This window comes from Endozoicomonas sp. OPT23 (assembly GCF_009653635.1).
In the GTDB taxonomy this organism is placed as follows: Bacteria; Pseudomonadota; Gammaproteobacteria; order Pseudomonadales; family Endozoicomonadaceae; genus Endozoicomonas_A.
This window is the reverse complement of sequence record NZ_PPFD01000003.1, coordinates 461372-519042: the sequence shown is the minus strand read 5'-3', so window position 1 is coordinate 519042 and position 57671 is coordinate 461372. Positions and strand designations below refer to the sequence as shown.

Annotated in this window: 56 protein-coding genes (2 of these 56 running past the window's edge); 35 read left to right on the top strand and 21 right to left on the bottom strand. The window is 47.4% G+C overall.

Annotation, left to right across the window (positions count from 1 at the left end):
• The 12 genes from rplF to rplQ all read left to right on the top strand — a co-directional run.
• On the top strand, positions 1 to 11 hold the 3' end of the coding sequence (gene rplF / locus EOPP23_RS08150) for a 50S ribosomal protein L6 (RefSeq protein ID WP_153765461.1). It extends 523 nt beyond the left edge of the window; only the last 11 of its 534 coding nucleotides appear in the window; the start codon falls outside the window, past its left edge; it ends in the stop codon at positions 9 to 11.
• Between the two features lie 14 nt (positions 12 to 25).
• The gene (rplR, locus tag EOPP23_RS08145) at positions 26 to 376 is read left to right on the top strand and encodes a 50S ribosomal protein L18 (protein ID WP_153765460.1); all 351 of its coding nucleotides are present in this window, start codon (positions 26 to 28) and stop codon (positions 374 to 376) included.
• 11 nt (positions 377 to 387) lie between these two features.
• Complete coding sequence (gene rpsE, locus EOPP23_RS08140; protein WP_153765459.1) at positions 388 to 897, top strand: 30S ribosomal protein S5; 510 nt, start codon at positions 388 to 390, stop codon at positions 895 to 897.
• Between the two features lie 3 nt (positions 898 to 900).
• Positions 901 to 1083: a 50S ribosomal protein L30 gene (rpmD, locus tag EOPP23_RS08135; RefSeq protein WP_153765458.1), complete on the top strand. Its 183-nt coding sequence runs from the start codon at positions 901 to 903 to the stop codon at positions 1081 to 1083.
• Position 1084: 1 nt separating this feature from the next.
• Positions 1085 to 1519 carry a 50S ribosomal protein L15 gene (gene rplO / locus EOPP23_RS08130; protein WP_153765457.1) on the top strand — a complete coding sequence of 145 codons (435 nt, stop codon included), beginning with the start codon at positions 1085 to 1087 and terminating at the stop codon, positions 1517 to 1519.
• Positions 1520 to 2845 (top strand): preprotein translocase subunit SecY, encoded by a 1326-nt coding sequence (gene secY / locus EOPP23_RS08125; RefSeq protein WP_153765456.1) that lies wholly within the window; start codon positions 1520 to 1522, stop codon positions 2843 to 2845.
• 52 nt (positions 2846 to 2897) lie between these two features.
• Positions 2898 to 3011, top strand: a complete 114-nt coding sequence (rpmJ, locus tag EOPP23_RS08120) for a 50S ribosomal protein L36 (protein ID WP_153765455.1) — start codon at positions 2898 to 2900, stop codon at positions 3009 to 3011.
• 397 nt (positions 3012 to 3408) lie between these two features.
• Complete coding sequence (rpsM, locus tag EOPP23_RS08115) at positions 3409 to 3765, top strand: 30S ribosomal protein S13 (protein ID WP_153765454.1); 357 nt, start codon at positions 3409 to 3411, stop codon at positions 3763 to 3765.
• A 55-nt stretch (positions 3766 to 3820) separates the two neighbouring features.
• Positions 3821 to 4210 carry a 30S ribosomal protein S11 gene (gene rpsK / locus EOPP23_RS08110; RefSeq protein WP_153765453.1) on the top strand — a complete coding sequence of 130 codons (390 nt, stop codon included), beginning with the start codon at positions 3821 to 3823 and terminating at the stop codon, positions 4208 to 4210.
• Positions 4211 to 4229: 19 nt separating this feature from the next.
• A complete protein-coding gene (rpsD, locus tag EOPP23_RS08105) occupies positions 4230 to 4850 on the top strand; it encodes a 30S ribosomal protein S4 (protein ID WP_153765452.1) in 621 nt (206 codons plus the stop codon).
• Positions 4851 to 4881: 31 nt separating this feature from the next.
• Positions 4882 to 5883: a DNA-directed RNA polymerase subunit alpha gene (rpoA, locus tag EOPP23_RS08100; protein WP_153765451.1), complete on the top strand. Its 1002-nt coding sequence runs from the start codon at positions 4882 to 4884 to the stop codon at positions 5881 to 5883.
• A 76-nt stretch (positions 5884 to 5959) separates the two neighbouring features.
• On the top strand, positions 5960 to 6346 hold the full coding sequence (rplQ, locus tag EOPP23_RS08095; protein ID WP_153765450.1) for a 50S ribosomal protein L17: 387 nt from the start codon (positions 5960 to 5962) through the stop codon (positions 6344 to 6346).
• A 63-nt stretch (positions 6347 to 6409) separates the two neighbouring features.
• Here the strand turns inward: rplQ and EOPP23_RS08090 are convergent, their stop codons facing one another.
• Positions 6410 to 6967: a hypothetical protein gene (locus EOPP23_RS08090; protein ID WP_153765449.1), complete on the bottom strand. Its 558-nt coding sequence runs from the start codon at positions 6965 to 6967 to the stop codon at positions 6410 to 6412.
• Positions 6968 to 7178: 211 nt separating this feature from the next.
• Here EOPP23_RS08090 and EOPP23_RS08085 point away from each other — a divergent pair, with 211 nt between their 5' ends.
• Positions 7179 to 8456 (top strand): amino acid permease, encoded by a 1278-nt coding sequence (locus EOPP23_RS08085; RefSeq protein ID WP_153765448.1) that lies wholly within the window; start codon positions 7179 to 7181, stop codon positions 8454 to 8456.
• A gap of 351 nt (positions 8457 to 8807) precedes the next feature.
• Here EOPP23_RS08085 and EOPP23_RS08080 read toward each other — a convergent pair whose 3' ends face one another.
• The 3 genes from EOPP23_RS08080 to EOPP23_RS08070 all read right to left on the bottom strand — a co-directional run bounded on the left by EOPP23_RS08080 (position 8808) and on the right by EOPP23_RS08070 (position 11644).
• Positions 8808 to 10184: a KamA family radical SAM protein gene (locus EOPP23_RS08080; protein ID WP_153765447.1), complete on the bottom strand. Its 1377-nt coding sequence runs from the start codon at positions 10182 to 10184 to the stop codon at positions 8808 to 8810.
• Between the two features lie 236 nt (positions 10185 to 10420).
• Positions 10421 to 10858: a polymer-forming cytoskeletal protein gene (locus EOPP23_RS08075; RefSeq protein ID WP_153765446.1), complete on the bottom strand. Its 438-nt coding sequence runs from the start codon at positions 10856 to 10858 to the stop codon at positions 10421 to 10423.
• A gap of 120 nt (positions 10859 to 10978) precedes the next feature.
• Entirely contained in the window at positions 10979 to 11644 is a 666-nt protein-coding gene (locus EOPP23_RS08070) for an SDR family NAD(P)-dependent oxidoreductase (RefSeq protein ID WP_153765445.1), read from the bottom strand.
• 113 nt (positions 11645 to 11757) lie between these two features.
• Here EOPP23_RS08070 and EOPP23_RS08065 point away from each other — a divergent pair, with 113 nt between their 5' ends.
• The gene (locus EOPP23_RS08065) at positions 11758 to 12549 is read left to right on the top strand and encodes a hypothetical protein (RefSeq protein ID WP_153765444.1); all 792 of its coding nucleotides are present in this window, start codon (positions 11758 to 11760) and stop codon (positions 12547 to 12549) included.
• A 78-nt stretch (positions 12550 to 12627) separates the two neighbouring features.
• On the opposite strand, the gene uvrA is transcribed toward EOPP23_RS08065, so the two are convergent.
• Both uvrA and EOPP23_RS08055 read right to left on the bottom strand, forming a co-directional pair.
• The gene (uvrA, locus tag EOPP23_RS08060) at positions 12628 to 15450 is read right to left on the bottom strand and encodes an excinuclease ABC subunit UvrA (protein WP_370514714.1); all 2823 of its coding nucleotides are present in this window, start codon (positions 15448 to 15450) and stop codon (positions 12628 to 12630) included.
• 64 nt (positions 15451 to 15514) lie between these two features.
• Positions 15515 to 16129, bottom strand: coding sequence for a hypothetical protein (locus tag EOPP23_RS08055; protein ID WP_194842545.1), 615 nt, complete (start codon positions 16127 to 16129; stop codon positions 15515 to 15517).
• Positions 16130 to 16443: 314 nt separating this feature from the next.
• Between EOPP23_RS08055 and EOPP23_RS08050 the strand changes: the two genes are divergently transcribed.
• A complete protein-coding gene (locus EOPP23_RS08050; RefSeq protein WP_153765442.1) occupies positions 16444 to 17784 on the top strand; it encodes an MFS transporter in 1341 nt (446 codons plus the stop codon).
• 76 nt (positions 17785 to 17860) lie between these two features.
• On the top strand, positions 17861 to 18487 hold the full coding sequence (gene ssb, locus EOPP23_RS08045; protein ID WP_153765441.1) for a single-stranded DNA-binding protein: 627 nt from the start codon (positions 17861 to 17863) through the stop codon (positions 18485 to 18487).
• Positions 18488 to 18546: 59 nt separating this feature from the next.
• On the opposite strand, the gene sbmA is transcribed toward ssb, so the two are convergent.
• The 3 genes from sbmA to EOPP23_RS08030 form a co-directional block, all read right to left on the bottom strand.
• Positions 18547 to 19542, bottom strand: a complete 996-nt coding sequence (gene sbmA / locus EOPP23_RS08040; RefSeq protein WP_153765440.1) for a peptide antibiotic transporter SbmA — start codon at positions 19540 to 19542, stop codon at positions 18547 to 18549.
• Between the two features lie 102 nt (positions 19543 to 19644).
• On the bottom strand, positions 19645 to 20112 hold the full coding sequence (locus EOPP23_RS08035; RefSeq protein ID WP_153765439.1) for a hypothetical protein: 468 nt from the start codon (positions 20110 to 20112) through the stop codon (positions 19645 to 19647).
• 58 nt (positions 20113 to 20170) lie between these two features.
• Complete coding sequence (locus EOPP23_RS08030) at positions 20171 to 20605, bottom strand: GNAT family N-acetyltransferase (RefSeq protein ID WP_153765914.1); 435 nt, start codon at positions 20603 to 20605, stop codon at positions 20171 to 20173.
• 83 nt (positions 20606 to 20688) lie between these two features.
• Here EOPP23_RS08030 and EOPP23_RS08025 point away from each other — a divergent pair, with 83 nt between their 5' ends.
• The gene (locus EOPP23_RS08025) at positions 20689 to 21264 is read left to right on the top strand and encodes a 5-formyltetrahydrofolate cyclo-ligase (RefSeq protein ID WP_194842544.1); all 576 of its coding nucleotides are present in this window, start codon (positions 20689 to 20691) and stop codon (positions 21262 to 21264) included.
• Positions 21265 to 21709: 445 nt separating this feature from the next.
• Here EOPP23_RS08025 and EOPP23_RS08020 read toward each other — a convergent pair whose 3' ends face one another.
• Positions 21710 to 22579, bottom strand: a complete 870-nt coding sequence (locus tag EOPP23_RS08020; protein WP_153765437.1) for a LysR family transcriptional regulator ArgP — start codon at positions 22577 to 22579, stop codon at positions 21710 to 21712.
• Between the two features lie 206 nt (positions 22580 to 22785).
• Here EOPP23_RS08020 and EOPP23_RS08015 point away from each other — a divergent pair, with 206 nt between their 5' ends.
• Both EOPP23_RS08015 and EOPP23_RS08010 read left to right on the top strand, forming a co-directional pair.
• Positions 22786 to 23385, top strand: a complete 600-nt coding sequence (locus tag EOPP23_RS08015; protein ID WP_153765436.1) for a LysE/ArgO family amino acid transporter — start codon at positions 22786 to 22788, stop codon at positions 23383 to 23385.
• Positions 23386 to 23463: 78 nt separating this feature from the next.
• Entirely contained in the window at positions 23464 to 24849 is a 1386-nt protein-coding gene (locus tag EOPP23_RS08010) for a hypothetical protein (RefSeq protein WP_153765435.1), read from the top strand.
• A gap of 58 nt (positions 24850 to 24907) precedes the next feature.
• On the opposite strand, the gene rep is transcribed toward EOPP23_RS08010, so the two are convergent.
• The gene (gene rep, locus EOPP23_RS08005) at positions 24908 to 26920 is read right to left on the bottom strand and encodes a DNA helicase Rep (RefSeq protein ID WP_370514713.1); all 2013 of its coding nucleotides are present in this window, start codon (positions 26918 to 26920) and stop codon (positions 24908 to 24910) included.
• Positions 26921 to 27157: 237 nt separating this feature from the next.
• On the opposite strand from rep, the gene EOPP23_RS08000 reads away from it, so the two are divergent.
• Positions 27158 to 28516, top strand: a complete 1359-nt coding sequence (locus tag EOPP23_RS08000; protein WP_153765434.1) for an MBL fold metallo-hydrolase RNA specificity domain-containing protein — start codon at positions 27158 to 27160, stop codon at positions 28514 to 28516.
• A 2-nt stretch (positions 28517 to 28518) separates the two neighbouring features.
• On the opposite strand, the gene EOPP23_RS07995 is transcribed toward EOPP23_RS08000, so the two are convergent.
• A complete protein-coding gene (locus EOPP23_RS07995; RefSeq protein ID WP_153765433.1) occupies positions 28519 to 30027 on the bottom strand; it encodes a YifB family Mg chelatase-like AAA ATPase in 1509 nt (502 codons plus the stop codon).
• A 168-nt stretch (positions 30028 to 30195) separates the two neighbouring features.
• Here EOPP23_RS07995 and EOPP23_RS07990 point away from each other — a divergent pair, with 168 nt between their 5' ends.
• Complete coding sequence (locus EOPP23_RS07990; RefSeq protein WP_153765432.1) at positions 30196 to 31110, top strand: hypothetical protein; 915 nt, start codon at positions 30196 to 30198, stop codon at positions 31108 to 31110.
• Positions 31111 to 31208: 98 nt separating this feature from the next.
• Here EOPP23_RS07990 and EOPP23_RS07985 read toward each other — a convergent pair whose 3' ends face one another.
• On the bottom strand, positions 31209 to 31451 hold the full coding sequence (locus tag EOPP23_RS07985; protein ID WP_153765431.1) for an accessory factor UbiK family protein: 243 nt from the start codon (positions 31449 to 31451) through the stop codon (positions 31209 to 31211).
• A 59-nt stretch (positions 31452 to 31510) separates the two neighbouring features.
• Positions 31511 to 32707: a PilT/PilU family type 4a pilus ATPase gene (locus EOPP23_RS07980; protein WP_153765430.1), complete on the bottom strand. Its 1197-nt coding sequence runs from the start codon at positions 32705 to 32707 to the stop codon at positions 31511 to 31513.
• A gap of 454 nt (positions 32708 to 33161) precedes the next feature.
• Between EOPP23_RS07980 and glnK the strand changes: the two genes are divergently transcribed.
• Both glnK and EOPP23_RS07970 read left to right on the top strand, forming a co-directional pair.
• Positions 33162 to 33500: a P-II family nitrogen regulator gene (gene glnK / locus EOPP23_RS07975; RefSeq protein ID WP_153765429.1), complete on the top strand. Its 339-nt coding sequence runs from the start codon at positions 33162 to 33164 to the stop codon at positions 33498 to 33500.
• Positions 33501 to 33579: 79 nt separating this feature from the next.
• A complete protein-coding gene (locus tag EOPP23_RS07970; protein ID WP_370514712.1) occupies positions 33580 to 34830 on the top strand; it encodes an ammonium transporter in 1251 nt (416 codons plus the stop codon).
• A 201-nt stretch (positions 34831 to 35031) separates the two neighbouring features.
• Here EOPP23_RS07970 and EOPP23_RS07965 read toward each other — a convergent pair whose 3' ends face one another.
• Complete coding sequence (locus tag EOPP23_RS07965) at positions 35032 to 36276, bottom strand: protein kinase (protein WP_153765427.1); 1245 nt, start codon at positions 36274 to 36276, stop codon at positions 35032 to 35034.
• A 417-nt stretch (positions 36277 to 36693) separates the two neighbouring features.
• Between EOPP23_RS07965 and EOPP23_RS07960 the strand changes: the two genes are divergently transcribed.
• Positions 36694 to 37566 (top strand): tetratricopeptide repeat protein, encoded by an 873-nt coding sequence (locus EOPP23_RS07960; protein WP_370514711.1) that lies wholly within the window; start codon positions 36694 to 36696, stop codon positions 37564 to 37566.
• Here EOPP23_RS07960 and arsJ read toward each other — a convergent pair.
• From arsJ to EOPP23_RS07930, 6 genes are all read right to left on the bottom strand, one after another.
• Positions 37563 to 38819, bottom strand: coding sequence for an organoarsenical effux MFS transporter ArsJ (arsJ, locus tag EOPP23_RS07955; RefSeq protein WP_153765426.1), 1257 nt, complete (start codon positions 38817 to 38819; stop codon positions 37563 to 37565). The two genes, EOPP23_RS07960 and arsJ, sit on opposite strands and share 4 nt — an antisense overlap.
• Before the next feature lie 15 nt (positions 38820 to 38834).
• The gene (locus EOPP23_RS07950; RefSeq protein ID WP_153765425.1) at positions 38835 to 39842 is read right to left on the bottom strand and encodes an ArsJ-associated glyceraldehyde-3-phosphate dehydrogenase; all 1008 of its coding nucleotides are present in this window, start codon (positions 39840 to 39842) and stop codon (positions 38835 to 38837) included.
• Positions 39843 to 39947: 105 nt separating this feature from the next.
• Positions 39948 to 40739 carry a metalloregulator ArsR/SmtB family transcription factor gene (locus EOPP23_RS07945; RefSeq protein WP_153765424.1) on the bottom strand — a complete coding sequence of 264 codons (792 nt, stop codon included), beginning with the start codon at positions 40737 to 40739 and terminating at the stop codon, positions 39948 to 39950.
• A 130-nt stretch (positions 40740 to 40869) separates the two neighbouring features.
• Complete coding sequence (locus EOPP23_RS07940) at positions 40870 to 41823, bottom strand: protein kinase (RefSeq protein WP_153765423.1); 954 nt, start codon at positions 41821 to 41823, stop codon at positions 40870 to 40872.
• A 2-nt stretch (positions 41824 to 41825) separates the two neighbouring features.
• Positions 41826 to 43067: a hypothetical protein gene (locus EOPP23_RS07935; RefSeq protein ID WP_153765422.1), complete on the bottom strand. Its 1242-nt coding sequence runs from the start codon at positions 43065 to 43067 to the stop codon at positions 41826 to 41828.
• A gap of 79 nt (positions 43068 to 43146) precedes the next feature.
• Positions 43147 to 44259: a helix-turn-helix domain-containing protein gene (locus tag EOPP23_RS07930; RefSeq protein WP_194842543.1), complete on the bottom strand. Its 1113-nt coding sequence runs from the start codon at positions 44257 to 44259 to the stop codon at positions 43147 to 43149.
• A gap of 100 nt (positions 44260 to 44359) precedes the next feature.
• On the opposite strand from EOPP23_RS07930, the gene EOPP23_RS07925 reads away from it, so the two are divergent.
• The 11 genes from EOPP23_RS07925 to EOPP23_RS07875 all read left to right on the top strand — a co-directional run.
• Entirely contained in the window at positions 44360 to 45253 is an 894-nt protein-coding gene (locus EOPP23_RS07925) for an aspartate/glutamate racemase family protein (RefSeq protein ID WP_153765420.1), read from the top strand.
• 144 nt (positions 45254 to 45397) lie between these two features.
• Positions 45398 to 46453, top strand: coding sequence for an alcohol dehydrogenase catalytic domain-containing protein (locus EOPP23_RS07920; protein WP_228550636.1), 1056 nt, complete (start codon positions 45398 to 45400; stop codon positions 46451 to 46453).
• Positions 46454 to 46664: 211 nt separating this feature from the next.
• Entirely contained in the window at positions 46665 to 47081 is a 417-nt protein-coding gene (locus EOPP23_RS07915; protein WP_153765419.1) for a YjfI family protein, read from the top strand.
• A gap of 13 nt (positions 47082 to 47094) precedes the next feature.
• Positions 47095 to 47790 (top strand): PspA/IM30 family protein, encoded by a 696-nt coding sequence (locus EOPP23_RS07910; RefSeq protein ID WP_153765418.1) that lies wholly within the window; start codon positions 47095 to 47097, stop codon positions 47788 to 47790.
• 13 nt (positions 47791 to 47803) lie between these two features.
• Positions 47804 to 48160, top strand: a complete 357-nt coding sequence (locus EOPP23_RS07905; RefSeq protein WP_153765417.1) for a hypothetical protein — start codon at positions 47804 to 47806, stop codon at positions 48158 to 48160.
• A 100-nt stretch (positions 48161 to 48260) separates the two neighbouring features.
• Positions 48261 to 48887, top strand: a complete 627-nt coding sequence (locus EOPP23_RS07900) for an OB-fold-containig protein (protein WP_153765416.1) — start codon at positions 48261 to 48263, stop codon at positions 48885 to 48887.
• 57 nt (positions 48888 to 48944) lie between these two features.
• Entirely contained in the window at positions 48945 to 51002 is a 2058-nt protein-coding gene (locus EOPP23_RS07895) for a flotillin family protein (RefSeq protein ID WP_153765415.1), read from the top strand.
• A 72-nt stretch (positions 51003 to 51074) separates the two neighbouring features.
• Entirely contained in the window at positions 51075 to 51470 is a 396-nt protein-coding gene (locus EOPP23_RS07890; protein ID WP_153765414.1) for a zf-TFIIB domain-containing protein, read from the top strand.
• A 109-nt stretch (positions 51471 to 51579) separates the two neighbouring features.
• A complete protein-coding gene (locus tag EOPP23_RS07885) occupies positions 51580 to 56853 on the top strand; it encodes a DNA repair ATPase (protein ID WP_370514710.1) in 5274 nt (1757 codons plus the stop codon).
• Between the two features lie 3 nt (positions 56854 to 56856).
• Positions 56857 to 57300: a hypothetical protein gene (locus tag EOPP23_RS07880; protein ID WP_153765412.1), complete on the top strand. Its 444-nt coding sequence runs from the start codon at positions 56857 to 56859 to the stop codon at positions 57298 to 57300.
• A gap of 65 nt (positions 57301 to 57365) precedes the next feature.
• On the top strand, positions 57366 to 57671 hold the 5' portion of the coding sequence (locus EOPP23_RS07875; RefSeq protein ID WP_153765411.1) for a hemerythrin domain-containing protein. Its footprint extends 198 nt past the window's final position; only the first 306 of its 504 coding nucleotides appear in the window; it begins with the start codon at positions 57366 to 57368; the stop codon falls past the right edge of the window.

Here is a 57671-nt window from a genome sequence, read left to right as displayed (position 1 = left end):
AGAAAAAGTAAGGTAGGGTGAGATCATGACTGATAAAACTTCTGCTCGCCTGCGTCGTGCCCTTCGCGCACGTATGAAGATGCGCGAACTGGGCGTTAATCGCTTAAGCGTTCATCGTACCCCGCGTCACATTTATGCGCAGGTGACTGCCCCTGAGGGCGACAAGGTGCTGGCCTCTGCCTCCACCGTCGAGAAGGAGCTTCGTGCAGAAGCTACCGGTAACGTTGATGCTGCCAAGAAGGTAGGTGCTCTGGTCGCTGAACGCGCCAAAGCTGTAGGCGTTGCCAAGGTCGCTTTTGACCGCTCCGGTTTCAAATATCACGGTCGTGTGAAGGCTCTTGCCGACGCTGCTCGTGAAGCCGGCCTGGAATTCTGAGGGTAGTCATCATGGCAAGAGATGAACGTAAACAACAAAACGACGAAGGTCTGATTGAGAAGCTGGTACAGGTCAACCGAGTAGCCAAAGTGGTGAAAGGTGGTCGTATCTTCGGCTTCACAGCTCTGACCGTCGTTGGCGATGGTAAAGGTAAAGTAGGTTTTGGTCGTGGCAAGGCGCGTGAAGTGCCAGTTGCGATCCAGAAAGCTATGGAAGCTGCCCGTCGTAACATGATTCAGGTTGACCTGAACGGTGACACTCTGCAGTACCCTGTGAAGGGCCGTCACGGCGCTTCCAAGGTTTACATGCAGCCAGCATCTGCTGGTACCGGTGTAATCGCCGGTGGTGCAATGCGTGCTGTTCTGGAAGTAGCTGGCGTACACAACGTACTGGCCAAGTGCTACGGTTCCACAAACCCTGTGAACGTTGTTAACGCAACATTCAAGGGCTTGCGCGACATGCGTTCTCCTGAAGACATTGCTGCCAAGCGTGGCAAGTCTGTTGAAGATATTCTGGGGTAAGTCATGGCTGAGAAGATCAAAGTAACGCTCTTGAAGAGCACGAACGGTCGCCTCGAAAGCCACAAGGCTTGCGTCCGTGGCCTGGGTCTGCGTCGCATTAGACATACTGTTGAAGTAGAAGATACTCCTGCAGTACGCGGCATGATCAACAAGGTTAACTACCTCGTTAAGGTCGAAGGAGAATAATATGCGTCTTAATACTCTGAGTCCTGCCGAAGGCAGTCGTAAAGAGCGCAAGCGTGTTGGCCGTGGTATCGGTTCCGGTCTGGGTAAGACTGGTGGCCGTGGTCACAAAGGTCAGAAGTCCCGTTCCGGTGGTTCCGTTAAGCCAGGTTTTGAAGGTGGTCAACAGCCACTGCAGCGTCGTCTTCCTAAGTACGGTTTTACCGCACGTAAGACACGCTTCAGCGCTGAGATCCGTCTGCATGAGCTGAGCAAGGTTGAATCCGAAGTGATCGATCTGGCTGCTTTGAAGGCTGCAAATCTGGTCAACGGTAGCATCCTGCGTGCGAAAGTGGTACTGTCCGGCGAACTGAATAAAGCCGTAACACTGAAAGGTGTGGCAGCTACCAAGGGCGCTCGCGCCGCGATCGAAGCTGCTGGTGGTAAGATCGAGGACTAAATGGCTAAGACACTACCTGTTGGGAATCAAAGCGGATTGGGCGAGTTGATCTCTCGTATCAAATTCGTCTTTCTGGCGATCCTGGTTTACAGGATCGGAGCTCATATTCCGGTTCCGGGCATCAACCCTGATGCTCTGGCTCGGTTGTTTCAACAAAATGAGGGCACGATACTAGGCCTGTTCAACATGTTCTCCGGCGGTGCGTTGGAGCGGATGTCTGTACTAGCGCTCGGCATCATGCCTTACATTTCGGCTTCGATCATCATTCAGTTGATGACTGTCGTAAGTCCGCAGCTGGAGCAATTGAAGAAGGAAGGTGAATCTGGTCGTCGCAAGATCAGCCAGTACACCCGCTACCTGACAGTGTGCCTGGCGTTCGTCCAAGGTATGGGTATGACCGTAGGTCTTGCCAACCAGGGCGTCGCCTTCAATCCTGACTTCAGCTTCCATCTGGTGGCTGTAGTAACCTTCGTGACCGGTGCTGTCTTTATGATGTGGCTGGGTGAGCAGGTTACTGAGCGCGGGATTGGTAACGGCATCTCTATCCTGATTTTTGCAGGTATTGTCGCTGGTCTGCCAAGTGCTATAGGGCGGTCTTTCGAGTCCGCTCGACAGGGTGACATAAACATCCTGGCGCTGCTCGCTGTTGCGCTATTAGCAATTGCAATTATCGCGTTTGTAGTCTTTATTGAACGTGGTCAGCGTCGCATCACTGTAAATTACGCCAAGCGTCAGCAAGGTCGTAAAGTGTTTGCGGCACAGAGCAGTCATTTGCCTCTGAAAGTGAATATGGCGGGTGTAATTCCTGCGATCTTCGCTTCCAGCCTTCTGTTATTCCCAGCCTCCATTGCACAATGGTTTGGTCAGGGTGAAGGCATGGAATGGATGCAGAATATTGCACTGGCACTAGGTCCTGGTCAGCCGCTGAACATCGTTCTGTTCTCGGCAGGCATCATCTTTTTCTGCTTCTTCTACACTGCACTGGTCTTCAATCCGAAGGACGTTGCAGACAATTTGAAGAAGTCTGGCGCATTCATCCCGGGTATTCGCCCAGGTGAGCAGTCAGCCCGATATATTGATGGTGTACTGACTCGTCTGACTATGTTTGGCGCCCTCTATATGACAGCCGTGTGTCTGTTACCACAGTTCTTGGTAGTGTCGGCCAACGTGCCTTTCTACCTTGGTGGTACCAGCTTGCTGATTGTGGTCGTAGTTGTCATGGATACCATGGCCCAGGTGCAATCACACCTGATGTCACATCAGTACGAGTCACTGCTGAAGAAATCCAATCTTAAGGGCTACGGTGGTGGTGGCCTGATCCGCTAAGCGGCGGGTCTGCTTTCCATAGCCTGGTTCTGCATCGATTGTGGAGTGAATAATGAAAGTACGTGCATCGGTAAAGAAAATCTGCCGTAACTGCAAGATCGTAAAGCGCAATGGCGCTGTTCGTGTGATCTGCGTTGAGCCACGTCACAAACAGCGTCAAGGCTGATTGTGAAGCAGAGGTCTGCGGTTAATCCCGCAAGCATAAGCCAAGACCTCAGCAGGCTTTAGGTAAATACAACCGTTCATGGTGACATGAGCGGTTGTATTTTGTCGTAAGGAGGATTAAAATTTCCGCCTTTCGACCTGTTAGTTGTTTAAGCATCTAGCAAGGGCTTCAAAAAAGTTCGGTTTATCCCGTTCTGGCTCTGTATCTTCAGGTGCAGATGTAAGCCCTGACGTTGTCTGCCTCTAGATAGCGAAGTGTTCATGCCTCGCTATGAGTCGATCTCCGGATTGGCTTTATGAAGTCTACAGGCGAAAATAACCGTGAACTCGAAATGTCCTGGTTCTGTTTTATCAGAACATGGATGAACTCACGGCAAAAAATAAACGGAGACGATTGAATGGCCCGTATTGCTGGCGTCAACATCCCGGATAACAAACATGCTGTTATCTCGTTGACCTACATATTCGGCATCGGTAAGACCACAGCCCAAAAGCTGTGCGAAACGACTGGCGTTAAGCCAGATGCCAAAGTTGCTGAACTGAGCGAAGATCAACTGGAAGCGCTGCGTGGTGAAATCACCAAGCTGGACGTTGAAGGCGATCTGCGTCGTGAAGTTAGCATGAACATTAAGCGCCTGATGGATCTGGGTTGCTACCGTGGTATTCGCCACCGTCGCAGTCTGCCAGTTCGTGGTCAGCGCTCCAAGACGAATGCTCGTACCCGTAAGGGACCACGTAAGCCAATTCGTAAGTAAGTATCATTTAAGAATGGCTTTAACTCCATTCTTATAAAACAGGATTTATTCTGATATGGCAAAGCCAGGTACTCGTTCACGTAAAAAAGTTAAAAAGACGGTAGTTGACGGTGTTGCACACATTCACGCCTCTTTTAACAACACAATCGTGACCATTACCGACCGCCAGGGTAACGCTCTGTCCTGGGCCACAGCCGGTGGATCCGGTTTCCGTGGTTCTCGTAAGAGCACGCCATTTGCTGCGCAGGTTGCAGCTGAGCGTGCAGGCAATGCGGCCGCTGATTACGGTCTGAAGAATTTGGATGTTTGCGTTAAAGGACCTGGTCCTGGCCGCGAATCCGCTGTACGCGCACTGAGCGCTTGTGGTTACAAGATCACTAACATCACTGATGTTACCCCGATCCCCCACAATGGTTGCCGTCCGCCTAAAAAGCGTCGTGTATAAGCAGGAGTCGATTTAAAAAATGGCTAGATATATTGGTCCTAAGTGCAAGCTGTCTCGTCGCGAAGGCACTGATCTCTTCCTGAAGAGTGGCGTTCGTGCACTTGACTCTAAGTGCAAGGCAGAAATTCCTCCAGGTCAGCACGGCCAGCGTCGCGGTCGTCTGTCTGACTACGGTGTACAGCTGCGTGAAAAGCAGAAAGTTCGTCGTATCTACGGCGTACTGGAGAAGCAGTTCCGTAACTACTACAAGTCTGCTGACAACAAGAAGGGTGCTACTGGTTCAAACCTGTTGCAACTTCTGGAAGGTCGCCTTGATAATGTAGTTTACCGCATGGGATTCGGTTCCACCCGTGCCGAAGCACGTCAGCTGGTAAGCCACAAAGCTATCACAGTTAACGGCAAAGCCGTAAACATCGCATCTTTCCAGGTTCAGCCTGGTGATGTGGTTGCTGTTCGTGAAAAGGCAAAGAACCAGCTGCGTATCAATGCAGCACTGGAACTGGCCGCTCAACGTGGGTTCTCTACCTGGGTTGAAGTAGATGCCAGCAAGAAGGAAGGTACCTTCAAGGTGCTGCCCGAGCGGAGTGATCTGGCTGCCGACATCAACGAAAACTTGATCGTCGAGCTGTACTCCAAGTAAGGGATAAACAGTTAGGTGGGGTGTTACATCCATGCAGAATTCGGTTACTGAATTTCTAACTCCGAGACACATTGATGTCGAGGAAATCAGCCTGACACGGGCAAAGGTTACTCTGGAACCGCTGGAACGTGGTTTTGGACATACCTTGGGCAACGCATTGCGTCGCATTCTTCTCTCTTCCATGCCAGGTTGTGCTGTAACGGAAGTAGAAATCGATGGCGTACAGCACGAGTACAGTGCTATCGAAGGTGTTCAGGAAGATGTCATCGACATCCTGCTGAACCTGAAAGGTCTCGCCATTCGTATGACTGGTCGTGACGAAGCAACACTGAACCTCACCAAGAAAGGTGCAGGTCCTGTGACTGCTGCAGACATTCAGCTGGATCACGATGTAGAAATCGTTAACCCGGATCACGTAATCGCTAATCTCAATGAGAAAGGCGATATCAATATGAAGCTTCGTATTGCTCGTGGTCGTGGTTATGAATCCGCTGACAGTCGTCGTCAGGACGAGGAAGAGACTCGCGCAATTGGTCGCCTGCAACTGGATGCCACCTATAGCCCTGTTTACCGCGTATCCTACGTCGTCGAAAGTGCTCGTGTTGAGCAGCGTACCGACCTGGACAAGCTGGTAATTGATCTGGAAACCGACGGTACTCTTGATCCGGATGAAGCTATCCGCCGCGCTGCAACTATTCTGCAGCAGCAGCTGGCTGTATTCGTTGATCTGGAAGGCGAGGCTGAGCCAGAGCCAGTTAAGGAAGAGGATGAAGTTGATCCTATCCTGCTGCGCCCTGTTGATGATCTCGAACTGACTGTACGTAGTGCGAACTGCCTGAAGGCAGAGAACATCTACTACATTGGTGACCTGATCCAGCGCACTGAGGTTGAACTGCTCAAGACCCCGAACCTGGGTAAGAAGTCCCTGACTGAAATCAAGGACGTTCTTGCTTCTCGTGGTCTGAGCTTAGGTATGCGTCTCGACAACTGGCCTCCAGCCAGTCTGAAGGGCGACGACAAGATTTCTGCTTAAGCAGCCAATACGCCTCTTTCACCTGCGTTAAAAACGTCAGGTGAAAGGCAATTGGTAGAATGAGGAAGTTTGTGCCATGCGTCATCGTAAAAGTGGCCGCAAGCTCAACCGGAACAGTTCACATCGTAAAGCGATGTTTAAGAACATGACTGCTTCTCTGGTTGAGCACGAAGTAATCAAGACTACACTGCCGAAGGCTAAAGAGCTTCGTCGTGTAGCTGAGCCGCTGATCACCTTAGCTAAGGAAGATAGCGTAGCTAACCGTCGTCTGGCGTTCGATCGTCTCCGCAACAAAGCGACTGTTGGTAAGCTGTTTACTGACCTGGGTCCACGCTTTAAAGAGCGTCCAGGCGGTTACATCCGCATCCTGAAGTGTGGATTCCGTAAGGGTGACAACGCGCCTATGGCTATCGTTGAGCTGCTGGATCGTCCAGTTGCTGCAGCGGAAGCTACTGAAGAGTAAGTTTTACTTTTCAGGCATAAAAAAACCGGACCTAGTGTCCGGTTTTTTTATGCACAGAAAAAATTAATTTTCTTCTGAACATAGTTTTTCAATACTAACTACGGTTCCAAGCTGATTACATTCGACTTCTGTGCATTGCTTAAAGTCGTCTTCGACTTTTTTGATCATTTTTTCAAGATCAAGATTGCTCTCAGGTGTTCCAAGCCCAAGCTTTAGATCTTTCTTTAACTGTTTGAGATTGCGAATTGTACTAACTGGATGATTACAAACTGATCCATCTGGATATTTGTAAATGGGGTCCGTTGCATCACTGCATACTGCCGTTTTATCATCGGGAGTGATAAATGCAGGATTGTTATAGCCTCCTGGTGTGTTTACATATACTCGTACTTCATTATCTGTAACGATAAAACTATTCAAAGCGAATGTGCCATCTCCGTAGGCTGTTGTACGAACTCTATAACGGCACTCAGGACTGAACGGAGCCTGATCACTGAGTGGTACTAATTCCCAAGCCTCTTCTGATGAGCTATCGATATTGGCTTCAATGTTTATCTCTTCAGCATAAAGTTGAGAAACAGAGCAGATTAATGCTGAAATGCATAGAGCTCTTTTTAACATGACTACTTCCCATAATTATTATTGGAATCTTGAAAATAGTTTATGTAAGGCAATACAGCACTTTTTGGTTTTCTTTTTTTAAATAGCGCTTGATATCTGTATATTCAAATATATGAGAGTCCGTATATTAAATAATCTCTCAAGACTTTCTGATTAGTAAAGCGTCTATAGGGCTATACTTTTATTTCCTTGTATAAGGAGTCCTTTTTAGATGAGTGATGAGCCAGCCTGCTGTGTTAAGACCTCAAACCATTCCGTTACTCATGCATGGACTGCGAAAGAGACAGGCTGGTTGTTTAGTCATATAGGTACCGGTATCGGTGCTGGTCTTCTCTATCTTCCTATTGCTGCTGGAAGTGGTGGTGCCTTTTCGCTGCTACTAATGGTCTTAGTAAGTGGGCCTATTGTTCTACTCAGTCATAGAGGGTTGACTCGTTTCTGCCTAGCTTCTCAATGTGATGATGGCGATCTTGGTCATATCGTCAGAAGTAGCTTTGGTGAGAAAATAGGACGATGGCTTGTACTGCTCTGTTTTTTATCAATGTTTCCAGTACTTCTGCTTTACAGTATTGGCATTACGAATGTCACTGAAAGTTATTTTCAGAACCAGCTGGGAATAGTTATTGAATCGAGGTCTCTCTTAGCCTTTGGCTTGATTACCATGATGGTCGTGTTGTTCTGCAGTCGTGAAAGTCTTGCTCTGAGTATTTTAAGTAGTCTCGTTTTTCCTCTGATTATTGTTCTTCTTTGTCTTGCTCTGTATTTGATACCTCAGTGGCGGCTGGATTTTATCAGCCAGCCTTTTTCACTGGCTGATTCTCTGAAAAGTTTCTTTTTGATTCTGCCAGTTTTGGTATTTTCGTTTTATCACGCGCCGATTAGCCCGACATTTTCACGTTCGTATCTCAGGTCTATAAAGGATATCCATCGCTGTATTGCTATCACAGATAAAGTGCACTTCAGAAGTTCGGCACTCTTGTTGCTTATTACTCTATTCTTTGTTTTTTCCTGCCTGATGGCCTTAACACCGGATCAGATTCATCAGGCAAGAACAGATAATTTACCTGTGTTGTCAGTATTAGCTAATCAGCCTGATAACCGGTTTCTGTCTGCAACAGCACCAATCATCGCTTTTGTTTCGATTCTTACTTCATTCTTTGGTTTCTTTATAGGCACTGTTGAGATGATGAATGGATTTCTTGTTGGGGTGCAGGGAAAAAGCCAGCAGGAAGCCGGACACTATCATCGGGTATCGATACTACTGATTATTGTCAGTTGCTGGATTGCTGCAACGTGCAATTGGAGTGTTCTGTCTGTGATTGAACTGATCGTAGCGCCAATGATGGCTATTATACTGTTTTTTATTCCGGTTATTGGACTCCGAAAAAAAACGGCAATGCGCATGTATTGGAATCGCTGGAGCGATTTATTTGTTTTGATTACGGGAAGTGTAGTTATCGCAGGTTTTGCAGTCTCACTAATTTTATAACACGCATAAAAAAAGCCGAGTCCCCTCAAACCCGGCTTTGCAAGACTGACAATCTTGAATAACTACGTGACTTGCATCCTGCTTGTCGTTATTTTTTCCCTGAAAAAACGATCTTGATCCTGCTTTTTCTGTGTTCAGATTGTTTGTCTATGTCTCTATTGTACGTAGTCGTACGTATCATTGATTGATTTAAGTCAATATTGATAACTGTTGTTAATGTTTTTGTTTTGTTGTTCGATGGAGCGAAATTTTCTTTGAAGTAGCGTTTATAAATAGGAGCGTATGGCGAGGAAGAGGTGAGAAGAGAGCCTTGGGCTCTCTTCTCTGGTAGGTAAGCAAGTTTAAGTACTATCAGGCCCCGCGAGCTTCACACATAGCCTTGTATTCGTCTTCGTAGAAGAACTTGTCTTCACCAAAAGCTGGTTTCAAATCATCCAGCCAGGTCGCTTCTTCATCGTACTTGGCAAAGAATGGGCGGTAGCACCAGTCGGGATTACGGCCCTGCAGGAAGCGCAGTACAAATACTTTCTCGCCATTAATTTCAGCAACACCGGTAATTTCGACTTTACCGGGGCCTGCACTCATGGATGGTCCGCGAACCGTACGACCAAGTCCGGACATTTGAGTCACTGCTTCCTGGAAAATTTCGTAGGCACGAGCCAGAGAAATTTCAAAATAGTGCTTGGCGCCGGTATCACGAGCCACAAAAAAGTAGTAAGGAATTACGCCCAGAGACAGCTGTGTCTTCCAGTTTTCTACCCACACACTGGCGTCGTCGTTGATGTGACGAGTCAGTGGCGCCTGGGCACGAATGTTGGCACCTGTCGCACGAATGCGCTTGATCGCTTCTTTGCAGACGTCTGTTTTCAGTTCTGCATAGTGGTCAAAATGCGCCATAAACGCCAGATGCTTACCGGAATCAACGATCTTCTTGAACAGTTCCATCAACTCATCAGCATCGTCGTCCTGAGTGAAACGGTATGGCCAGAAGGTAAGGGTCTTGGAACCGATACGGATATGACGAATATGGTCAAATTCTGGCTCCAGCAGTGGCTCCAGATAAGCCTTAAGAATCTTGGTCTTCATTACCAGCGGGTCACCACCGGTAAACAGTAAATCTGTGATTTCGTGATGGGCTTTCAGGTATGAGTGCATGGTAGCTGCATCGGTAGCAGCCATCTTCAATTCACTGTCACCAATGAATTGTGCCCAACGGAAGCAGAACGTGCAGTAACTGTGGCAGGTCTGACCCTGACTCGGGAAATAGAGGGCAGTTTCACGGTATTTGTGCTGCATGCCTTCAACAGGCTCACCGTCAATCATAGGTGCATTCATCACCTTTTGACCGGCAGGGTGCGGGTTCATACCCATCTGGATTTCGTGTGCTGCTTTTTTGATGTTTTCACGGCTTTCACCTGCTTTATGCAGTTTGGCCATGAAATCAAAGTCAGTTGCTTTCAGCATTTCCTTCTGAGGGAACATCAGACGGAAGATCGGGTCAGCTGGAATGTTATTCCAGTTGATCAGCTCGTTGATTACGTATTCGTTGACACGGAACGGCATCACGCTGGCTACAACCCGGATGTCAAACTGCATGTCTTCAGGCAGTTTTGTGAACTGCTCGATCTTGTCGATATTCCGCTCGGTGTAAACCGTATAGGGGCGAGCGTCAGTGCTGGAGCTTTCGGCAGTAACAATAAGATTGTCGGCTTGAGTGTATGCGTTCAATGCCAATCCTCATTCAGTGGAAGTGAAATTCGAAACCAAAGCATTCCTGTGGCTGTGCTCATATGAGCAGCCATGGAAAAAAGTGGTTTATAATTTGCGTGTATTTTTCCACACTGATCAGAAAACCGACATTCGATATAACCGCTATACCGTAGTGGTGATCTGGGATTGGATCACTTAATTATTCGGGGAGGAGAAGAAGCCTGATGGGCTTATCAGGCTTCGGAAATGCTGTATCAGGCAGATTTCAGCTTTTTAACTTCAGCTTTCTTGTCTTCATCTTTAGGCAGTAGCTCACCACTCTTGTGCATGCGCTCCATTTTGCCGTTAATAGCAGCGCCGGCGACCATTTCCATAACATCGTAGTAGACGTTACCTTCAACCAATGCCTTGGCAGACAGTTCCAGCTTTTCAGTCGCGTATACGTCACCGATTACATGACCGTTGATAATGACATGAGCCGCACGGATATTGCCGTCGACGCTGCTGCCATCAATTAGCTGCAATTTGCCGTCGCTGGAGGATACATTACCCTTAATGCCGCCTTCCACATGAACGGTTCCGCGGAACCGGATATCGCCCTCGACTTCCGTACCTGCTGCGATCAGGGTGATGGCATTGTTGTGTTGAGCATTGCTCGACGAACTGCTGTCTGAATTCTTGCTACCAAACATGATGGACTCCCATGGCCTGCTGATTTATTACTGTCCATCATCCGTGACTATTTCTACCCTTCAATCCGTAAAGGAACATATCAGAACTAAAGTATTAATTTACCATTTAACCACGGCGATCTATTTACGAGAAATAGTAATGTCGGAAATATATCCGTGTTCAGTCCCGGCCAGGGCCTGAATCAACATGCCTGCGGCTTCGTCAGCGGACATGAATGTGGTCGTATCCCTGTCTTTTTCAATATTCCAGAAGTCTGTTGCCATTCCGCCAGGGTATACGGCAATTAGTTTCATCGGAGACTTTGAAGCTTTCAGCTCCTGTCGTACAGATTCAACCAAAGCTCTTACTGCCCACTTGGCAGCACAGTAAGTGCTCTCGCCACCTTTTGGCTGCAGTGCTGCGGTGGACATAACAACAACGACACTGACCGCCTGATCACGGTAACGGGCGACAAGCTCTCTCAGCAGTAATGTGGCACTGAGAATGTTGTTATTAAATAGCTGGATAATGTCGTCAGGCTGTTGATCCTGAATCTGGCCAAAGTAGCCGCTGCCTGCGCAGTGAATAACAGTGGTCGGTGCAATATCAAGCTGGTTTATCAGACTGTTGATGCTGTCTGGGCTGGTCAGATCAGCAGGGATAGCTTGAGTTTTGTTGTTTGTCGCTTTAACCGCTTCAAGACGTTGCTGATTACGGCCAGTGATTACGACATCCTGACCTGCTTCGGCGTATTGTTGAGCCAGTGCTGCACCAAGGCCACTGCTGGCACCTGTAATCAAAATCATTGGATATGTCCCGCTAGAACGAAAGTAGCGACTTTACCATCTTCAGAAGCTCTTGACGGGTTTAGAAAAACTTTAACTATAATGGGAGGCCGCACGTTTTTCTGGAGATTAAAATGCAGCGATGGGCCTTCATTTTATGTTTATCGCTAACACTTTTGCCCTTTTGGGTGTCAGCGAACTTTGATCAGACAAAGACTGAATGTGAAGCAGAGAAACAAAATGAAGCGCTGACCACTGAAGTCTGTGATTTGATAGCTGGGTATAGAACCATAGTTGTTCATACAGCTGATTTGACGGGATTATTTTCCATTAATCACTTGTACTTGATGATTGAGCCTAAAGCAGCTTCAAGCCGTTTTGCTGACAAGGAATTGAGGCAAATTGAGAATACTTTTGCTACTAGAGGAAGTTTTGATTCCCGAGCGGGATTATTTGATATTGACCTCTTTAAAAGTGTGCTTGCCAGAACTCTAGGTATTCAGAGTGATTTAAGAAAAAAGCATTTAGAAGCAGAAAAACTGGAATTGAAAGATTTTTCTATGAGATCGAGTAAGGCCAGATACTGGACTGTTTCAGCTATGATCGGAGCACGGAAAGGCAGTGTTTCATTAGCCTATGATGAAACAAGTCTGGGATCTTCCATTTACCAGAGGCTTGTTTCATCGGTTTCAATGGGGACTCCTCCAGTCATAACCTGGGTAGCAAGCTGTGCTGACTCCACTAATCTTTACTTTGTTTGTCCGTTTAAAGAAAGTGTTAGAGAGAGGGTTGGGGGTTATTTCAGCAGTTTATTAAGAAGGCCGCTGGATACTAATGAGACCAATCTTTATCGGGCAATCAGTCCTGTCCGCTCTGGTGCAAGCTTTGTGGTTGAAGGACATAAAACAATTAGCGGTCCCTATTAAAAGTGATATGTATATGTACAAGCTTTCAAAAAGTATGAGAAAGAGCAAGCTGCTTCCTCATACTTTTCAAATTACGGTTTAACCAAGCATCGGTTTAAGAAAATGCCCAGTATGAGAAACTTTATTGGCGGTAACTGTTTCAGGCGTGCCAGTCGCAATAATCTCGCCACCGCCATCACCACCTTCAGGGCCCAGGTCTACTACCCAGTCGGCCGTTTTGATCACGTCCAGGTTATGTTCGATAACAACAACGGTATTACCGTGATCCCTCAGTCGATGCAGTACCGCCAGTAGCTGCTCAATATCGTGGAAGTGCAGACCTGTGGTCGGCTCATCCAGAATATACAGTGTCTTGCCGGTATCACGCTTGGACAGCTCTTTCGCCAGCTTCACCCGCTGAGCTTCACCGCCAGACAGTGTTGTCGCATTCTGCCCCAGACGAATATACGACAGACCTACATCCATCAGTGTTTGCAGTTTGCGTTTAACGGCAGGAATCGGCTCAAAGTATTCCAGAGCGTCTTCCACGGTCATATCCAGCACTTCATGGATACTCTTGCCCTTGTATTTAACGTCCAGAGTTTCACGGTTATACCGTTTGCCCTTACAAACGTCACAAGGCACATAGATATCCGGCAGGAAGTGCATTTCTACTTTTATGACACCGTCACCCTGACAGGCTTCGCAACGACCGCCTTTAACGTTAAAGCTGAAACGTCCAGGCTTGTAGCCACGGGATCGGGCTTCTTGTGTGCCGGCAAACAGGTCACGAATGGCCGTGAAAATACCGGTATAGGTTGCAGGATTTGAGCGTGGTGTACGGCCAATAGGGCTCTGGTCAATATCGATGCATTTATCGAAGTTACTGATACCAGTGATTTTCTTATGTTTTGCTGCGGTCAGGGTGGAGGCCTTGTTCAAGGCCGTTGCTGCCAAAGGATAAAGAGTGCCGTTAATCAGTGTTGATTTACCGGAGCCGGAAACACCGGTAACGCAGGTCATCAGACCCACCGGAATTTCAAGGCTGACATTCTTCAGGTTGTTACCGGAACAGCCTGACAGCTTGAGCATCTTCTTTTTATCAACCGGTGTGCGCTGTTCAGGGATAGCGATTTTACGGATACCGGAAAGATATTGACCTGTTATTGATTCAGGATCACTCATCACCTGTGCAGGCGTTCCCTGAGCAATGATCTGACCACCATGAACACCTGCGCCGGGGCCAATATCAATAACATGGTCTGCCATACGAATGGCATCTTCGTCGTGTTCTACGACGATAACTGTATTACCAAGGTCACGGAGTCGTGTAAGCGTACCAAGCAGACGTTCATTATCACGCTGATGCAGACCAATGCTGGGCTCATCCAGAATGTACATAACGCCGACAAGACCGGCACCAATCTGGCTAGCCAGACGAATACGCTGGGCTTCACCACCGGATAGAGTGTCTGCGCTGCGATCCAGTGTCAGATAGTTCAGGCCAACATTGACGAGGAAGCTCAAACGATCGCAAATTTCCTTGAGAATCTTCTCGGCAATCTCGCCTTTCTGCCCCGGCATAGTCAGGTTCTGAAAGTAATCCAGCGCTTTCTCGACAGGTTGTTCAACCAGTTGCGGCAGAGTCTCGTCATTGATAAAGACATGACGAGATTCGGTTCTCAGTCGTGCGCCGTTACAGCTGGGGCAGTGCGATGTGCTCAGATACTTTGACAGTTCTTCACGAACGGACTGGGACTCGGTTTCACGGAAGCGTCGTTCAAAGTTGGGAATGATGCCTTCAAAACAGTGACGCTTTTTATAAACATCGCCACGGTCGTTTACGTAACTGAAGTCAATCTGCTCATCACCGGACCCTTGCAGGATGAGTGCCTGGTGTTCTGCTGTGAGATCATCAAACGGAGTATCAATATCGAAGCCGTAATGACCAGCCAGTGATTTAAGTAGATGGAAATAGTAAACACTGCGGCGATCCCAGCCACGGATAGCACCTTCAGCCAGAGTCAGTTCAGGGTGTTGAATAATCCGTCCTTCATCAAAGAACTGTTTCACGCCCAAGCCGTCACAGGAAGGGCAGGCACCTGCCGGATTGTTGAAGGAGAACATGCGTGGTTCTAGCTCATTAATGCTGTAACCACAGGATGGGCAGGCAAAACGGGCGGAGAAAACAATATCGTCCTGATCACCGTCCATAAAACTGAGAGAGGCTAGGCCATCGGTCAGGTCCAGTGCGGTTTCAAAGGATTCCGATAGGCGCAGCTGAAGGTCATCACGAATCTTGAAACGGTCTACAACCACTTCAATGGTGTGCTTCTTCTTTTTATCCAGAGTCGGTGGAGTATCCAGATCAGTAACAATGCCGTTGATTCTGGCGCGGATAAAACCCTGAGTCTTCAGCTCGTTAAACACATGCAGGTGTTCACCCTTACGATCTCGAACGACAGGCGCCAACAACATCATTTTGGTGCCTTCCGGCAGCGCAAGAGCCTGGTCAACCATCTGGCTGACGGTCTGTGCTTCCAGGGGCAGATGATGTTTAGGGCAGCGTGGAGTACCGGTTCTGGCAAAGAGCAGACGAAGGTAGTCGTAAATCTCGGTAATGGTTCCGACAGTGGAACGAGGGTTGTGGCTGGTGGACTTCTGTTCGATAGAGATGGCCGGTGATAAGCCTTCAATATGGTCAACGTCCGGCTTTTCCATCATGGAAAGAAACTGGCGTGCATACGCAGAGAGTGACTCTACATAACGACGCTGGCCTTCAGCGTAAAGCGTATCAAAGGCCAGAGAAGATTTGCCGGAACCGGACAGGCCTGTGATCACAATCAGGCTGTCCCTTGGCATCTCAAGGTCAATGTTTTTCAGGTTATGGGTTCTGGCACCCTGCACCGTAATTTTATCCACAGCCACTCCTTATCCGCACAGCCTGAAAGCAAACAGGAGATTATAAGGGATTGGCTGTTTGATTTCAGTGAAACAGAGAATATGGGTTGAGCAGGGAGAATACGTTGAGAGCAACCATTCCCACATGTTTGTTTAACCATGGGTGTTTACAGTCGCAATCAACAGCTCTTGCTACCAGAGAGCCGGCCAGCATCATGAAGTGAAACATCTCATAGCTGTACCCTGTAATCACATCAACTGTGCTGGTGATCTGTTCTTCAAGGAAGTGGCTTAACCCCATAGCCAGATAGACCGCAATAAACGTTTTCTTGATGGTTTGAGTATTGGCTTTCGAGCTGCAGCAATGGCCGGATTTACACATTACTTTTTGATAGTTCTCAAACGCTTTCAATACTCCCATCGTCAGCATGCTTAAACGCATAGTGAATGGCAGGGTGAAAAAATAGTTGTTATCAGAATTTATCTGTACTCGAAGGCTTTGTTCCAGGGGGCTCTGTTCTAGAGAACAACTTCCCAGCAATAAACTTTGATTGCTGGCGGGGATACAAATATGACGGCTGGCACTATAGTTTCTTGGAGCATAGTTTTCGGGAACGGGAGTAAATTCCAGATGAATGTTACTGAAGAAATTCTCCGGATTACTGTGAAAATTTTCTTCAGCACTAATTGTGCCTGACATCAGCAGCAGTAAAAAAAGGAAGCGGAACTGGTGCATAGCTTACATCGAATTCTTTTTTATTACTCGATCCTTGAGCGAGATCCTTGAGCCAGAAACGGCCTTTCAGAGTCATCAGAATAGTTCAGAGCTTAATTTTCTGCCGATGAAAAATGAACAGCCCTCTCCCTCTGAAGCTGTTTCCTGATAAACTTTGCTGTTTGCTTTAGTAAGTATTCAGATATACGAATTCGTGGGCAAACAGCCACTTAATATTCGACTGCGTGTGTCTACACACTTACCTTATTACATTTAGTACCTTATTAAAGAAGTCAGGAATGTCTCCACAGGAACTGAAATCGACCGTCTCGCTCTCACTGGTCTTTGTTTTTCGTATGTTCGGGCTCTTTATGGTCCTGCCCGTTCTGGTCCTCTATTCCAAAGAACTGGAAGGGTTTACTCCGGCGCTTGCCGGACTGGCCATTGGAGCTTATGGCCTGAGTCAGGCGGTACTGCAAATTCCCTTTGGCTGGATGTCGGATCGCTTTGGCCGTAAACCCGTCATTGTCGTCGGTATGCTGATCTTTATGATCGGTAGTCTGGTGGCTGCTTACGCCGACACAATGCATGGCGTGATCTTTGGTCGTATTCTTCAGGGTTGTGGTGCCGTAGCCGGTGCTGTGACTGCGCTTCTGGCTGACCTGACTCGTGAGCAACACCGAACCAAAGCCATGGCGGTATTTGGTATGAGTATTGGCTTTTCCTTCTCAATAGCCATGCTTCTGGGGCCACTGTTTGCCGGTTGGTGGGGGCTGACTGGCCTGTTTACCAGTAATGCCATAATGGCTGGCCTCGGTATCGCGGTTCTTCTGACATTGGTACCAACACCGGTGGTGACCCGAACTGATCTGAACACCAAATTCAGCAAAAATGATTTGGTTAAGGTGGTGAAGAATCCGGAGATGCTGCGTTTGATGGCAGGCATTTTTACTCTGCATTTTGTTTTGATGGCTCTTTTTGTTTATTTGCCTCAGGTGCTGGAAAAGTCACTGGAGATTCCCCGTGACAACCATGGCTGGATTTACGTGGCTGCTCTGGCTATCTCTTTTGTGATGATTATCCCGGTGATCATCTTCAGTGAATCCAAACGAAAGCTCAAACAGTGCTTTGTTGGCTCTATCACTGTTCTGCTGGCGGCTGTTGCTGCGATGTCGAATGTGAACGGTGTGCTGCTGGGTATTTTCCTGTTCTTTGCGGCTTTCAATTTCCTTGAAGCCACTCTGCCATCGCTGGTGAGTAAACTCTCACCTTCAGGCACCCGCGGAACGTCCATGGGGATCTACTCAACCAGTCAGTTCCTGGGTGCTGCACTGGGTGGCTCCTTAGGTGGTCTTGCTATGCAAAACTGGGGCATGAATGGCGTTATTATTGTTTGTGTAATTCCTACTGCACTCTGGTGGTTATTGTCTGTTACCATGAAACAACCCCCCTATGTCAGCAGTATGGTTATGGCCCTCGACTCATCGGTGAGCCTGGATGCACGAACAATTGGCAAGGAACTGGCCATTATCCCCGGGGTTGAAGAAGTCACTGTGCTGGATAGCGAAAAAACTGCCTATCTGAAAGTGGATAAGAAAGTAGTGGATATGACAGTGCTGCGCCAATACGGCGAGTGCTGATCCTGTTGTTTATATGGCGACAGTTCCTATTATGCTGTACTGACAAAACGAATTTTATTGAATACTGGAGATACTGATGGCAACACGTGGTGTCAACAAAGTCATTTTGGTTGGTAATCTGGGCAATGATCCAGACGTCCGCTTCACTCCAAATGGCAGCGCCATTGCCAACCTGAGCGTGGCGACCAGTGAAACCTGGATGGACAAAAACACTCAGCAGCGTCAGGAAAAAACAGAATGGCACCGTGTTGCCATTTTTGGCAAGCTGGCTGAGATTGCACAGCAGTACCTGCGTAAGGGTTCCAAGGTTTACATCGAAGGTAAACTGCAGACTCGTAAGTGGCAGGATCAGCAGGGTCAGGATCGTTACACGACAGAAATCGTTGTAGACGGATTCAGTGGCCAGATGCAGATGCTTGATGGCCGTGAAGGCGGTATGGGCGGACAGGCGCCTGCCGGTGGTGGTTATCAGCAACAGGCTCCGCAACAGCAGCCTCAGTCTGCACCTCAGCAGCAGTACGCACCGCAGCAACCACAACAACAGCAGGCTGCTCCTCAACAGCAAGCTTACGGCCAGCAGCCGCAGTCACGTCCTGCACCTGCTCCACAGCAGCAGAGACAACAGCAGGCAGCACCTCAGCAACAGCCAGCTCCTGCAGCTGCTGGTGGCTTTGATGATTTTGATGACGATATCCCGTTCTGAGGCCGGAATATCGCCATACAAAAAAGCCTCCACTGCGGAGGCTTTTTTGTATATAAGATTTAAGCTTCAGTGACCCCTTCAGAGTGGTCATCTATTACCTGCTCAAACGCCTTCAAACGCTTGTAGATAGAAATCAATTCAACAATTACGCCCCAGGAATTCACCAGGAACTGGAAGGACTCTTCTACTCTGCCGAATGCACGGATCACCTGTTGCATCACACCCAGTGTGATAGCTCCGGCAACAATAGTCGGGCCCATGGCAATGTAAGGAACAATGACGGTGAACTGGAGATAGGACCACTTGGCCACATCAAAGTAGAGATAATGCAGGTAGAGGGTGAAATAGTTTTTACGGACATTACCAAACAGTTCTTTGACAGTTGGAGGATCTGCTCTTTCTGCATGATCTTCACCCAGCACCAGCTCTTTTCGATAAGCCGCTTCTACCCGCTGGTTATTGAATTCCAGTCCAGGCAGTTTTATACCCACGGCAGCCAGCAATACAGTACCTGTGGCTGCGGAGATAATGGCGATAAAGACAAAAGCGTGCTCAACGTGACCGATCCAGGGCAGTTCGGTAACGTGGGAGCTCAAGCCCCAAAGGATGGGTAGGAAAGCAACCAGGGTCATCAGCGAGCGCATGAAAGCAACGCCCAGAGACTCCATGATTCTGGCGAAGCGCATGGTGTCTTCCTGCACACGCTGTGCCGCACCTTCAATATGACGAACCTTGTGCCAGTTGGCCATATAGTATTCATTCATGGCTGTGCGCCAGCGGAATACATAATGTTTGATGAAGAAGTCGAGAAGCACTGCAACTACGATGTAGATGCCGGCTATTTCAGCAAACTGCAGGCACTGCGCCAGAAACTCATCAAAGGTGTGTTTGCCGGGATTGCCCAGAGACTCCTGAATCGTGTTGTAAAAGCTACCAAACCACTCGTTGATTCTGACGTCCAGCTGGACCTTATACCAGGTCACCAGAAGGATGGCTGTGGAGCCTATCAGTGACCAGAGCAGCCACTTTTTATTAAGAAAAAACGATTTAAACATTCATTCTATCCATAAGTGATTTTTAGATTCATAGATAGAATAGTTATCGTTAACCCCAACAAAGGCAAGTCTTACCTACAGAAGCGGCGTCTCAGAGTGGTGCTATTGCCAGAACTTCCAGAAGGGCTTGTTACGCTTTTCCTGCCAGATTTTGAACTTTTCTGAAATACGCTGATTGATCAATTCCTGATTGGCACGGTTGTAAGTGACGTGGAATTCTGACGGTAGTTCCTTAACCAGAACTTCCGAGTAGTCCTTGAGATATTCGCCTTTTTCAAAGTTGAAATAGGACATAGTGAACTGGTTGCCTTCAAAAGAAAGCATGTCGTCGCTCAAGGTCCGATTCCAGCAGTTGTAGACATCGATTGCAGACAAAGAGTGATCAAAATAGCCAGCCAGTGCATCCTCGCAGTCTTCCTTAAAACCTTCACTGACCAGATCGTTTTCTATCAGCCAGCCAAGGTAGAAGGCGGTGTGAATGGATGCCTGCTCTTTGGGTAGCTGATTCTTTTGAACGGTCTTTTCGTGGTATTTGGCTTTGTCGTATACAGTAAGGTCTATGCTGTCCATGATGTGCTCGATATATATTCTTATAGGCAGATGTTCAGAAATTCAGTGAGTACAGGTTTCACTGATAGATTGTCGGGTTGTGCTTCTCCATATAATTTTCAGGCACTGCAGCCGGTTTAAAACCGTACCTTTCATACAGGCCATGAGCGTCACCTGTCATTAGAGCGATCCTTCTTAAACCCTGCAAATCCGGGTGTTCAAGAATGCATTCCATCAGCCATTTGCTCAGGCCCTGACCTTGAAAGTCCGGCAAAACAAATACGTCAGCAAGATAGGCAAAGGTTGCCTTATCGGTGACCAGTCGGGCAAAACCAACCTGTTCATTTTTTTGATAAATGCCAAAGCAGAGTGAGTTCTGGATAGCTTTGGTAACCGTCGCTTCAGGAACGCCCTGACACCAGTAGGCGTCTTTGGATAAATACGCGTGGATGACAGAAAGGTTCAAGCGAGACTTGTCTGAGCTGATGCTGAAATTATTGTTATACCAGTCCATTGTTTTACTACCCAATTTATCTATCACGGTATCTATCGCTGTATAATGTCATTCCGACACAATAAAAAACAGGGCTGGATGCAGTGGATCGAGCAACCCTACGACAACAGTTGCGAGCTAACAGAAAGGCTCTGACAGAAGCTGATCAGCAAACAGCAGCCACTCAGTTGGCAGAGCTGGTTATCAGCCAGCCATTTTTTGAGCAGAGTAAGAAAGTTGCGCTGTATCTGGCCAGTGATGGTGAGATTAATCCTGAGATCGTTGCCAGTAAAGTGTGGCAACAGGGTAAACAGTGTTTCCTGCCAGTGCTCGATCAGAAGGATTCGAAGCGGATGTATTTCCAGCGTTATACGTCTGACACGGTGATGACTGAAAACCGTTTTGGTATTCCTGAGCCGGAGTTTAGTGCGGATGAACAAGTATCAGCTGAACAGCTTGATCTGGTCTTGATGCCTTTAACGGGGTTTGATGAGCAGGGAAATCGATTGGGAATGGGAGGTGGCTTTTATGATCGAACCTTTGCATTTATCAAGGCAGGCGAGAAACCGTTATTGATCGGTTTGGCTCATGAGTGCCAGAAGGTGGATCAGATACCGGTAGAAGACTGGGATGTTCCTATGTACGGTGTCATTACTGGTCAGGCGTTTTATCAATCCTAAGTAAGCCGTTCCCTGGCCTACTCAGCTCTGTAGATCAGCTTATTGTTACGGTAGCTGCTGTGGTAAGGACAGCTAGAACAAAGGCCGTGATCAACAGGCTCATGGGATCGCGTTTGGGGCTAACCATTTATGTAAGACTCCGTTTATATAATTAGTATGTGGCTGTCTTCTATTTCTTAACTGTACGTCTTAATTGCACTTCTTAAACAATTGCAGTCAGCATAAGGTGGTTCAATACCAGTCACTGAGGCCGGTATTCTGGACTACTTTTGTTGCTTTTTTGTTAAGCGTTTAGAATTTCGCATATATAGGTGTTGTCCGCAAGCGACATTCGTCGTTGATAATGGATTTGTTGATGCAGGTCTATTTTCAAAAATTATTGAACTTTTATTGTTTGTGATTTTCGATAAAGAATAAACAGGTTAGATGGAAAGTGCTTTTCTATTCATTTTAAAATTTGTTTTGCACTTTTCAGAATACAGTGACTGACTTCCTCCATAATCTCTGATGTTAAGCTCCAGTAATGCCAGTAAAGTGGAACAGTGATGGTCTTTTCCGGAGTCATTTCTATGACTTCCTGAGTATCAAGAAAGGGTTGAGCCTGTAATCTTGGCGCTATTGCATAGGCAATACCGGCGCGGGCAGCATCAAGAAAGGCTTCGGTGGAAGGTAGTTTGTGAGCAGGGTACTGTCCCGGCTGTAAACTAAAATGCTCCATCAGAAACTCATTATGAAGGTTGTCGTTGCAACCAAACTCGATGGTTGGAATATCAGAGAAAGAATGATTTTTATAACGATCGACAAATTCCGGTGTTGCCACTGTTATATATTCCATCTCTCCGAGTTTCTCGCTGCGACAGCCTTGATGGGGTTGCTGTTTTGTCGTGATACAGCCCATCACTGATCCGGCTTTCAGATATTCGTGAGTAACATCCTGATCATCCAGTGTGAAATTCAGCAGAATATTTTTTTCAAAGAGTGGGCTGAATATTGCTGGTAGCCAGGTAGCAAGTGAATCAGCATTCACGGCAAGGTGCACAGTTTGAAACGTTTGCTCAGACGTCTGCTGAAGGCCAGTCATAAGGTCTCGCTCAAGAAGCTGCACCTGTCGACTGTGCTGAATCAGCTTCATGCCCTCTTCTGTTGCCTGTACTGGCGTTGAACGAACCAGCAATGGCAGGCCAACTCGCTGCTCCAGTAGTTTGATTCGTTGAGAAACAGCAGACTGGGTCAGAGCGAGTGACTGCGCAGCCCGTTCAAAACTGCCCTGATGCACAACCTCGGTCAGGGCTGCCAGTAGTTTGTAATCAAACATCGTTATACCCTTCGCCTTTGAAGATGTGGGGTCGTTGGCTGCTCTTGGGTACAAGCAGTTATTAGAAATTCTTATGTGAATTTACATATATTAATTTTTCGAATGAGATTAATCACGGTTTAATAGCTCGAAATAATGCAGGAAGAAGCATCCGGGTGCGGATATGTCTTCGTTCTCAACAATCGAATCATCAGTGCAGTATCTCTATGTTTGAAATATACATGAAAGGCCTGTTACTCAGTGGCGGCTTGATTATTGCCATTGGCAGTCAGAATGCTTTTTTGCTGGGGCAGAGCCTGAGGCGTGAGCATCACATACTGGCTGCCAGTATATGTGCCGTCAGTGATGTCTTTCTGATTTTTGCAGGAGTCATGGGGCTTGGTGCCTTGATTCAGGGACAGCCACTGTTGCTGTCTATTGCCCGCTGGGGCGGTGCGGCCTACCTCATTCTATTTGGCTTTATGTCCTTGCGAAAAGTGTTTCACACTGAACAGCTGGTGGCAGAGAAAGCGCTGAAAGCCAGTTGGCAGAAAGTCGCTTTGGCTACTCTCGCAGTCACCTATCTGAACCCTCATGTTTATTTGGATACCATGATTCTATTGGGCGGTATCGGTGCCCAATATGGTGAACAACGCTGGTTATTTGTAGTGGGTGCTGCCACAGCATCACTAATTTGGTTCTATGGTCTCACTTTTGGTGCGGCTAAACTGGCGCCGCTGGTCTCATCTCCCCGCGTCTGGAAAGTGATTGATCTTCTGGTGTGTGTGGCCATGTGGTTGGTGGCGGCAAGTTTGATTTTAAACTGACACTCATCAGGAATTATTTCTATAGGGATACTGTCTACTTTAAATGAAGCATTCTGGAATGATCATTTGGAGTAGATTATGAAGACGGACTGGTTGAAATATATTGTGGCTCTCTCGGCCCTGACAGTATCTCTGGCGAGTCAGGCCGACCTGTCTGATAAGAATAAAGTCATTGTTTTATACGAAAGCAACAGTGAAGCCCATGTGGTCCTGACATCACGTGAAAATCCCGGACAGGTGATTGCCAGTGGTACAGCCAGTCCAGTTCATGTTTCCTATACCTGTAAGGGTAGAGATGTTTCAATGACTTCATTGGAAGGCATGGGGCATCCGGGAACTATTGAGAACACAGACTCTGAAGGAGTTCTGTTTGCTGTTGCCCTTGATCAGCTCAAAAAATCAATTGCCTGCAGTGCCAGGAAGCATGATAGCGTTGAGCCAGTCACTCTATCCGGTTTCTATATCGGTATTGCTGGTTATGAGTACTATGCTGACAAAGAACGTGTTTATCCTCTGTCGACAGAAGTGGTCACCAAAGAAACGTTTATCTGGCATGACTATACAAATATTCTTTCACAGCGCGGCTTCGAATTGTCAGGTAGCGCTGCTCGAAAAATGGAAGGTGAGCACAAAGCGCTGGCCGATGCTGTTCGATTGAAAGCGATGTCTGATTCCATATTAAATAATGCTGACTTTCTTCAGCTGACAACCTATGCCATTGGTTACATGATTCGAGATGGTGTGCTCGTTGAAGGTTCAAATACAGAGCTTTATAAAAACAGAGTGCCTCAGGGCGGCGAATTCACTCTGGGTAAGGAGTTTCAGAATCGTTATTTAAAGTACCTTGCCTTTAATGTGACAGCTCAGGATTTAAAACTGCCTGAATTGAAAGTTCTCGATCTGGCTCCCATTGTGCGGCTCTACGCACAGATAGTAATGGGGGCACTACTGAACAACCCACAAGTTGGATATCCAGTACCTGGATTACCGACCAGACGATTCAATCATTACTTCTCAAGGCTCTACACTTCTAACGAAATGATTGAAAAGGCAGGTTATGACCCAAAAGTTTCTCGTCCTTCGATTATGGTGAGTGAAGCGGGCTATACCGTTACTCAGGCGCTTGATCCATCAATGACACAAAAGCCTGATGATATGGATCAGCAGATATGGGAGAGTGGAATAAAGGAGCTCTCTGCAATGGCGGTTTCGACAATAGAAGATCCTATTGTTGAGCTGGCTCAAAAACTTGCTGAAAAAAGAGAGAGCAAAAAATTAAAAGAAGCGCCTCTGATATTGATTGGTGAGCTTGATTTGAATGCATTAGCGAGTATTCGAGATTCACTTAAGCGACGTTTGGGTGAACTTTGGAACACTGTAATCATTGTTACACCCGCTGAGTTCAAGGCAGGTATTGCTGCTGCAGGTGTTGCGCGGTTGACTTTCTCTAAAGATGAGTTGTAATTAAATAGCCATTTGCCCGCTATGGACGGGAAAATGGCTTGAACACTCCCCTTAGTACTTACTCACTGAGCCTGTTTCTCAACATGGCCAGAGCTGCATTACCCGTTAGCTGGGTTTGTTCTTTAGAGGATTTCTTATCAAAGCCTGAATACTCCAGATCTTCCTGGGGCAGTTCATCAAGAAAACGGCTTGGGGTAGTATCTATCACCTCGCCGTATTGTTTGCGTTGTCCGGCCAGAGTCATGGTCAGTGACTTTCTGGCTCGGGTGATGCCTACATAAGTCAGTCGACGTTCTTCTTCAATATTATCTTCTTCAATACTGGTTCTATGAGGTAGAAGTTCTTCTTCCATACCCATCATATAAACATGAGGGTATTCCAGACCTTTGGAGGCATGAAGGGTCAGCATCTGTACCTTGTCGTTGTCTTCTTCTTCTTCCTGTCGCTCCATCATGTCACGGAGAATCAGGCGGGCAATGGCGTCTTCAACAGTGGCGTCTTCATCGCCTCGTTCAAGGCTCTGTTGCAGGGAATCAATGAGGAATGAGACATTGCCCATTCGTTTTTCCGCACCTGCCGGAGTTGGCGTCGTCTGAAACAGCCAGTTCTCGTAATCGCAGTCTTCTACCATTTCCCGAATGATTTGTATCGGGTCTTCACTGGTCTGACTGTTTCGGGAAACGGTGTCCATCCAGCTGACAAATCTTTGTAACTTTTCCAGATACTTGCCGGAAATAACCTCTGACAGTGCTGCGTCGTGGCAGGCGGCGTAAAGGCTTACATCATTGTCGCTGGCGTAGTTACCCAGTTTCTCCAGTGTGGAAGGGCCGATTTCACGACGAGGCACGTTCACTACACGAAGGAAAGCATTGTCATCATCCTGATTCACCAGCAGCCGCAGGTAAGCCATGATGTCTTTGACTTCAGCTCGTGAAAAAAACGACGTACCGCCATTAATGTGATAAGGAACCTGGTGATGCTGAAACTTCATTTCCAGCAATCGAGACTGAAAGTTACCGCGATAAAGAATGGCGTAGTCTTTCCAGCTGCTATCACCTTTAAGCTTGCGGGTAAGAATTTCGGTGGCGATGCGTTCGCATTCCATTTCATCATTGCGACACTTTACTACACGAATCATGTCGCCCATGCCCAGCTCACTCCACAGTGTCTTATCAAAGACGTGGGGGTTGTTGGCAATCAAGGTGTTGGCTGATTTCAGAATACGGCTGGTGGAGCGGTAATTCTGCTCCAGCTTGATGACCTTCAGGGAAGGATAGTCTTCATTCAGCAACGCCAGGTTCTCTGGTCGTGCACCCCGCCATGCATAGATAGACTGGTCATCGTCACCTACCACGGTCAGCTTGCCACGAATGCCGACCAGCTTGCTGATCAGCTCGTATTGGGCACCGTTGGTGTCCTGATACTCATCCACCAAAACGTAGTGAATTTTCTTCTGCCAGCGTTCCAGTACTTCCGGGTGCTCTCTGAACAACATGACCGGCTGTAAAATCAGATCATCAAAATCGACTGCGTTATAGGCTTTCAGGGTTCGGTTGTAGTGTTCATAAACTCTGGCTGCCAGCTGTTCGTGGGGCTGGCGGGCATTCATCATCGCCTGATCTGGCAGAATAAGGTCATTCTTCCAGCTGGATATAGTATGTTGAACGGTATCCACGCTTTCGTCATCAGACCCCATCTCACGCTGCATCAGTTCGCCAATCAGAGCGTGAGCGTCCTGAGCATCAAAAATCGAGAAGCCGGGCTTGTAGCCAAGGGTTTTATATTCACGGCGAATCAGATTAAGACCCAGGTTGTGAAAAGTGGAAACCGTTAAACCATGGGAAGCCTTGCCTTTGACCAGCTTACCAACCCGCTCCTTCATTTCTCGCGCGGCCTTGTTGGTAAAAGTTACGGCAATAATGCTTCGGGCACTGAGACCGCATTCCTGAATCAGATAGGCAATCTTGGTGGTGATTACACTGGTCTTGCCACTGCCTGCACCTGCCAGTACCAGCAGCGGAGTGTCGATGTATTTTACGGCTTCGGCCTGTCGGTCGTTGAGTCTATGCACGAGTGGGGTTCTGGGTCAGAGAGGAAAGAGCCAGTATATCAATAAACCGAGTAGAAATAGTTGTCAGGTTACTTTGACTCAGGTCAGCCATGAATTAACAGTTATCTGTTCCGATAGTACGTATCCGGACATACGAATGCATAAGCTCTATCTCTGCCATCGATGGAGATAGAGCAACGTAATTTTCAGTTATGTGTGTTAACACATCTAAGTGGATGTACGGCAAGGAGAAGGTGAATGGAACTGCAATTTCTCGGAGCTACGGGTACCGTCACCGGCTCAAAGTATCTGGTTACCATTGATGATAAGAAGATACTGGTGGACTGCGGGCTCTATCAGGGTGTTAAACATTACCGTCAGATGAACCGCCAGCCTTTACCTGTAAAGGCTGAAGAGCTTAGTGCCATTGTTCTGACTCATGCTCATCTGGATCACAGCGGATATCTGCCTCTGTTGATCAAACAGGGCTATAGCGGTGCTGTTTATGCAACGCCAGGAACCTGTGAACTCTGTAAAATTCTGCTGCCTGATTCCGGCTTTCTTCAGGAAGAAGATGCCAAATACGCAAAATATAAAGGCTACTCCAAGCACAACCCTCCCCTGCCACTCTATACCGAAGAAGATGCCAGAAGGGCTTTGAAGCATTTGTGGCCCTCTCCTTTTGGCGAGTTTCATGAAATTCTGCCGGGTATCACCATTCGTTTCCGTCCAGCAGGGCATATTCTTGGTGCCGCTTGCGTAGAGCTGTTTGATGGTCATGAAATGCTGGTATTCACTGGCGATGTGGGCAGACCTGATGATGTGATCATGTATCCGCCGGAATCCCTGAAACGGGCTGATTACCTGGTCATGGAGTCCACCTATGGTGATCGAACTCACTTATCTATGGATGCTGAAGAAGCTCTGGCTTCTGCAATTACTGAAACGGCTTCGGCTGGCGGCACGGTTCTGATTCCCGCTTTTGCTGTTGGGCGGGCTCAGATGGTTCTGCACATACTGGAAAAGCTCAGAGCAGATAACCGCATTCCCAAACTACCTATTTATCTAAACAGTCCAATGGCGATTAAAGCGACAGAAGTCTTTCATCGTTTCCATGAAAAGCACCGCCTGACAGAAGATGATTGTCGTCGCATAGATAGTATGACGCATTACGTCAGAACCATTGAGGAATCAAAGGCGCTGGCTGATCAGTCCTTCCCCGGGATTATCGTTTCTGCCAGTGGTATGGCCAGTGGCGGGCGGGTACTGCATCACCTGAAACATATTTTGCCAAACCATCGAAACAGCGTTTTGTTTGTTGGCTACCAGGCCATGGGTACTCGGGGAGAGAAGCTGGTAAATGGCGCTGCCAGTATCAAAATACACGGGCAGGATGTACCGGTTCGAGCAAAGATCAGAGACTTTGATGGTTTTTCTGCCCATGCGGACAGTGGCCAGATTGTCAGCTGGCTTAAGAGTATCAAGACACCGCCCAGACAGGTTTTTGTCACCCATGGCGAAGAATCAGCCGCAGCGGCTATGGCTGAAAAAGTGTCTGCAGAACTCGGCTGGAATGCAAGGGTGCCGGAGTTACTGGAAAAGGTGACGCTAAAATAGCTTCAGGCAGGTTCCCGATCCAGCTTTCGGTAATGAATTGCTTCGGCTAAATGCTGCTTGCTGATCTGCTCTTCCAGAGACAGATCAGCGAGAGTTCTGGAAACCCTGAGAATACGATGCACGGCTCTGGCTGAATAACCCAGCTTGTCACAAAGTCGTGTCAGGTAATCCTGATCAGCCTTTTCCAGCTTGCAGTACTTCTCTATCTCGGCAGGTTTGAGCATGGCATTGTATTTACCCTGCCGTGTCATTTGTGTCTGCCGGGCAGAAATCACTTTTTGACGGATATTTCCAGAATTCAGGTCATCATTGTCAGGTGCAGAAAACAATGTTGCTGTTTTCTGGGTAGACACTTCAACATGAAGGTCAATCCTGTCCAGTAGCGGCCCTGACAGTTTGTTGCGATATTTTCTGACCTGCTCCGGAGTGCAGCGGCAGCTCTTTTGGCTGTCACCCTGATAGCCACAGGGACAAGGGTTCATAGCGGCAACCAGCTGAAAACTGGCGGGAAAGCAGGCCTGTCCTTTTGCCCTTGAGATCACCACCTCTCCTGTTTCCAGAGGTTCTCTCAGTACTTCCAAAGCGACACGGGAAAACTCCGGGAACTCATCCATAAACAAAACCCCGTTATGGGCAAAGCTGATCTCCCCCGGCTTTGGCTGACTCCCGCCACCAACAAGAGAGACTGCTGACGACGTGTGGTGCGGTGTTCTGAAAGGTCGCTGCTTCCAGTCGGGAGGTGTGCTGATAGATGACAATGTATGTATGGCTGTTACTTCCAGAGCTTCCTGTTCATTGAGTCCAGGCAGAATGCCGGGCAGTCGACTGGCCAGCATGGTTTTTCCTGTGCCGGGTGGTCCATAAAGCAGTAGATGATGAGCACCAGCGGCTGAGGTCATCAGCGCTTTTTTTGCCTGCATCTGTCCTCGTATATCCGAGAGATCCGGATAGGTAACAGATTTACTCTCAGGTTTTGTTGATACTTCCTGAAGTTGCTCTTTTCCTAAAATGTGAGCACAGGTCGCAAGCAGGTCTGCAGCCGCCAGTATTCGGGAGTCAGGGCACAGTGCCGCGGTTTGAGCATTTAATTGGGGAAGAACCAGTGTCCTTTTAGCCTCTGTGGCGGAAATAGCTGCAGGCAGTGCGCCTGATATTGAACGTAGAGTCCCTGTTAAAGCCAGCTCACCAATAAACTCAGTGTTTTCAAGAGGTTCTGTGGGCAACTGCCCCGATGCAGCCAGAATGCCCAGAGCAATAGGCAGGTCGAATCGGCCTCCCTCTTTTGGGAGATCTGCAGGTGCCAGGTTGATGGTTATTCGTGAAGTAGGAAACTCAAAACCGCTGTTTAAAATAGCACTTCGAACTCTGTCTTTACTTTCTCGAACCGCAGCTTCCGGCAACCCAACAATATTCAATGCCGGAAGCCCTGCAGAAAGGTGAACCTCAACAGAAACCGCAGGTGCATGAAGGCCGCACTTGGCTCGGGAATTTACAACAGCCAGCCGTGTCATGAGCATCCTAAAAGAATTCTGATTGGTATATATAGAGCAGGAAAGGTTAGCAGTTTTTTGAACGCGAACACTTTTTAATCACTGAAGTGATACGAGAGGTGCTTTTTCTGTTCATAAGCAGTTTTGTTAATGGCTATTTCAGGCTGCTTGTATGGTTAGTCCTGTTTCTTGCAATGTCAGTATTTCAATCTACTTTTTATTGCTGATATCCATTTATATGTAAATAAGTTAATGAATTTAAAAAAGCTTCAGCATCGATTACAAACTATTTTCAGGGATACTGTTTTCAACTTTTGTTTGGCAAGAACAACGAAGTTGAAAACAACGTTGTTGAAATTGCTCCCGGTAATTATGTTGCTGGTCTTATGCCTGCTTCCTGGTCAGGAAGTTTATGCAGGACTTGGAATGAACATTAAAAGTACTGTGGTAGCGGCTTTTGCTTCGGTTATTATTATGGGGCCAGTCTATTTCTTTTATGACCATTACTTTTTGAACCCTGACATTCAGGTTACCCATCTTCCTGAGTATTACATCGAATATAAAGTGGCTGACAAGCAGGGAAACCTTATGGAAGGTGCCTGGAGTCATCTGAAAGAGGTTCATGATGCTTCACGCGAACCTGAGGAACCTTTGTTGCTCAAACCAGAAAAGTTAATTAAAACGGATAAGCTCTCTGAAACTGACAAGACTGTTGATACATTGAAAACAGTCGTCTGGGAGTACGGTATAAAGCTGACTGATGAAGTTGAGCGCAAAAGGTTCAGAGATAATTTATCAGCATACAGTGCAGTGTGTATTGGCGTTGGGAAAATCACTCCTCGGAAGCAGCTGAAAGAGTCGCTCAACCGTTGCATTTCATTAATGGCAAAACAGCCAAAAACGGCTGAGTTTAGAAGATCATTTGCAGCAAAAGCTCAGAACTCTGAAAATTTACTAGAACTTGCTGTGAATCAGGATAATCATTATCCAGTCTTTAAGGTGGTGGATAGCCAGCTGAAGACGTTACTGCCCTGGATAAAGAAATATAGCGTTGCTGTATTACCGGAAGGCAGTATGAAACTGCAAACGACTGGCTTGAATTAAAGTCAGGGAAAGAGCGAGCTGTGACCGCAGCAGGATAGATACACCTTTCAAACAGCCTCTAAAAGCAAGGTACCAGCATGAAACTGGTACCTTTTACCTTATTTGCCTTCCAGTTCAGCGACTTTCTTTTCAAGTGCTTCCAGGCGTTCTCGGGTATGACGAAGAACAGCGACTTGAGTGTCAAACTCGTCGCGGCTGACCAGATCAAACTTTGACAGAGCACTGCCCACCAGAGCGCGCATGTTGTGCTCAATGTCTTCTCTGGTTTTGCTCTTTTCGCCACCCAGAATCTCGCCGGCTTTACCGGCGATGTTGTTAATAATGGCTGCCTTGTCGATCATAACGGCTCTCGGCTTGTCTCAAAATTGAATCGGGCAAGCATACCACGGGACTCTGACTATCAGGCAATATCCGCCAGCAGGTCATCGTCATCATCGTCTTCAATCGCTTCAAGCGAAAGGCTGCCTGTGCCAGAACTGTTAGTTGGAGCAGGTGGCTTTGGTGGAGCACTTCTCTCTGGAGTCTTGCTGGCCTTTTCACCGGCAGACAGTTTGACCTTCAAACGCAGGTTGTTGGCTGAGTCGGCGTTCTTCATAGCTTCATCCAGTGAAATCAGACCTTCCTGATAAAGCTGGAACAGAGCGCCGTCGAATGTCTTCATACCCAGCTCTGCTGATTTCTCCATGGTTTCCTTGATCTTTTCAAACTGTCCTTTGAGGATATGTTCCTGAATCGTAGGAGTACCGAGAAGAATCTCTACCGCTGCCACACGCTTCTTATCTACGGTAGGAATCAGTCGCTGGGAAACAAAGGCACGCAGGTTCATGGACAGATCCATCAACAGCTGGTTACGACGTTCTTCCGGGAAGAAGTTGATAATACGGTCCAGTGCCTGGTTAGCATTATTGGCGTGCAGGGTTGAGATACAGAGATGACCGGTTTCAGCAAAGGCCAGTGCGTGTTCCATGGTCTCACGGTCACGAATCTCGCCAATCAGAATAACGTCAGGAGCCTGACGCAGAGTATTCTTCAGTGCCTCATCAAAGCTGCGGGTATCCACGCCCACTTCTCGCTGGTTAACGATGCAGCGCTTGTGCTTATGGATAAACTCTATCGGGTCTTCAATGGTGATGATATGACCGGTACTGTTGCTGTTCCGATGATCAATCAGTGCGGCAAGGGAAGTGGATTTACCAGAGCCGGTGCCACCGACAAACAGAACCAGACCACGCTTGGCCATAATAATCTCTGGCAGAATCTTCGGCATGCGAAGGTCTTTCAGGTTAGGGATCTCGGTCTTGATATTACGGGCAACGATGGACACTTCATTGCGTTGTTTGAAGATATTGACTCGAAAACGCCCCTGACTGTGCAGGGAGAGTGCCAGGTTCATTTCCAGTTCGCGCTCAAAGATTTCTCTTTGTTCAGCATCCATGATGTCGTGTGCAACCTGGGCAATTTCGCCCGGCACCAGTGCTTTTTTAGACAGTGGTTTGAGTACGCCATGAAACTTGGCGCAAGGTGGTGCACCAGTACTCAGGTAGAGGTCTGAACCATCGTTAGCGGCAAGAACCTTCAGGTAATTTTTAAACTCCAAGACAAGCTTCCGAATGCAATCGATTATTGTTTTAAAAAATAGTGTTGGAGGGCTTTGTAGCGCATTACTTGCTATCGGGTCATAGAATCAGCTCTGTTATGTGACGACTGTCTCATAAAAGCAGACCTGTTTTACAGACGGTTACTTATCTCGGAGAAGTTACCATCAGAGCAAAAATAATTGCGTCAGCCTGTGTGATTTATCTTTAATGCATCGTTTCAGTGCGCTAGCCCTAATCTGGATATTTTACTGATCTAATCCGGTGCATCCTTCTTTTCCAATCCCTTTCGCCCATAGCCTTCTATTCTATAAAAAGCCCTTAATTCAGGTGTCTACACCAAGTTGGCACACCCCCTGCTATAGCTATCACAACAGGTGCTGGCAGAAGCAGTCTCATCGTCAGCTGAACCAATGTTCTAAATAATCAGTTAACAGAACTGTCAGGAGCGCTTATATGAAGCTGGTATCCGCCATCATTAAACCCTTCAAGCTCGACGATGTTCGGGAAGCCCTTTCCGATATCGGTGTGCAGGGTATCACTGTGACCGAAGTAAAAGGTTTTGGTCGTCAGAAAGGTCATACCGAACTCTACCGTGGTGCTGAATACGTGGTGGACTTCCTTCCCAAGGTAAAGCTGGAAGCGGCTATCTCTGATGAGCTTCTGGATCAGGTCATTGAAGCGGTTTCTAACGCTGCTAACACCGGCAAGATTGGTGACGGCAAGATTTTTGTCACCGAACTGGAACAGATCATTCGTATCCGGACCGGTGAAACCGGTGTAGACGCCATCTGATTTTTAATTTTGTGAGCCTCATCCCTCATATATTGCGGCTCATGAAACAGGCTTAAGAAGAAAAATACTGGAGAATCCTGTGGAAAACCTCACTCAGGTGTCCTACGCCCTGGACACATTTTATTTCTTGATATCGGGCGTACTGGTAATGTGGATGGCGGCCGGTTTCGCCATGCTGGAAGCGGGTCTGGTTCGTTCCAAGAATACCGTTGAAATTCTTACCAAGAACATTGCGCTGTTTGCCATTGCCTGCACCATGTACTTGATCTGCGGTTACGCCATTATGTATCCGGGGACCAATGAAGGTGGCATTCTACCTGTCCTTGGTTCTCTGATCGGCGCAGAGAACGGTGTTGATGCCGTTACGGCAGGTGGTGACGATGCACCTTACTACTCACTGCGCTCTGACTTCTTCTTCCAGGTAGTGTTTGTCGCAACTGCAATGTCCATCGTGTCGGGTGCCGTTGCTGAGCGTATGAAGCTCTGGTCCTTCCTGCTGTTTGCCGTATTCATGACCGGCTTTATCTATCCGGTTCAGGGTTTCTGGAAGTGGGGTGGTGGTTTCCTGAATGAAGCCGGTTTCCAGGACTTCGCCGGTTCCGGTGTCGTACACATGGCCGGTGCTGCTGCAGCGCTTGCTGGTGTTCTGCTGCTGGGTGCTCGTAAAGGCAAATACGGCAAAGACGGTTCCATTAACCCGATGCCGGGTGCCAACCTGCCAATGGCAACACTGGGTACTTTCATCCTGTGGATGGGCTGGTTCGGCTTCAACGGTGGCTCTCAACTGAAACTGTCTGATGTAGAGAATGCGAACGCTGTCGCTCAGATCTTTGTTAACACCAATGCCGGTGCGGCTGGTGGTGTAATCGCTGCTCTGATTGCCGCCCGCATTCTGTTCGGTAAGGCTGACCTGACTATGGCCCTCAACGGTGCACTGGCTGGCCTGGTAGCGATTACTGCTGAACCTCTGACGCCTACTGCGGTAGAAGCAACATTGATTGGTGCGGTCGGTGGTGCGCTGGTTGTCTTCGCCATTGTTGCTCTGGACAAGCTGCGTATCGATGATCCGGTTGGTGCTATCTCGGTACACGGTGTTGTGGGTGTCTGGGGTCTGCTGGCAGTCACCTTTACCAACGGTGATGCGACGCTGGGCAGTCAGCTGCTGGGTATCGCCTCCATCTTTGCTTGGGTATTCGGTGCTTCACTGATCGTTTGGGGTGCGATCAAGGCAATCGTTGGCCTGCGTATCTCTGAAGAAGAAGAGTACGAAGGGGCTGACCTGACTGAATGCGGCATGGAAGCTTATCCGGAGTTTACTGGTAAGCAGTGATCCTGGATTGATATGAAAACGAAGGGCGCTTTATGCGCCCTTCGTCGTTGTTTCTAAATAATAATATCTGCTGTATCCAGTGTCTGATAAAAGTGGATAAGTTGGCGATCTTTTACCGTTCAGATATGAGCCGCTATTACCTTTGACATATCGGGCGAGGCCTGAACAAAGTGCTAAAGGTTGCACCAGGGCAGGAAATTATTACGTGAGCTGCTTTTGAATATCCTGCAGCGTCTGTATAGCCTGATCAAGAGTAATTCTCTGCTCGGGTTTTTCCCGGGTCATATAGCCAATAAGTTCTATAAGCTGGTCAGTCTGCTTGCTTTTCACGGTTACTTTGCTACGCAGTAGCGCTTTTTTATCGTCATCGTTGAGCCTGGCATAACTCCGTATCCGTTTTTTTCGAGTAATGTAGTCAGAGTATTCTTTTCTTTCTCCTTTTGAGTTAAAGACAGCTGGAGAATAATCAAAAGCTATCTCAATAATAAACAACCCAAGACTCCAGACCTCTGAAGAGAAATCATAGCTTACAGAATGCTTAAGGATTTCCGGAGCCATAGACTCCAGAGTTCCACAGTAGCTATTGCACCGCGTTAATCCATGCAGTTTTTTGCAGAAACCAAAATCAACCAGTTTGATTTTTCCGCTATTGAAGTCATAAAGAACATTTTCAGGTTTGATGTCTCGATATATAAAGTCATGATCGTGAAGAAACTTAATAACCTCACAGAGCTCGAGCCCCCAGTTCACAGAGACATTAATAGGTTCCGGTAAATCTGTAACAGGCTTTATATTGCTGGAGCGGCAGCCGTAAACGGCATAATAGGATTCAATACCTTCAACATATTCCATAATGGATGCTCTGATTTGATAGTTTTCAGCATCCAGAACGGGAAAATCGTCTGCAGAAGTAATGAAACAATAGAGCTCATTTTCTGTATGTTGCAGTAGCAGACCGTGGCATTGTGTAATTCCCTGATGACAGGGAACCTGTAAAGCGGATATTTCACCTTTGGCGCACCCAAGGTAGGCAGGTTTAGCTCTACCATTGAATAGTTTTACCGCTAATACAGTTCCATTATTATCCTTATATCTTTTTACAACCGATGTCCCACCCTCGGCAATTTCTCCGTTCCGGACAGGAGTGAGCCTATATAGTTTTAGAAGAGCATCGTTGATGCTATCTGCCTCTATCGTTGTAAGATCGCTTTTAGGACAAAGCGTCGCTCTTCGTTCCGGTGTAATAGATACTTTGCGTTTCTTGCTGACCGGTGAAGAGCAGTCGGCATTGACTGAATCACTAAGGCCGAATGTTGGTTCTTCCAAGCCTACTAAATGCCCAAACACTCTAGTGCAGGGCGTAGAATAGTTCTGGTCAGTGGTATCTGCCGCCATAATTACAGGGGGTTCTGATGGTGATTTGTCAGAAAAGAGCGGAGTTGCCATAGTCAGTTGCCTGAATAGTTTTGCCTCTTATTGAGACCATAAAGAAGCAGTGAATACTCAGTAGTTTGTCAGTACTGCTGACAAACTGGTCAGGATGAAGCAGATTGTGTCGAAAAAAGTCCTTGCTGATACAGAGTATTAAGAGGCTGTTTGAAAAGTATCTGTCCTACTGCGGTCACAGTAAATTGATCTAAAAATGTGTTTTTGTTCGTCAAATAGCCAGCTATTCTCCTCTCAAAACCGCATTTTTATACTCAATTTCCTGCAATCCTCGCTACGGACGATACTTATCAAACAGCCTCAAAGAGGCGTATCTTGGAGATCGATAGGAAGTTTGTTGTTTTTTACTCTAATTGACCGCTAAAGTGGTTGAAGAAGCTGTCTCTGCTAAATAAAAAACAAGGGCTATCAAAAACAGTGAAACAATTCGATTTCAGGCTGGTTATGCTAATCGTGATACTGGCATTCTCATCACTTCGTGCCGGCGCCGCAGAAACACCCAAAGCCGATATTGATGAGCCTCTCTATAAACCGTTTATTGAACGTTACATTCTTGATGAGCTGAAATTGCTTCGACAGGATTTGCAGTTTATGCGAACTGAGATGACTAACAAGGTGGCTGAAGCCCGGCTGGAGGCTACTGATCGGGCTGTTCGATATACAACGGACACCGTCAACAACATCTTCTTTATTATTACGGGTGCGGCTTCGATTCTGGTATTGCTGGGTTGGCGATCGTTACGGGAGGTCAGGGAAACGGTGACCTCACAGGTTGAGCGACAGGTCTCCGAGATGACACTGGAATATGAAAAGCGATTGAACGAGCTGGAGACAAAACTGGTTGTCCGATCAGAACAGATCATCTCTGCTCAGGAAAAGATATCTGAAACCAACCAGGTTCATTCACTCTGGATGCGTGCCGGACTTGAGAGCAACCATCACGAGCAGATTAGTATTTACGATCAAATTCTCGAGATTAATCAAAACGATGTTGAAGCTCTGACCTATAAAGCAGATTCCCTGCTGGAACTGGGTGAAGCCCGCTGGGCGCTATCTCTTGCCAATCAGGCGCTGGAACAGGATGAGGAGTATGCGCTTGCTTACTGGCAGAGAGCATGTGCAGCTGCTTCTCTTGGTCGACTTGAACCTGCGGTACGAGATATTGAAATGGCGATAATGAAATCGCCATCCTTACGGGATGAAGTCGCTGACGAGAAAGCCTTTAAGGATTTAGTCGGCCTTCCCGCCTTTGACCAACTGGCTGAGGGTGATTCTTCAGCGACGGTTTAAGAGTCCTGATGAGACTGAATATGCCTTGGCAGTGATACAGAAAGCATTGCTGCCAAAGCAACAAAACTCGCTGAAATCCACAAGCAGGCTTCTAGTCCTGCTACCTGATAGACATAGCCTGACAGTACCGTGCCAATCAATCTCCCCATAGCGTTGGCCATATAATAAAAGCCGACATCCATGGAGGCGCCGTCTTCCTTGGCATAGATGACGATCAGATAGCTGTGCAGGGAGGAATTAATGGCGAAGATTGCTCCAAACACCATTAAGCCAATGACTATAACCAGAGTGATCTGGCTGTTATCCAGATACATCAAGCCCAGCGCAATGGCTGCAGGAATACTGGCCAGCAGAGCTGCCCAGAGTGTTGCAGATTTACCGTCAGGTGTTTTGTTACTCTTTGTTTTGTAAGTGCCGCGTCCGGTAATTCGCGGTGCATTGGCCTGAACAAAGCCATAGCCAATCACCCAGAGCGCCATAAAAGCACCCACTTCGCTGGTGGACCAGCCAAGGGCATCACCAAGGAAGATGGGCAGAGCAACAACAAACCAGACATCTCTGGCACCAAACAGAAACAGTCTGGCGGCCGAAAGGCGGTTTACGGATGAACTCTTGGAGAAGATTTCAGAAAACTTGGGTTTGTTTTTGGCTTTACCCAGATCCTGCTTCAAAGACAGCAGACAGAATACCCAGACCAGAGAAAGTGCGGCAGCCATGGCAATCACGGCACCTTTGAAGCCTATCGTGGCAAGGAGAAATCCACCAAGGAAGAACCCCACACCTTTTAAAGCATTCTTGGAGCCTGTCAGCAGTGCGACCCATTTATAGAGTTTGCCTTCAGCACCCGCAGAAACCAGCCCTTTGATAGAACTCTTGGCACTCATCTTGTTCAGGTCTTTGGCAATGCCGGACAATGCCTGAGCAAACATCACCCATGGAACGACTAACATCGCGGATGGTACAGCTAGCATGGCCAGAGCCACTATCTGCATAAACAGACCAATACTCATGGTTCTGTTTAAACCAATTCTTGCGCCGAGCCAGCCACCAAAAAGGTTGGTGATGACACCGAAGAATTCATAAAACAGAAACAGCATCGCCACTTCAAAAGGGCTGTAACCCAGCATATGGAAGTGGAGCACAACCAGCATACGAAGAGCGCCGTCTGTCAGGGTAAATGCCCAGTAGTTGCCTGTGACGATCAGATACTGACGAATCTCTGGCGACAATTTTTCAGCAGTTACCCTGCCCATACGACTTCTCCGGAATTACCTGATCGATTTCGCAACTTTTAGTGCCAGCTCGGCAGCACGGTTTGCATAGCCCCATTCGTTGTCGTACCAGAGGTAGGTTTTCACCTGAGTACCATTAACAACCATGGTGGAGAGTGCATCAACAATGCTGGAGCGGGGGTCTGTCTTGTAATCGATAGACACCAGAGGGCGCTCTTCATAGCCGAGAATATCTTTCAGTTCACCCTCTGCTGCTTCTTTAAACAGAGCATTAACTTCTTCTTCAGTGGTCTCTCTTTCCATTTCAAAGACACAGTCGGTTAAGGATGCATTGGCCAGAGGTACACGAACGGCGTGGCCATTCAGTCGGCCTTTCAACTCAGGGAATATATGAGTAATGGCGGTTGCCGAACCGGTAGTGGTTGGAATCAGACTCATACCGCAGGCACGGGCACGACGCAGGTCTTTATGGGGAGCGTCGAGAATGGTTTGAGTGTTGGTGATGTCGTGAATAGTGGTCATGCTGCCATGCTTGATACCCAGCTTCTCATGAAGCACTTTAACGACAGGTGCCAGGCAGTTGGTGGTACAGGAAGCAGCAGTAACGATATTGTGTTCATCCGCATTGTACAGGTGGTCATTGACCCCCATGACAATATTCAGCACGCCTTCTTCTTTTACCGGAGCCGTGACAACAACTTTCTTCACACCCTGATCAAGATAGGCCTGAAGCAGCTTTTTTGACTTCATCACGCCGGATGCTTCAATCACCAGATCGCAGCCGGACCAGTCTGTTTCACCAATGGTTTTGTTCTGGCTGGTGGAAATACTTTTGTCTTCAATCAACATGGTTTTGCCATCAGCAGTGGCTTCGTACTGCCAGCGGCCATGAACAGAATCAAAGGTCAGCAGGTGTGCCAGTGTGGTGGCATCGCCAGCGGGATCATTGATATGAACAATGTCCATTTCCGGCCAATCCCATGCGGCTCGCATAGCCAGACGACCCATACGGCCAAAGCCGTTGATTCCTACTTTGATAGTCATATTCTTACCTCTTAAGTACCCGAACATATGAATTCATAAGCTATATCCCCGCCGGTGGCGGGGATATAGCCATTTAATATTCGATTACGTGCGTCTAAACACTTACTAGCAAATACTTAATTGTCTGGCTGCGTCACTGCTTTCTTTCGGGCAGCAAACAGATCGAATGTTAGACTGTTTCAGTCTGATTTTTTCCTGATTTATCAGCGCCGGATTACCAATTCGAGAAACCTCGAGAACTTTTCTGCACCACTGAGGTAGTTCGTCCGCCAGGCGATAAAAAATCATCTGCCCCTGTCGTCTGATCTCCAGAACGCCAACTTCTCTTAGCTGAGCAAGATGGCGTGATACTTTCGGCTGACTTTCATCCAGAGCATCAACCAGTTCCGTCACGCAAAGCTCTTTTTCATCTTCAATCAGCATCAGGGTGCGCAGTCTGGTCTTGTCACTGAGTATCTTGAAGAACTGAACCGTTAACTCTTCAGGCTGAGGTTTCTTTGAAAATCCCAACTGAAGAAACTCAGTGATTTTTTGCTCAAGGAAACTGACAGCATCAAGGAAAGGTCTCAGTCCAGATTCTGGTCGAGGGTCAGACAGGTCCCAGTGAACCAGTGCTTGCGATTCAGGATAAGCAGCGCATTCACGGCTGGCTTTGTCGCAGAGAGTGATGACGTAATCGAAATAGTTCTGCGATAACTCTTCAACGGTTTTACTTTTCAGGTCGGAGGCCGTTATTCCCTGAAGCTTGAGCGCGCGGTATACACGGGCATCAACCTCATCAGGGTCGGTTCCAGCACTGAACACCTGAAACTGATCGCCTGCAGCTTGACGGAAAAGGGCTTCTGCCAGCTGTGAGCGAGCAGAGTTACCTGTACATAAAAACAAAATGGAATACATGTCGTATATCCTGATAAACAAGCTGACAGCAAGTATGACTGCCTAGGATAGGAATGCATTTTACAGAAATATATTATTTTTCGTATATATGTTTTTACGTATGCTTTGACTGAAGGAGGACTGAGGAGAATTACACAGGGGTTACACTCTCGAGGTGGAAGTGATAACAGTCTTGCAGTTGTTTAATTGCGTCACCTACTGGAAATCTTGTTTCATAAGACCAGGTCAGCATGGCGTCGAGTAGTGGTTTAAGTTCAGGGGCGATCTTTTTTACAATAGCGAGCTGCTTTTGCTTATGTCGAGCGAAGTTTGCCTCGTTTTTGAAAATATCACTGCTTGAATCCTCTCCAAAAGGTTTGCCGGTCAGCATTTCGAACAGTGTAGCGCCTGCCGAGTAAACATCAGAAAATTGAGTAATAGGGCCAGAGTTAATAACTTCTGGAGGAATATAGCCTTCTGTTCCACATACAGCTTCAACGGGGTCTGAGTCATCATTGAGTTCAACGTCAACATCAATTGCGAGTCCAAAATCCCCTAGCGTTAGTTCAGTATAATCATCAGAAACAAAAACATTTTCCGGTTTTATGTCGAGGTGAAATACTTTCTTATTATGGGTGTGCTTAATTGCAGTCATTAGCTGTAGTGCGAGAGGGTAAAAAACTTCTGTGGTGAGTCCAATTAGAGGAGAGTCGTAGCTGTCCAGAGCAATTGTCATATGCTGATGCAGATCCTTACCCGCATAAGCGGTTGTCAACACGTTGGAGTCAGTCTCTACCAGTTTTTGAATACCGGGTCCCTGCACCTTACCTAAAAATTTTTTCTCGCTAGCAATATCAGTGCGTTCATTATCAGTACGAGCAATTTTTCTGACCACAAGCTTGTCCGGTTGTGCCTGATCAGGGTGAAGAAATTGAATGGCTGCATGTCCGCTATCGGCGGTTTCCGAGATTTGTCGTTGAACTGCCCCTACTACTTTGACACCTCCACCTCTGAAAACACCTGCAATACTTTTACCTTCTTCCGTCTTTCTGAATTCACTCGTATACGACAATGCCATCTGACATTTTCTGGTTTGAAAAAGCATGTTCAATCTCTTTTTAAAATGCTTTTCAGTCGAGGATATTCATGAGAGTTCAAGTACCATGCATCAAGCATCTGTTCAGGTGTTAATTCACGACTGTTTTCAATTTCAAGGCTCTTTTCAGCACCTGAATCGAATAGAACATCAAAAAGCTCGTCAGGTGCATGCCATTTCAGAGCGATATGCAGTGGTGTGTCTCCGCGGCTGTAGAATCCGTCAATATCAGGTACGGGTTCATTCAGAGACTTTTTCGAAAAGGTCAAAATCATTTTTAACAGCTTTGAATTAAGGCTTTTGATGGCAGAAGTTATCAGATCATTTCCGGTATAGTCGCGTTTCGTTACCCAGGCCTCAGCCTCGGCAGGCGGCAGGCTATTTAGAATATGTTCAAGGCTCTTTTCCATACCGTTGAACGTCAGGTAGTGAGGCAGATACATGCCATTCACATTGAATTGTTCGATATGAGTTTTGGTGAATCGTTGTCGCTTGATTTCATTCAATAAGGCGCCATCCATTTTTCCAATCATATACGTTGGGATAAGGCCTGCAGTGATACTGTTTTCATCGGGAATGGCTGAAGATATGAGAGCCGTAGGGTCGTTCAGCAAATTAAGAAAGTAATTGAGCCTGTTTTGAGCTTCCGGATCATCACTGGTGATCTTTATCAGATAGTTTTCAATTTTTTGCCTTTGCATTGGTGTTCTAAGTTTTGCACCATGCTTCCAGGCCAGCTCAAAGCCAGCGATAGGCCAGCCAAAGTTCTTCATATCCCCCATGGTGTTATTAAGGGCCATTCCCTGCAGCAGATTTGGATTAGCGCCATGACGAAGAGCAAACTCGACAATGTACTCAAGCTTGTTGGCTATAGCCATTCTGAGCATGGTGGCATTGTCTTTATCACCCATATTAATGTTTGCGCCGGTATCCAGTCCCCACTTTGCCAGTTTCAGAAAACCTGAAAACGCAGAAAACGAGAGCAGGTGCCTGCCTCGTCGATTCGTTTGGCCTGAGATCGGAGCATTGAGCAGTAATGAAGCTTGATAATGATCGCCATCAAGTTTGAGCCGTTTATAAGTATTTTGATAAGTGGTCAGGAAAATTCGCTCCACCTTATCATTAGCCAGCCTGGTAAAGGGCTGGGAAAAGCCTGATGGAATCTGGCTGGTCAGCAGTGGACTCTCTGCCCTGGCACTGTTAAGAAACATCAGTATAAAAGCTGCAAGGAAGGCGGTTTTTAGCTTGTTCATAAGTGCTAACCAACGAAAAGGATAGTGTTGTATTCGACTGATTAGAGACTTTCTTATGATGAGTCTGGAGGTCTTTCCGTCAGGCCTGGCCCCTGAGATAACTCTGGCGATATTCCAGTGGTGTTCTTGAAAAATAACGGCGAAAACAGCGAGTAAAGTAAGCCTGATCGGAATAACCACAGAGCTCGGCAATATCGGCAATGTTGAGGTTGCTGTGGGTCAGTTTTTCCCGGGCCAGAGCCATGCGCTTTTCATCCCTGATTTCGAGCACGCTCAATCCGGTGTACTGCTTGATCAGTCGTGTCAGGTTGGCTGCAGACAATCCACAATAACCGGCAATTTCGGTTACCGAGAATCCCTGCACAAAGTGCTCTTCAATGTATTGAATAGCCTGCTGTATTCGAGAGTCCAGAGGCATGGCTTCTGAGTCTGGCAGTATCAGTCTTGCTCTGAGCAAAGCCTGCTCTAGAAGGTTGGTGCGTAAGGTAACAACACTTTCCTGTGAGGAATGGCCAAGTTCGGCAATTTCGGTCAGCGCCTGTTTGATTTTCTGATAGCCACTATTGTTATCACTATAACCGGCTTTAAGGTGATAAAGCCCGTCACCGAACCTGGGCCAGTTGATCAGGTCAAGCAACTGACTGTCCGGTTGGAAAATGGCCCATTGAAAATGCCACTGAGGACTTTCTGGTATGCGGTGGTAATCATAAAGTGCATCGGGTGAGAGCAGAACAAGGTCACCCTTTTCAACAAAGCGATGACTGTGCAGTGAGTGATAAACGCCCTGACCTGTGGTTGTCAGGTGCAGACTCCAGCCCTGTTTCTTACCCGGCCGGTAAACCTTGAAATCATAAAGACTGCCTTCATCCATCCTGTGGCTGCCACTGGTGCAGCGATAATCGAGCAGAAAATCGACAGTTTCAAAGGTACCCATTAACTGTCTTATAAACTGCCTGGCTTCGTGTTCGCTGAGCGGACTGTTTCTGAACCTTGCCTGCCAGTGTTCCAAAAGTTGAGGAACTCGAGGTTGATCAAGGGTTCTGATCAATCGGGCAAATCGAACGTGATCTGGAGACAAGGGGATGATAGGTAAATCATCAGGAAAACGAATACCTGTGATATCAGGTAATGCATGTCGTAGCTGAGGGCTACAAAGTCTGAAAAAATAGTCTGCGGCAAGCTGATAGATCATAACGATTTGTGCAAAAAAAGCTCTATTGTTGGCGCTGATACAGTGAGCGTCAGTTTTATTATGATTCTCTAATGTTTGAATTGTACAAAAAAAATAGGAGATGTTACTAACGATTTGGCTTGGCTCTGTTGAGAATGATGAAACAGCGCGAGACGACAAGAGAATAAGAATAATGAAGATTTGTGTCATTCAGGTTGCTCTGGTTCCTCAGGAATACTGGAGCTACCTTACCGAGCAGTTTACTCAGTCCTATAAAGATGTTCTGAATCCAGACACTAAAATTGAAGTGCGTGGTGTCAGTGCTATGCCTGCTCCGGACCCTGCCAACCTCCATGATTACCGCAATCCCTACTTTGAATTGTTGCTGAAAACAGAAGTTGTTAAGGCCAGCCTTAAAGCGGAAGAAGATGGCTTCGATGCCATTATTGTTAACTGCTATGACGACCCGGGTGTCAGTGAAGCACGTGGTGTCGTCAATATTCCTGTCTTGGGTATTTGCGAGCCGTCCCTGCATTTTGTCAGCCAGCTGGGTAGAAAATTCGCGGCGCTGGTTCCTGATCTTCCTGGTCAGGTTGAAGTGGTTAAAGGTCAAATCGCAGAGCATGGCCTGACCAGTCATTTGCTGGACGACGGTGTGCAGAAAGAGTGCAAGCCTTACATTGAGTCGCAGCCTGAAGCTTCTGAAAACCCGCAGCCAATGGCTGATCGATTATCTGAGCAGGCTGTTGAACTGGTTCGTCGCGGTGCAGACGCGATCATCATGGCCTGTGGCGGTCTGGGTGATAACTGCTTCCGTTCCGGACTGCACAGTCTGGAAGTGGACGGTGAAATCGTGCCGGTTGTGACACCGTTACTGGTTTCCCTAAAGCAGACAGAAGCCATGCTGGCGATGAAAAAGGCCTATGACTTTCCTGTATTCAGCAAAGCGCACGATCATAAGCCTCTGGATGCTGAAAGTAAGCAGAGAGTGCATCAAGGTTATGGTATCGCGTAATTGCGAACGCTCCCTGATCAATTCCCTATAAGTACCCAGACATGCAAATTCAGAAGCTATATCTCCGCCAGTGGCGGGCAAACAGCACTTTAATATTCGATTGCGTGTGTCTACAGATTAAATAATAAAAAAGAGGATGAAGTAATGTCCGAGAAGATGAATGCGTACCGTATGGTCAGCTGGGGCGAAAAGCCTCAGCAGGTTGAAGTTGAAAAGCCGTCAGTTGCTGCTGGCCAGGTGGTTATCAAAGTAGGCGGCAATGGTCTTTGTGGTTCCGACCCGAAGATGTGCAAGCTGACCGAAGAAATCGGCACCATGATTCAGTGGCAGATGCCGTTTACTCTCGGTCATGAAGCCGGTGGCTGGGTTGAAGAAGTGGGCGAAGGAGTTGTTGGTCTCGAGAAGGGCGACCCGGTTGTGCTGATGTCGTCCAGCTCCTGTGGCAAGTGTTCCTACTGCCTGGAAGGTAATGACAACAACTGTGATTATGGCATCTATGGTCGCGGTTATGGTCGTAACGGCAGTCTGGCTCCTTATGTACTGGTGGAAAATCCACGTGAAATTATCAAGTTGAACACGCTGGACCCGGTTACTGCCGGTCCTCTGACTGACGCAGCTGCGACGTCTTACCATGGTGTTAAGAAAGCACTGCCAAAGCTGAAGCCAGGCACGACTGCACTGGTGATTGGTGCGGGTGGTCTGGGCAGTTTTGCTGTTCAGCTTGTGAAAGCATTAAGCCCTGCTCGTGTAGTTGCTGTCGATACCAATCCTGCGAGACTGGATTATGTGAAAGGTCTGGGTGCTGATGAAGTGGTTGATGGCACCGCTGAAAACAGCGCTGAATTGATTCAGCAGGCTATTGGTGGTGATGGCGCCGCAGCGGTATTTGATTTTGTAGGTCTGGATCAGACCATTGAGTATGGCATAGCAAACCTGCGCAAAGGCGGTATGTTTGTTTTGGTCGGTTCAAACGGTGGCAGCCTGAATCAGCAGTGGTATGGCACACTGCCAAAGGATGCTGAAATCACTACTTACCAGGGTCAGACTATCTCTGATACTCAGGCAGTGATTGCTCTGGCAGAAGCTGGCCTGATTCGTAATGACGTGGATATCTACCCTTTCAGTTTCATTGAAGAAGCCTTTGAAAAGCTGGAAACAGGACAATTGCAGGGACGAGCAGTGATCAAGATGGAACACTGATAGGCACGCTTTTGATGATAAAAGTAAAAGGCATCTTCGGGTCTTCCCGAGATGCCTTTTTTATTGCTCATCCTTTTTCATTAAGGTCTGTGCAGAGAAGATTCAAAAAATATTCTGTGATCCAGGTCGAAATTAACATGTGAATTTCATTGACATATTATGTCGTCTGTTTGTAAATTGAGCCCACGACATAAAATGTCAGGGATTAATAATGGATATAAAAACACTGGCCCGATTTTTTGAAGAACATCCGACACAGGATGGTTATCAGTTTAATGGCCGACTGTCTCCTTCGGAGACACCTGTTCTGCAACTGCAGGTGTCGACCTTGCAGACACATGATGAACTTCCTGTTTATATCACCGCCACCGAGCAGCAGATTCTTTGTATTGTTTATTTATGGCAGGACTCTGAAATCAGGTCTGAAACCCGTGCAGAGCTCATGGAAAGCATGCTTGAACTTAACATTCCCATGCCACTGTCTTCTTTTGCCCGTACCGGTGAACACACTGTTATGTTTGGAGCTCTGCATTGTCAGTCGAAACCTCAGGATATTATTCATGAAGTCGTCACCCTTCATGACAATGCATTAGAGGCTGTCCAGGCACTTTCTGAATATCTGGTTTAAGGAGAAACAAAAAATGAATATTCTTCAGAAGCTAATGACCCTCTTTCGAGGCAGTGTTCGCGAAATTGGTGAAGCAGTGGTTGATGCAAATGGCACCAAAATTTTCGAGCAGGAAATAGTTGATGCCGAGAGCCAGCTGAAAGAAGCCAGAAGCAGTCTGACGACTGTGATGGCGAAAGCTAAACAGGCTGAGCGTGAATTGGAAAAGTTGCGGGCAGGCCAGATTGAGCATGAGGGTTATGCAAGGTCAGCTTTAAGTCAGGGTAATGAGCCTCTGGCACTCGAAGTTGCGGAAAAGATTGCGGTCCTTGAAGCAGAAATAGCTGAGCAGGCGACGGCTCTTGATAGCTATAAAGAGCATGCGGAACGCCTTAAAGCGATGATCCTTGAGTCTGAGAAGCAACTGAAGGATTACCAGCGTCAGCTGGCGATGGTCAAAACTACAGAGCAGGTTCAAAAGACTACGGCGGCTATCTCTGAAAATTTTGTTGCTGCAGACTCAAAAATGGTAACCGCTAAAGAAACTCTTGATCGTATCAAGAATAAGCAGCAAGAATACGACGATCGTCTTGAAGCGGGAAAGCAGCTGGACGCCGAGATGTCTGGTGCCAACCTGAAGAACAAACTTGCAGAAGCCGGAATCAGTGGGCAGAAAAAGCAGGCTGAAGATATACTGGCGCGATTACGAGACAAAGAAGCCATAAGTTAAGGAGCCTTAACGGGTGTCTGAATCCAGAAACTCACGAAAGAAAAAATTGCCCAGCAGTTGGAGTGATGAAGCCAAAGCAGTGAAAGCGGTGCAGATGGCGTTTGATCTGGAGGCAGATCTGCAGAAAGAAATTCGCCGTGAAGCGTTAGAGATGGATCTGACGCCGTCCGACAGGGTCAGACAGTTGCTGGGTCTGCCAATCAGAGAAAGACCAAGAAGATTGAGGCTTTCAGTATCCCTGACAGACGAAGAAATAAAAGTGCTGGCACAGCATTATGGTATAGACGAAAACGATCGAGTAGCTATCAAGCGAAAGGCAGCAGAATATCTGGCTGATTATACAAGGAGTAAACAGCTGGAACAGGGTTGATAGTCTCGAAGTATTCGTAAGTATACGACCATAAGAGTACGAACTTTATCGTCAGATCTGTTGATGAATAAATCACGAAAAGAATAAACAGGAAGTACTGATGGAGCAGTTTTTAGCTATAAGTTTCAGCTTTCCAACGGTGGTCTGGAGCATGCTGCTGGCTATAGTCAGCGTTTACTGGTTACTGGCCATAGTTGGCGTGCTGGATCTGGATTTTCTGGATGGTGACCTTGATCTGGATATGGATGGCAGCACCGAAGGGCTTGGAGGTCTGGCGGGTTTTATGCTGACTTTTGGTCTCAATGGTGTGCCGGTTACCGTTGTGTTCTCCATTATTATCGCGCTTGGCTGGTTGTGCTGCTATTTCATGGCTTTACTACTGATGCCGCTACTGCCTGTCGGTTTGCTGCATTGGCTGGCAGCAGTTTCCGCCATTCCTGGAAGTTTTTTTCTGGCTGTAATCATGACAGCCAGAGTTATTCGCCCCATGCGAAATGTCTTTAACAACCATACAGCACAGACCAACAGTGAACTTCTGGGAAGCATCTGTGTCGTGACAACAGGCAGCGTTACCGAACAATTTGGCCAGGCAGAACTGGCTGACGGTGGTGCAGGCCTTCTGCTTCAGATTCGGGATAATTCCAGCGCTTTCAAAAAAGGCGACAGAATTATTCTGATTGAGTACAGCGAGCGTGATCACAGCTATCAGATAGCTCACGCTGACTAATAACAATTCAACTCACTTTTCGGGTCACCTTTAAAGGTTAATTAGCAAGGAGCTGTTATGCCTGTGGAAGAAGTCATTATGCCATTTGTTACTGTTCTTCTGTTCGGACTGGTAGGGCTGTTCGGGCTTGCCTTTATCGTCAGTCGATTTTATATCAAGGTCCAGCAGGGCTTTGCCATGATCGTCAACACGCTTAAGTCAGAGCCGGAAGTTACCTTTACCGGCAGGTTGGTCTGGCCCGTCATTCACAAGAAAGAGTTTATGGATATCTCTCTGAAAACTCTGGAAGTGAATCGTCGTGGTAGTGATGGTCTGATCTGTAAGGACAATATCCGCGCCGATATTACCGTAGGTTTTTTTGTTCGCGTAAACAAAACCCGTGATGACGTGATGAAAGTGGCTCAGGCCATTGGCTGTGAGCGAGCTTCAGATCGTGAAACTCTGGAAGAGTTATTCAGTGCCAAGTTCAGTGAAGCACTGAAGACAGTGGGTAAGCAGATGGAGTTTGAAGACTTGTATCGTGAACGTGACAAGTTTCGCGACAAGATCATCGCCATTATTGGTAATGACCTGAATGGCTACGTGCTGGAAGACGCTGCCATAGATTATCTGGAGCAGACACCCGTATCTCAGCTGGATAAGAATAATATTCTTGATGCCCAGGGTATTCGAAAAATCACAGAACTGACGGCTGTTCAGCATGTCCGCACCAATGAACTGGAGCGTGATGAGCAAATGCAGATTAAGAAGAAAGACGTTGAAGCCCAGGAAATGATTCTGGAGCTGGAGCGCCAACAGGCTGATGCTGAAGCACGTCAGAGACGGGAAATTGAAACTGTCAAAGCACGTGAAGAAGCTGAAATTGAGCGAATAACTGCTGAAGAGCGCCTCAAAGCCGAAAGAGCCAAGCTGGAAACAGACCAGGAGCTTGAAGTTCAGGAACAGAACAAGCAGCGCGAAGTAGAAGTGGCTGAAAAGAATCGTCAGCGTGCTGTAGCCATTGAAGCAGAAAAGGTGGAAAGAGTTCGCCAGCTTGAAGCAATCTCAAGAGAGAAAGAAGTTGATCTCCAAAACATTGCCAAAGAGAAAGCGGTTGAAGAAGAAAAACGTCTGATAGCTGATGTCGTTCGTGAGCGTGTAATTGTTGATCGCTCAGTGGCAGAAGAAGAAGAAAACATAAAGAAAGTGCGTGAGGTTTCTGAAGCAGAGCGTGCTAAACAGGTGCTGGTCATTCAGGCTGAAGCGCAAGCAGAAGAAGCTTTGGTGAAAGAGCTGAAAGCTGCTGAAGCGGCTGAACAGCGTGCAACCCATGAAGCCCGTGAAAAAATGACACTGGCCAATGCTGATCTGGAAATCTCTGCCAAGGATGCTGAAGCCGCGATGAAGCGAGCTGAAGGTGTCAAGGCTGAACAGGCTGCGCCGGGTCTAGCTGAAGCTGAAGTGCAAATTGCTCGTGCTGACGCTGCTGAAAAAGAAGGAATGGCTGAAGCCGCTGTGCTGCGTGAAAAAATGTCTGCGGAAGCTGAAGGCATTGAAAAGCAGGGTGTTGCCAAAGCTGTTGCCGAAGAGCAACAAGGCATGGCCAAGGTTCGCGTGAAAGATGCGGATGCTGCTGGTGAAGAGAAGCAGGCGCTAGTAGACGTCAAGGTTCAGGTGGCAGAAGCGGAAGCCATTGCCAGACGTGGTGAAGCAGAGTCTGAATCCATGCGCCTGAAAGCACGAGCTGAGGCTGATGGCTTGCGAGAGAAACTGGACGCCATGAACCTGATGGACGACAGAGCACGTTCTCATGAAGAATTCCGTCTGAAGCTGAATGCCGAGCTGACCAAATCCATGGCCAGTATCGAAGCCAACAAGGGCATTGCTGGTGACCAGGCTCTGGTTCTGGCTGAAGCACTCAAGAAAGCTAACATCGACATTGTTGCCGGCGATGGCAACTACTTTGACAACTTTGTTAAAGCCCTGTCAGTAGGCAAGTCTTTGGATGGTGCGCTGGATAAGTCAGACACTCTCAAGGGAGCTGCTGGTCTGCTGACCCAGTTTCTGAATCGTAAAGGCGACAAGCAGGATGCTGTTCAGGCACTGATGAGTGCAGCACAGAAAGAAAGTGCTTGAGTAGATGTCTCCGGCCCTGAATGTCAGGGCCGGAAGACCTGAGCTGATCAAAGTAGTTCAAGAGGATTTAACATGGATTGTCCAAAGTGTCAGAACCTGATGAACGACATCAGTGAACCGGAGTTTTCTGCACTCAGATGTGGTGGTTGCAATGGCATCTGGTTTAAGGATGGTAGTCACGAAATAGCTCGAAAACTGGCTGAAATACCCTCTCTGGATAGTGGTAATACTAATGCTGCTTCAGCCTACAACGAGCATCGGGACATTGACTGTCCTGAGTGCAGCAAGAAAATGACCCCGATGACCGACCGTGTTCAGCTGCATATTCAGTATGAAGCCTGTACTTACTGTGACGGTGTCTTTTTTGATGCGGGTGAGTTCAGCGATTTAACCGAGTTTACTCTGACTCAACGTGTGAAGCAGGCAGTAGAAACTCTGAAGTTAAACTTGGGACTTATTGCCAAGTAGTCACCTGTACAGACACATGAATTCATAGACTATGTGCCCGCCACAGGCGGGCACACAGTCACTTCATATTCAATGTTGTGTGTCTACACACTTAACAAGGAGTAATCAAGTGGCAGTGGATCAGCATTCCGAAGAAGCCGTACTGGAACAGGATGGTGCTTATGAGGTTCTGAGAAAACGGCTGGAAAACCAGGCTCAAACTTTATCAGCAAAGACCGAAAGCCTGAACGAGCAGAGAACTGAAGTCTTTGGCAGTCAGGAGCTGACCATGGCTGGCCGTGCCAGGGCACGCACAGAGAATAATTGTGTGGCCCGGGATCTGGTTCGAATCGGCGATACACTGCTGTTTGGTTACAACGTATTTATAGGGCTGAAGCAGGATACTGCTGTCAGTGATGTATTTGAACTCTATAAGCTTCATGAAGAGGCAGGCCATTATCATTTTGAGCCCGTTGATATGGCGGGCAGTCTGTTGGACGACAGTCGGTTCAAGAATGATTTCAGAGAACTCTATGCCTACTACAAACAAGCCCGTCTGATTTCTCTGAGAAATACCGGCAGTAAGCTGCTGGCTGCATTCCAGACTGGTAAAAACCTATCGGATATTCGTGTCTTTCGCTGGGCCATCGATAATAACCAGGCGACCTACATAGATAACCGTGGTGAGCGGGAGATGCAGTTGCCACCCAGTCATCCGTTTGAGTGGGTTCGACTGGGCAGAGATCACCAGAGTAACGGTGCGCATCCTCATCTTAACGTACTCGACAAACTGTTTATCGAAACCATCAATGGTGATCTGACCATCAAGGTGGAAGATAACACTGAGACAGGGCAGGGCATCTATTCAGAACCGGTCAATGATTCTCACCAGTCGCTGGATGATGCAGATATCAGCTATGCGGAAGTATCCGGGCTGATACTGCTGAAAGTGAAACCGTATCGTGAAGAGCATTACCGATATCTGGTTTTCAACCCATTGATGCAGACTGTTATTCGTCAGGACGTTATTGGTCAGGCTTGCCTGCCATTGCCGGAAGACCACGGTATTATTTTTCCAGGTGGTTACTACCTGACCTCAGGGGAGGAGAAACTGTTCTCTTCGGTTGATATTGGTAACCTGGAATTCAAGCGTCGGTTGAGATCGCCCAATGGCGAAGATGTTCTTTATGTGTTTTATGAGCACCTTCAGGGACGATTATTGCTTTGCTCCTACAACCTCATTCGCAAGGAGATGGACAATCCTCTGGGTTGTCATGGTTATGCCTTTTATGACGATGGCAGGTTGGTGGTGTTTTCATCGGAAAGTGAAGAGCCAACACGTATCCATCCGATGCAGATCTGGCAAACGGCTTACTGCAGTGATGAATTTGCTGCTGCTCAGCCACAGGGTGAAGGCTTCCTGACAACGATTGGCAATGCTGAAGTAGTCCGTGCAGTGTCTGACCTCTACAGTGTCAGTAAATCAGTACTTGGTCTGTCACCGTCCAGTCAGGTTTATCGGGCTCTGATTGACCAGTGTCGTCAGTTGCTGGACAGTTATCACTGGCTGGAACATACCGACGTTAATGAGCTTAATCTCGATCTCAACACCATTATGGATACCGGTGAGCAGGTTCTGGATGAGTTCGATAAAGCCCTGCAGATTCGAAAAAGAGCCAGTCAGTTGCTGGTTGACGCTGAACAAAAACAACAGGCGATACTGACCGAAATACAACGTACCCGTTTTGAGCAGATCAATCAGTTTGTTGATTTTCTGGAGCAACTGAAAGCTGGTAAGGGCTATCTGCTGACCATTCGTGACACCCGTTATATTGATGTTGCAAGACTGGGTGAGCTGGATACCCAGCTTGATAAACGTATTTCTGATCTTTCCGGTAAGACTGTCGAATTTGCTGCTCGATCGGAAGCCTTGCAACCCTGGCTGCAGCAGCTGGATAGCCTTCAGAAGGAAACGGAAGAGTCAGCAACCACCCATGCTTTGAAGGAACAGTTAAACAGCCTTGGCAGCATGGAAGACAGCTTGAATCTACTGGTGACTACACTCAGTGGCCTGGAAGTGGACGATGCCACTGTACGAGCTGAAATACTGGAGCGTACTGGAGAGGTTTTTGCCCGTCTTAATCAGGTCAGAGCTGGCCTGAAGAACCGTCAGAAATCTTTGGGTGCCGGTGAAGCCATTGCTGAATTTGGTGCACAGTTCCGACTGTTCGGCATGAACATGTCCAATGCACTGTCCCGCAGTGATACGCCTGAGAAATGTGATGATGAGCTGGCACGTCTTTCGGTGCAGCTCGAAGAGCTGGAAAGTCGTTTTGCTGATCATGAGGAATTTCTGAGCGATATTCTCGATAAGCGTGATGATCTGTACGACAGTTTTCAGTCACGCAGACAGACGCTGATGGATGAACGACAGCGTCGCGCTCAGCGTATCAGTGATTCTGCAGGCAGGGTGCTGGACGGTATTGAAAAACGTACTCAGGCGTTTACCGAACTGGAACCTTTGAACAGCTTCTTTGCGGCAGATAATATGGTGCACAAGGTGCGCAGTCTGTCCGAGTCATTGATGGAGCTGGACGACAGTGTTAAAGCGGAAGCGCTAATCGCCCGTTTAAAAGGTATTCAGGATCAGGCCACCAAGGCTGTCAGAGACAAAGCTGAAATCTATGAAAATGGCGGTGATCTGATAAAACTGGGCAAGCATCGGTTTACTGTCAATCGGCAGGCCCTCGATGTGTCACTGGTTCCAAGGGAAGAAGGCCTCTTTCTGCACCTGACCGGAACCCGTTTCTACGAAAAGCTCGATAACGAAGAACTGGATCGGCTACAAGATCTCTGGGATCAACCTCTGGTCTCCGAAAACAGTGAAATCTATCGTGCCGAGTATCTAGCCTGGCAGATTTTCCAGGCAGGTTTACAGCAAACTGATGAGCTGAATGAGAAACGTCTGGAAGAACTCAGGCACGATGATAGGGAACGATTGGCAGTGGTTCAGTCTTTTGCCACCCCCCGTTATCAGGAAGGCTATGAAAAAGGTATTCATGATCAGGACGCTAGTCGCATTCTGAAAACACTGTTGGATGCTCTGCATTCCGGTGGTCTGCTCAGATACAGTGGCTACAGTCGTGCCCTGGTCTGCCTGTTCTGGCAGCAGCTGGAGAATCCCCGGCAAATACTTATCAGCAGTCGTGCAAAAAACGCTGGAATGCTCAATAAAACGCTGTTTGACAGTGGGGCTCTGCGTCAGCTGGAGCAGGAGTTGTCAGAAGAGCTGAATGACTGGTGGTACAGCAATGAAATGCCGGGTGAGCAGAGTATCTGCAAGAACACAGCAAGCTACCTGATTGCTGTTTTAGCAGAAGATAATAGCTTTGCTCTGAGTGCTGCGGGGCAGACTCTGGCAAGGGCATTGCAGAATCAACTGGAGCAAAGTAAATCCTGGCAGGACTGGCAAAAAACATTGCAGCAACTTTCACAGTGGCCTGAAAAACAGTGGCAGTTGGCTATGGATTGGGTACAGGCTTTTGCTGGTAACCAGCAGCTTCAACAGCCTGAGTCAGTATTGGCCGATGCAGCTATTTGTCTGATATTTCCTGAACAGAACTGGCAATCAATCAATCTACCCGCAGTAGAAAAAATTGAAAAACTGTCAGGTGTACACAGTCGCCTTAACAACGGTGAATTGACGTTTGTTCTGGACGAATTTTGTGATCGGCTGACAAGGTTTTCCACACAGGAAGTTAAACGTTTTCATGCTCTCGCTGAAACCCGGCACAAAGTGCTGGCTGACCAGCGAAAGTCTCTGAGATTGACTGACTTCAAGGCAAGGCCCTTGGCTTCCTTTGTTCGAAACCGTCTGATTAATGAAGTTTTTCTTCCCATTATTGGCGATAACCTGGCCAAGCAGATGGGCAGTGCCGGAGATGACCGTCGTACTGATCAGATGGGTCTTTTGCTTCTGATTTCTCCACCGGGCTACGGTAAAACGACTCTGATTGAGTATGTAGCTAACCGGCTTGGTTTGATCTTCATGAAAATCAACTGTCCATCTCTGGGCCATGAAGTAACGTCTCTGGATCCTGCTCAGGCTCCTAATGCAACAGCCAGACAGGAACTTGAAAAACTGAATCTGGCTTTGGAAATGGGCGACAACTGTATGCTCTATCTGGACGATATCCAGCATACTGACCCTGAATTTCTGCAAAAGTTTATTTCTCTGTGTGACGGTACTCGTCGTATCGAAGGTGTCTGGAAAGGGGAAACTAAAACCTACGACCTGAGAGGCCGAAAGTTCTGTGTCTGCATGGCCGGTAACCCTTACACGGAGTCCGGAGATGTTTTCAAGATTCCGGATATGCTGGCCAACCGTGCGGATATTTATAACCTTGGCGACATTCTCGGAGACAGTGAAGATGCTTTCTGTTCCAGCTATATCGAAAACTGTCTGACGTCCAATTCGGTGCTGGCACCTCTGACTCGTCAGGGTATGGATGATGTTTATAAAGTGTTAGATATCGCCAAGGGAAAAGGCGGTTCCACTAGTGAGCTGGCCGGTAATTACAGTGGTGCAGAAGTGCAGGAGATGGTCAGCGTTCTACAAAAGCTGCTGAAAATTCAGGATGTCGTGTTCAAGGTAAATCAGAGTTATATCTCTTCTGCAGCGCAGGCTGACAGCTACCGTACTGAGCCGCCTTTCAAACTTCAGGGCAGTTATCGGAACATGAACAAGATGGCTGAGAAGGTTGTAGCCATTATGAATGATGACGAGCTGCAGTCACTGATAGCCGATCATTATATCGGTGAGGCTCAGACCTTGACTCAGGGAGCAGAAGAGAATCTGCTGAAACTTGCTGAATTGAGAGGAACACTGGCAGGTGAAGGCCAACAGCGCTGGCAGACAATCAAGGAAGAGTATACGAAGCAGGTGTCACTGGGTGGTGAGGGGGCAGACAGTTTGACCATGATGGCTGGTCAGGTTGTGGATATGAATCGCCAGTTGGGTGCAATCAATTCCACTCTGCAAAGTGGTCAGGCAGCTTCTTCAGCTGGTGCTGATCAACCATCACTGGAAAAACTGGCTGTTGTGCTGTCTAAAAGACTGGACCAGCTTAATAGCACCATTGCTGCTTCCAGTCTTGATGTTGAGGTGGTGAATCATCCGGTACCAGGTCTTCAGGACGTACTGAGCCAGTTGGCGGGCACTATAGAGACTTCATTTGTTCCCGTTGCCAGAGCCATGAATGAAAAAATCGGACTGGACCTGAATATTCTTCGCAAGGTGAATGAACTGACGGCGGAGCTGAGAAGTCACCAGAACAAGCAGGTAACTCAGCGGAAGACTATTAAGAAAATAGCGACTCAACAACAGCCAGTGGTAGAGGAATAAATTATGCGTGGTGCAGGTGGAACCAGTGGCGGTGTTGGCCCGTTTTTGATGGGTATTGTAATGATGTGCGGCGGCTTTTATTTGCTGCTGCAATCCATCAGGGTTACAACCAGCTTTGGCCTTGCAGGAAAGCTGTTTGGTGTTTCCATGTTTGGATCTACCTTTGGAATAACCAGTGGCATGATCATGGTGCCCTTTATTTTCGGGGTAGGTATGTTGTTTTATAACGGCCGTAATTTTATCGGTTGGGTACTGAGCCTTGGTTCACTGGCTGCAATGATCCTTGGTGTGATCTCCTCGACCCATTTTGTGTTGAGAAATATGACGGCTTTTGAGCTGATCACCATCTTGGTGCTCAGTGTTGGAGGCCTGGGGTTGTTTTTGCGCTCATTAAGAAATGTAGACCGAGAACTGGATAGAAAACTTGAGGCAAAGAAACTGCGTTAATCATTTGTTGTCATATTAAGTTTGTGATGGAATAGAGCTTCCAGCTTGTACATGGAAGGTGTCGTATGTTTGAGTTCTTCAAAAGAAAGGCAAAAGTTAAAGTTGAGAAAGTAGAAGGCAATATCACAGCAGGACTTGGTTACGACCCTGATTTGATTAGCCAGCTGTCGGATGAACATCAGGAATTGTTGAGCATTTTTGGTGAGATGTCAGAAGCGGCCGAAAAACAGAACTGGTCGCTTACTCAAAGCCATTTGAAGACTTTTGCAACCTCACTGCGTGGACACCTTCTTACAGAAAACGTAAAACTCTATGTTTACCTTTCCAGAAGCTTTGCCAACGACCCGGAAACACAAACTATTGCTCTAGAG

What these genes read in the sequence shown, in the direction of transcription:
- rpsD (WP_153765452.1), top strand. Translation starts at nt 4,230, where the DNA reads ATGGCTAGATATATTGGTCCTAAGTGCAAGCTGTCTCGTCGCGAAGGC.
- EOPP23_RS07890 (WP_153765414.1), top strand. Translation starts at nt 51,075, where the DNA reads ATGGATTGTCCAAAGTGTCAGAACCTGATGAACGACATCAGTGAACCG.
- EOPP23_RS08055 (WP_194842545.1), bottom strand. Translation starts at nt 16,129, where the DNA reads ATGTCAGGCACAATTAGTGCTGAAGAAAATTTTCACAGTAATCCGGAG.
- EOPP23_RS08035 (WP_153765439.1), bottom strand. Translation starts at nt 20,112, where the DNA reads ATGGACAGCATAGACCTTACTGTATACGACAAAGCCAAATACCACGAA.
- EOPP23_RS07915 (WP_153765419.1), top strand. Translation starts at nt 46,665, where the DNA reads ATGGATATAAAAACACTGGCCCGATTTTTTGAAGAACATCCGACACAG.
- EOPP23_RS07965 (WP_153765427.1), bottom strand. Translation starts at nt 36,276, where the DNA reads ATGGCAACTCCGCTCTTTTCTGACAAATCACCATCAGAACCCCCTGTA.
- EOPP23_RS08000 (WP_153765434.1), top strand. Translation starts at nt 27,158, where the DNA reads ATGGAACTGCAATTTCTCGGAGCTACGGGTACCGTCACCGGCTCAAAG.
- EOPP23_RS07945 (WP_153765424.1), bottom strand. Translation starts at nt 40,739, where the DNA reads ATGTATTCCATTTTGTTTTTATGTACAGGTAACTCTGCTCGCTCACAG.
- arsJ (WP_153765426.1), bottom strand. Translation starts at nt 38,819, where the DNA reads ATGGGCAGGGTAACTGCTGAAAAATTGTCGCCAGAGATTCGTCAGTAT.
- EOPP23_RS08065 (WP_153765444.1), top strand. Translation starts at nt 11,758, where the DNA reads ATGCAGCGATGGGCCTTCATTTTATGTTTATCGCTAACACTTTTGCCC.
- rpmJ (WP_153765455.1), top strand. Translation starts at nt 2,898, where the DNA reads ATGAAAGTACGTGCATCGGTAAAGAAAATCTGCCGTAACTGCAAGATC.
- EOPP23_RS07880 (WP_153765412.1), top strand. Translation starts at nt 56,857, where the DNA reads ATGCGTGGTGCAGGTGGAACCAGTGGCGGTGTTGGCCCGTTTTTGATG.
- EOPP23_RS07995 (WP_153765433.1), bottom strand. Translation starts at nt 30,027, where the DNA reads ATGACACGGCTGGCTGTTGTAAATTCCCGAGCCAAGTGCGGCCTTCAT.
- sbmA (WP_153765440.1), bottom strand. Translation starts at nt 19,542, where the DNA reads ATGTTTAAATCGTTTTTTCTTAATAAAAAGTGGCTGCTCTGGTCACTG.
- EOPP23_RS07935 (WP_153765422.1), bottom strand. Translation starts at nt 43,067, where the DNA reads ATGAACAAGCTAAAAACCGCCTTCCTTGCAGCTTTTATACTGATGTTT.
- EOPP23_RS08050 (WP_153765442.1), top strand. Translation starts at nt 16,444, where the DNA reads ATGTCTCCACAGGAACTGAAATCGACCGTCTCGCTCTCACTGGTCTTT.
- rplR (WP_153765460.1), top strand. Translation starts at nt 26, where the DNA reads ATGACTGATAAAACTTCTGCTCGCCTGCGTCGTGCCCTTCGCGCACGT.
- rpoA (WP_153765451.1), top strand. Translation starts at nt 4,882, where the DNA reads ATGCAGAATTCGGTTACTGAATTTCTAACTCCGAGACACATTGATGTC.
- EOPP23_RS08090 (WP_153765449.1), bottom strand. Translation starts at nt 6,967, where the DNA reads ATGTTAAAAAGAGCTCTATGCATTTCAGCATTAATCTGCTCTGTTTCT.
- EOPP23_RS08030 (WP_153765914.1), bottom strand. Translation starts at nt 20,605, where the DNA reads ATGGACTGGTATAACAATAATTTCAGCATCAGCTCAGACAAGTCTCGC.
- glnK (WP_153765429.1), top strand. Translation starts at nt 33,162, where the DNA reads ATGAAGCTGGTATCCGCCATCATTAAACCCTTCAAGCTCGACGATGTT.
- EOPP23_RS07950 (WP_153765425.1), bottom strand. Translation starts at nt 39,842, where the DNA reads ATGACTATCAAAGTAGGAATCAACGGCTTTGGCCGTATGGGTCGTCTG.
- EOPP23_RS08020 (WP_153765437.1), bottom strand. Translation starts at nt 22,579, where the DNA reads ATGTTTGATTACAAACTACTGGCAGCCCTGACCGAGGTTGTGCATCAG.
- EOPP23_RS08015 (WP_153765436.1), top strand. Translation starts at nt 22,786, where the DNA reads ATGTTTGAAATATACATGAAAGGCCTGTTACTCAGTGGCGGCTTGATT.
- rpsK (WP_153765453.1), top strand. Translation starts at nt 3,821, where the DNA reads ATGGCAAAGCCAGGTACTCGTTCACGTAAAAAAGTTAAAAAGACGGTA.
- EOPP23_RS07985 (WP_153765431.1), bottom strand. Translation starts at nt 31,451, where the DNA reads ATGATCGACAAGGCAGCCATTATTAACAACATCGCCGGTAAAGCCGGC.
- rpmD (WP_153765458.1), top strand. Translation starts at nt 901, where the DNA reads ATGGCTGAGAAGATCAAAGTAACGCTCTTGAAGAGCACGAACGGTCGC.
- EOPP23_RS08070 (WP_153765445.1), bottom strand. Translation starts at nt 11,644, where the DNA reads ATGATTTTGATTACAGGTGCCAGCAGTGGCCTTGGTGCAGCACTGGCT.
- EOPP23_RS08010 (WP_153765435.1), top strand. Translation starts at nt 23,464, where the DNA reads ATGAAGACGGACTGGTTGAAATATATTGTGGCTCTCTCGGCCCTGACA.
- EOPP23_RS07930 (WP_194842543.1), bottom strand. Translation starts at nt 44,259, where the DNA reads ATGATCTATCAGCTTGCCGCAGACTATTTTTTCAGACTTTGTAGCCCT.
- ssb (WP_153765441.1), top strand. Translation starts at nt 17,861, where the DNA reads ATGGCAACACGTGGTGTCAACAAAGTCATTTTGGTTGGTAATCTGGGC.
- EOPP23_RS08085 (WP_153765448.1), top strand. Translation starts at nt 7,179, where the DNA reads ATGAGTGATGAGCCAGCCTGCTGTGTTAAGACCTCAAACCATTCCGTT.
- EOPP23_RS07920 (WP_228550636.1), top strand. Translation starts at nt 45,398, where the DNA reads ATGTCCGAGAAGATGAATGCGTACCGTATGGTCAGCTGGGGCGAAAAG.
- EOPP23_RS07940 (WP_153765423.1), bottom strand. Translation starts at nt 41,823, where the DNA reads ATGCTTTTTCAAACCAGAAAATGTCAGATGGCATTGTCGTATACGAGT.
- EOPP23_RS08075 (WP_153765446.1), bottom strand. Translation starts at nt 10,858, where the DNA reads ATGTTTGGTAGCAAGAATTCAGACAGCAGTTCGTCGAGCAATGCTCAA.
- EOPP23_RS07900 (WP_153765416.1), top strand. Translation starts at nt 48,261, where the DNA reads ATGGAGCAGTTTTTAGCTATAAGTTTCAGCTTTCCAACGGTGGTCTGG.
- rplQ (WP_153765450.1), top strand. Translation starts at nt 5,960, where the DNA reads ATGCGTCATCGTAAAAGTGGCCGCAAGCTCAACCGGAACAGTTCACAT.
- rplO (WP_153765457.1), top strand. Translation starts at nt 1,085, where the DNA reads ATGCGTCTTAATACTCTGAGTCCTGCCGAAGGCAGTCGTAAAGAGCGC.
- rpsM (WP_153765454.1), top strand. Translation starts at nt 3,409, where the DNA reads ATGGCCCGTATTGCTGGCGTCAACATCCCGGATAACAAACATGCTGTT.
- EOPP23_RS07925 (WP_153765420.1), top strand. Translation starts at nt 44,360, where the DNA reads ATGTTACTAACGATTTGGCTTGGCTCTGTTGAGAATGATGAAACAGCG.
- rpsE (WP_153765459.1), top strand. Translation starts at nt 388, where the DNA reads ATGGCAAGAGATGAACGTAAACAACAAAACGACGAAGGTCTGATTGAG.
- EOPP23_RS07910 (WP_153765418.1), top strand. Translation starts at nt 47,095, where the DNA reads ATGAATATTCTTCAGAAGCTAATGACCCTCTTTCGAGGCAGTGTTCGC.
- secY (WP_153765456.1), top strand. Translation starts at nt 1,520, where the DNA reads ATGGCTAAGACACTACCTGTTGGGAATCAAAGCGGATTGGGCGAGTTG.
- EOPP23_RS07895 (WP_153765415.1), top strand. Translation starts at nt 48,945, where the DNA reads ATGCCTGTGGAAGAAGTCATTATGCCATTTGTTACTGTTCTTCTGTTC.